Source organism: Pseudomonas sp. D2002 (genome assembly GCF_013385735.1).
GTDB lineage: Bacteria > Pseudomonadota > Gammaproteobacteria > Pseudomonadales > Pseudomonadaceae > Aquipseudomonas.
The window spans coordinates 57,126-114,796 of record NZ_JACAPL010000023.1 but is presented as its reverse complement, the minus strand read 5'-3'; the positions used below and the strand labels follow the sequence as shown (position 1 = coordinate 114,796).

50 protein-coding genes and 1 pseudogene (2 of these 51 cut by a window edge) are annotated in these 57,671 nt (G+C 62.0%); 15 read left to right on the top strand and 36 right to left on the bottom strand.

Going from position 1 to position 57,671, the window contains the following annotated elements; genetic code table 11:
* The 3 genes in view from dsbD to dsbG are tightly spaced (each overlapping or abutting the next) and all read left to right on the top strand, a layout consistent with a single transcriptional unit that may run on beyond the window.
* Positions 1-97 carry the end of a protein-disulfide reductase DsbD gene (dsbD, locus tag HX783_RS27990; protein ID WP_177019023.1) on the top strand. Its footprint begins 1,631 nt before the window's first position, so only the last 97 of its 1,728 coding nucleotides appear in the window; its start codon lies beyond the left edge, outside the window; the stop codon is at positions 95-97.
* Complete coding sequence (locus HX783_RS27985; protein WP_159958546.1) at positions 97-942, top strand: TlpA disulfide reductase family protein; 846 nt, start codon at positions 97-99, stop codon at positions 940-942. The genes dsbD and HX783_RS27985 overlap by 1 nt, the downstream gene beginning before the upstream one ends.
* A complete protein-coding gene (dsbG, locus tag HX783_RS27980; RefSeq protein WP_159958548.1) occupies positions 918-1,679 on the top strand; it encodes a thiol:disulfide interchange protein DsbG in 762 nt (253 codons plus the stop codon). Before HX783_RS27985 ends, dsbG begins: the two co-directional genes overlap by 25 nt.
* A gap of 200 nt (positions 1,680-1,879) precedes the next feature.
* Here the strand turns inward: dsbG and HX783_RS27975 are convergent.
* The 4 genes and pseudogenes from HX783_RS27975 to HX783_RS27960 form a co-directional block, all read right to left on the bottom strand.
* Positions 1,880-2,878: pseudogene (locus tag HX783_RS27975) on the bottom strand (chitinase); the annotation flags it as partial.
* Between the two features lie 40 nt (positions 2,879-2,918).
* Positions 2,919-3,554, bottom strand: a complete 636-nt coding sequence (locus HX783_RS27970; RefSeq protein ID WP_177019021.1) for a lytic polysaccharide monooxygenase auxiliary activity family 9 protein — start codon at positions 3,552-3,554, stop codon at positions 2,919-2,921.
* Between the two features lie 248 nt (positions 3,555-3,802).
* On the bottom strand, positions 3,803-16,699 hold the full coding sequence (locus HX783_RS27965) for a non-ribosomal peptide synthetase (RefSeq protein WP_177019020.1): 12,897 nt from the start codon (positions 16,697-16,699) through the stop codon (positions 3,803-3,805).
* 51 nt (positions 16,700-16,750) lie between these two features.
* The gene (locus HX783_RS27960) at positions 16,751-17,503 is read right to left on the bottom strand and encodes a thioesterase II family protein (protein ID WP_177019019.1); all 753 of its coding nucleotides are present in this window, start codon (positions 17,501-17,503) and stop codon (positions 16,751-16,753) included.
* Between the two features lie 301 nt (positions 17,504-17,804).
* Here HX783_RS27960 and HX783_RS27955 point away from each other — a divergent pair, with 301 nt between their 5' ends.
* Entirely contained in the window at positions 17,805-18,356 is a 552-nt protein-coding gene (locus HX783_RS27955; RefSeq protein WP_005789991.1) for an RNA polymerase factor sigma-70, read from the top strand.
* 58 nt (positions 18,357-18,414) lie between these two features.
* On the opposite strand, the gene HX783_RS27950 is transcribed toward HX783_RS27955, so the two are convergent.
* Positions 18,415-19,203, bottom strand: coding sequence for an ABC transporter substrate-binding protein (locus tag HX783_RS27950; RefSeq protein ID WP_159958558.1), 789 nt, complete (start codon positions 19,201-19,203; stop codon positions 18,415-18,417).
* 93 nt (positions 19,204-19,296) lie between these two features.
* Positions 19,297-19,920, bottom strand: coding sequence for a TetR/AcrR family transcriptional regulator (locus HX783_RS27945; protein ID WP_177019018.1), 624 nt, complete (start codon positions 19,918-19,920; stop codon positions 19,297-19,299).
* 153 nt (positions 19,921-20,073) lie between these two features.
* On the opposite strand from HX783_RS27945, the gene HX783_RS27940 reads away from it, so the two are divergent.
* The 8 genes from HX783_RS27940 (at position 20,074) to HX783_RS27905 (ending at position 29,335) form a co-directional block, all read left to right on the top strand.
* Positions 20,074-21,852 (top strand): acyclic terpene utilization AtuA family protein, encoded by a 1,779-nt coding sequence (locus tag HX783_RS27940; RefSeq protein WP_177019017.1) that lies wholly within the window; start codon positions 20,074-20,076, stop codon positions 21,850-21,852.
* Positions 21,853-21,864: 12 nt separating this feature from the next.
* The gene (locus HX783_RS27935) at positions 21,865-22,737 is read left to right on the top strand and encodes an SDR family oxidoreductase (protein ID WP_177019016.1); all 873 of its coding nucleotides are present in this window, start codon (positions 21,865-21,867) and stop codon (positions 22,735-22,737) included.
* Between the two features lie 3 nt (positions 22,738-22,740).
* The gene (gene atuC / locus HX783_RS27930; protein WP_177019015.1) at positions 22,741-24,354 is read left to right on the top strand and encodes a geranyl-CoA carboxylase subunit beta; all 1,614 of its coding nucleotides are present in this window, start codon (positions 22,741-22,743) and stop codon (positions 24,352-24,354) included.
* 68 nt (positions 24,355-24,422) lie between these two features.
* Positions 24,423-25,580, top strand: coding sequence for a citronellyl-CoA dehydrogenase (gene atuD / locus HX783_RS27925; protein ID WP_177019014.1), 1,158 nt, complete (start codon positions 24,423-24,425; stop codon positions 25,578-25,580).
* Positions 25,577-26,338 carry an enoyl-CoA hydratase/isomerase family protein gene (locus HX783_RS27920; protein WP_177019013.1) on the top strand — a complete coding sequence of 254 codons (762 nt, stop codon included), beginning with the start codon at positions 25,577-25,579 and terminating at the stop codon, positions 26,336-26,338. Before atuD ends, HX783_RS27920 begins: the two co-directional genes overlap by 4 nt.
* 111 nt (positions 26,339-26,449) lie before the next feature.
* Complete coding sequence (locus HX783_RS27915) at positions 26,450-28,378, top strand: acetyl/propionyl/methylcrotonyl-CoA carboxylase subunit alpha (protein ID WP_177019012.1); 1,929 nt, start codon at positions 26,450-26,452, stop codon at positions 28,376-28,378.
* A 66-nt stretch (positions 28,379-28,444) separates the two neighbouring features.
* A complete protein-coding gene (locus HX783_RS27910) occupies positions 28,445-28,987 on the top strand; it encodes an exonuclease domain-containing protein (protein ID WP_177019011.1) in 543 nt (180 codons plus the stop codon).
* A gap of 63 nt (positions 28,988-29,050) precedes the next feature.
* On the top strand, positions 29,051-29,335 hold the full coding sequence (locus HX783_RS27905) for a pyrimidine/purine nucleoside phosphorylase (protein ID WP_177019010.1): 285 nt from the start codon (positions 29,051-29,053) through the stop codon (positions 29,333-29,335).
* Positions 29,336-29,399: 64 nt separating this feature from the next.
* On the opposite strand, the gene HX783_RS27900 is transcribed toward HX783_RS27905, so the two are convergent.
* Entirely contained in the window at positions 29,400-30,206 is an 807-nt protein-coding gene (locus HX783_RS27900; RefSeq protein ID WP_177019009.1) for an MOSC domain-containing protein, read from the bottom strand.
* A 38-nt stretch (positions 30,207-30,244) separates the two neighbouring features.
* The gene (locus tag HX783_RS27895; RefSeq protein ID WP_017134971.1) at positions 30,245-31,180 is read right to left on the bottom strand and encodes a chemotaxis protein CheV; all 936 of its coding nucleotides are present in this window, start codon (positions 31,178-31,180) and stop codon (positions 30,245-30,247) included.
* Positions 31,181-31,715: 535 nt separating this feature from the next.
* On the opposite strand from HX783_RS27895, the gene HX783_RS27890 reads away from it, so the two are divergent.
* From HX783_RS27890 to HX783_RS27880, 3 genes are all read left to right on the top strand, one after another.
* Positions 31,716-32,165 carry a hypothetical protein gene (locus tag HX783_RS27890; RefSeq protein WP_174245645.1) on the top strand — a complete coding sequence of 150 codons (450 nt, stop codon included), beginning with the start codon at positions 31,716-31,718 and terminating at the stop codon, positions 32,163-32,165.
* Positions 32,166-32,517: 352 nt separating this feature from the next.
* Positions 32,518-33,411 carry a sensor histidine kinase gene (locus tag HX783_RS27885; RefSeq protein WP_177019105.1) on the top strand — a complete coding sequence of 298 codons (894 nt, stop codon included), beginning with the start codon at positions 32,518-32,520 and terminating at the stop codon, positions 33,409-33,411.
* Positions 33,408-34,067, top strand: a complete 660-nt coding sequence (locus tag HX783_RS27880) for a response regulator transcription factor (RefSeq protein WP_159958578.1) — start codon at positions 33,408-33,410, stop codon at positions 34,065-34,067. Before HX783_RS27885 ends, HX783_RS27880 begins: the two co-directional genes overlap by 4 nt.
* Here HX783_RS27880 and yegS read toward each other — a convergent pair.
* The 28 genes from yegS to HX783_RS27735 all read right to left on the bottom strand — a co-directional run.
* Positions 34,026-34,946, bottom strand: a complete 921-nt coding sequence (gene yegS / locus HX783_RS27875; protein ID WP_177019008.1) for a lipid kinase YegS — start codon at positions 34,944-34,946, stop codon at positions 34,026-34,028. The two genes, HX783_RS27880 and yegS, sit on opposite strands and share 42 nt — an antisense overlap.
* 251 nt (positions 34,947-35,197) lie before the next feature.
* Positions 35,198-35,590 (bottom strand): DUF2802 domain-containing protein, encoded by a 393-nt coding sequence (locus HX783_RS27870; protein WP_177019007.1) that lies wholly within the window; start codon positions 35,588-35,590, stop codon positions 35,198-35,200.
* Complete coding sequence (locus tag HX783_RS27865) at positions 35,591-36,076, bottom strand: chemotaxis protein CheW (protein WP_110625085.1); 486 nt, start codon at positions 36,074-36,076, stop codon at positions 35,591-35,593.
* Positions 36,077-36,156: 80 nt separating this feature from the next.
* On the bottom strand, positions 36,157-36,945 hold the full coding sequence (locus tag HX783_RS27860) for a CheW domain-containing protein (RefSeq protein ID WP_177019006.1): 789 nt from the start codon (positions 36,943-36,945) through the stop codon (positions 36,157-36,159).
* Positions 36,945-37,733, bottom strand: a complete 789-nt coding sequence (locus tag HX783_RS27855) for a ParA family protein (protein ID WP_014719332.1) — start codon at positions 37,731-37,733, stop codon at positions 36,945-36,947. Before HX783_RS27855 ends, HX783_RS27860 begins: the two co-directional genes overlap by 1 nt.
* 51 nt (positions 37,734-37,784) lie before the next feature.
* On the bottom strand, positions 37,785-38,672 hold the full coding sequence (gene motD, locus HX783_RS27850) for a flagellar motor protein MotD (protein ID WP_177019005.1): 888 nt from the start codon (positions 38,670-38,672) through the stop codon (positions 37,785-37,787).
* A gap of 253 nt (positions 38,673-38,925) precedes the next feature.
* Positions 38,926-39,666, bottom strand: a complete 741-nt coding sequence (locus HX783_RS27845; protein WP_145158855.1) for a flagellar motor protein — start codon at positions 39,664-39,666, stop codon at positions 38,926-38,928.
* On the bottom strand, positions 39,666-40,787 hold the full coding sequence (locus HX783_RS27840; RefSeq protein WP_177019004.1) for a chemotaxis response regulator protein-glutamate methylesterase: 1,122 nt from the start codon (positions 40,785-40,787) through the stop codon (positions 39,666-39,668). The genes HX783_RS27845 and HX783_RS27840 overlap by 1 nt, the downstream gene beginning before the upstream one ends.
* 49 nt (positions 40,788-40,836) lie before the next feature.
* Complete coding sequence (locus tag HX783_RS27835) at positions 40,837-43,071, bottom strand: chemotaxis protein CheA (protein WP_177019003.1); 2,235 nt, start codon at positions 43,069-43,071, stop codon at positions 40,837-40,839.
* Positions 43,072-43,082: 11 nt separating this feature from the next.
* On the bottom strand, positions 43,083-43,871 hold the full coding sequence (locus HX783_RS27830; protein WP_177019002.1) for a protein phosphatase CheZ: 789 nt from the start codon (positions 43,869-43,871) through the stop codon (positions 43,083-43,085).
* Between the two features lie 18 nt (positions 43,872-43,889).
* Positions 43,890-44,264, bottom strand: coding sequence for a chemotaxis response regulator CheY (locus HX783_RS27825; protein ID WP_005790040.1), 375 nt, complete (start codon positions 44,262-44,264; stop codon positions 43,890-43,892).
* A 168-nt stretch (positions 44,265-44,432) separates the two neighbouring features.
* Positions 44,433-45,173 (bottom strand): RNA polymerase sigma factor FliA, encoded by a 741-nt coding sequence (fliA, locus tag HX783_RS27820; RefSeq protein WP_065909829.1) that lies wholly within the window; start codon positions 45,171-45,173, stop codon positions 44,433-44,435.
* Positions 45,170-46,003: a flagellar synthesis regulator FleN gene (gene fleN / locus HX783_RS27815; RefSeq protein ID WP_003192912.1), complete on the bottom strand. Its 834-nt coding sequence runs from the start codon at positions 46,001-46,003 to the stop codon at positions 45,170-45,172. Before fleN ends, fliA begins: the two co-directional genes overlap by 4 nt.
* Before the next feature lie 107 nt (positions 46,004-46,110).
* Positions 46,111-47,427, bottom strand: coding sequence for a flagellar biosynthesis protein FlhF (flhF, locus tag HX783_RS27810; RefSeq protein WP_159958596.1), 1,317 nt, complete (start codon positions 47,425-47,427; stop codon positions 46,111-46,113).
* An 11-nt stretch (positions 47,428-47,438) separates the two neighbouring features.
* Positions 47,439-49,553 (bottom strand): flagellar biosynthesis protein FlhA, encoded by a 2,115-nt coding sequence (gene flhA / locus HX783_RS27805; RefSeq protein WP_177019104.1) that lies wholly within the window; start codon positions 49,551-49,553, stop codon positions 47,439-47,441.
* Positions 49,554-49,933: 380 nt separating this feature from the next.
* A complete protein-coding gene (locus tag HX783_RS27800) occupies positions 49,934-50,278 on the bottom strand; it encodes an FKBP-type peptidyl-prolyl cis-trans isomerase (RefSeq protein WP_177019001.1) in 345 nt (114 codons plus the stop codon).
* A 92-nt stretch (positions 50,279-50,370) separates the two neighbouring features.
* Positions 50,371-50,712 (bottom strand): FKBP-type peptidyl-prolyl cis-trans isomerase, encoded by a 342-nt coding sequence (locus tag HX783_RS27795; RefSeq protein WP_177019000.1) that lies wholly within the window; start codon positions 50,710-50,712, stop codon positions 50,371-50,373.
* A gap of 151 nt (positions 50,713-50,863) precedes the next feature.
* Positions 50,864-51,070: a cold-shock protein gene (locus HX783_RS27790; RefSeq protein ID WP_177018999.1), complete on the bottom strand. Its 207-nt coding sequence runs from the start codon at positions 51,068-51,070 to the stop codon at positions 50,864-50,866.
* A 44-nt stretch (positions 51,071-51,114) separates the two neighbouring features.
* Entirely contained in the window at positions 51,115-51,315 is a 201-nt protein-coding gene (locus tag HX783_RS27785) for a cold-shock protein (protein WP_159958602.1), read from the bottom strand.
* 507 nt (positions 51,316-51,822) lie between these two features.
* Positions 51,823-52,959 carry a flagellar biosynthesis protein FlhB gene (flhB, locus tag HX783_RS27775; RefSeq protein WP_106576466.1) on the bottom strand — a complete coding sequence of 379 codons (1,137 nt, stop codon included), beginning with the start codon at positions 52,957-52,959 and terminating at the stop codon, positions 51,823-51,825.
* Between the two features lie 3 nt (positions 52,960-52,962).
* The gene (fliR, locus tag HX783_RS27770; RefSeq protein ID WP_071486514.1) at positions 52,963-53,748 is read right to left on the bottom strand and encodes a flagellar biosynthetic protein FliR; all 786 of its coding nucleotides are present in this window, start codon (positions 53,746-53,748) and stop codon (positions 52,963-52,965) included.
* 4 nt (positions 53,749-53,752) lie between these two features.
* Positions 53,753-54,022, bottom strand: a complete 270-nt coding sequence (fliQ, locus tag HX783_RS27765; protein WP_003214552.1) for a flagellar biosynthesis protein FliQ — start codon at positions 54,020-54,022, stop codon at positions 53,753-53,755.
* 4 nt (positions 54,023-54,026) lie between these two features.
* The gene (gene fliP, locus HX783_RS27760; RefSeq protein WP_017134948.1) at positions 54,027-54,770 is read right to left on the bottom strand and encodes a flagellar type III secretion system pore protein FliP; all 744 of its coding nucleotides are present in this window, start codon (positions 54,768-54,770) and stop codon (positions 54,027-54,029) included.
* Positions 54,770-55,210: a flagellar biosynthetic protein FliO gene (fliO, locus tag HX783_RS27755; RefSeq protein WP_064453452.1), complete on the bottom strand. Its 441-nt coding sequence runs from the start codon at positions 55,208-55,210 to the stop codon at positions 54,770-54,772. Before fliO ends, fliP begins: the two co-directional genes overlap by 1 nt.
* A 1-nt stretch (position 55,211) precedes the next feature.
* On the bottom strand, positions 55,212-55,679 hold the full coding sequence (gene fliN, locus HX783_RS27750; RefSeq protein WP_033900765.1) for a flagellar motor switch protein FliN: 468 nt from the start codon (positions 55,677-55,679) through the stop codon (positions 55,212-55,214).
* A 34-nt stretch (positions 55,680-55,713) separates the two neighbouring features.
* Positions 55,714-56,682 carry a flagellar motor switch protein FliM gene (gene fliM / locus HX783_RS27745; RefSeq protein ID WP_017735217.1) on the bottom strand — a complete coding sequence of 323 codons (969 nt, stop codon included), beginning with the start codon at positions 56,680-56,682 and terminating at the stop codon, positions 55,714-55,716.
* A 9-nt stretch (positions 56,683-56,691) separates the two neighbouring features.
* Complete coding sequence (gene fliL / locus HX783_RS27740) at positions 56,692-57,195, bottom strand: flagellar basal body-associated protein FliL (RefSeq protein WP_159958610.1); 504 nt, start codon at positions 57,193-57,195, stop codon at positions 56,692-56,694.
* A gap of 222 nt (positions 57,196-57,417) precedes the next feature.
* Positions 57,418-57,671, bottom strand: partial view of a flagellar hook-length control protein FliK gene (locus HX783_RS27735; protein ID WP_177018998.1) — the final stretch only. Its footprint extends 1,099 nt past the window's final position; the window shows 254 of its 1,353 coding nt (coding positions 1,100-1,353); the start codon falls outside the window, past its right edge — the gene reads right to left on this strand; its stop codon occupies positions 57,418-57,420.

Sequence of the window (57,671 nt, the reverse complement as noted above, 5' to 3'; positions counted from 1 at the left end):
CCCGGACGGTGAAGAGCGCCGCGCCCAACGCATCACCGGCGAAGTGGATGCCGCCGACTTCCTGCAACGCTGGACGCAAACCCGAGACGCACGCTGATGCTGACCCTGACCATCGGCACCTTCGCCATTGCCCTGAATCACATCCTGCTGATCAGCGCGCTGATTCTCGCCACTGTGGTGGGCTGGCGCGTGGCCAAACGCGGCGGCGAAAACCCCGAGTCGGTGCTGTTCAGCCTGTTCCTGTTGGGCATGCTGGTGGCGCGCGTCAGCTTTGTGTTGATGTACTGGGGCGATTACAGCCACGACCCGCTGCAGATGGTCGACCTGCGCGACGGCGGTTTCCTCGCCTGGCCGGGCGTGATCGCGCTGGTGCTCGGCGCCCTGTTGTACGGCTGGCGCCGCCCGGCATTGCGTAAACCCCTGAGCGCCGGGGTGATGACCGGCCTGGTGTTCTGGGGGCTGACCAGCTTGTCCTTGAGTCTCTACGACAAAGGCGCGCAACTGCCGGATATCACCTTGCGCAACGCCAATGGCGACGTGGTGCAACTGGCCGATTACAAAGGTGGGCCGCTGGTGATCAACCTCTGGGCCACCTGGTGCCCACCGTGCCGGCGCGAAATGCCGGTGCTGGAGCGCGCGCAGCACCAGCGCCCCGACGTGACCTTCCTGTTCGTCAACCAGGCCGAAAGCATGCAAAGCGTCAGCACCTTCCTCGCGACCCAAGGCCTGACCCTCGACAATGTGCTGTTTGACGCCAGCGGCCGCCTCGGCCAGGCCGTGGGCTCCATGGCCTTGCCGACCACTCTGTTCTACCAAGCCGATGGGCGCCTGATCAACAGCCACCTCGGTGAGCTGTCCCAAGCCAGCCTGGCCCGCGCCATGGAACCCTTCGACACCGCCACGACAAGGAAACCGACATGCCAAGCCTCCGCCACCTGCTGACCCTGCTGCCGCTGACGCTCGCGGCCACTCTGGCCCAGGCCGAAGACTGGCCGGCGCCGATCAAACAGATCGAAGCCAAAGGCGCCAAGATCCTCGGCAAGTTCGACGCGCCCAGCGGCCTCACCGGCTACGCCGCGCAATACCAGAACCGCGGCATGGCCCTGTACCTGACCGCCGACGGCAAAAGCGTGATTGCCGGCAACCTGTACGACGCCGAAGGCAAAGACCTGAGCAGCGCGCCCCTGGAAAAACTGGTGTACGCGCCGATGGCCAAGGAAGTCTGGGCCAAGATGGAACACAGCAACTGGATTCAGGATGGCGATAAAAACGCCCCACGCACCGTTTACCTGTTCAGCGACCCCAACTGCCCTTACTGCAACATGTTCTGGGAACAGGCACGCCCGTGGGTAAAAGCCGGCAAGGTGCAGTTGCGCCACATCATGGTCGGCATCATCCGCGAAGACAGCCCCGGCAAATCCGCCGCCCTGTTTGCTGCCAAAGACCCGCAGAAAGCCCTGGAAGAACACGAAGCCGCCGGCAAAGGCAGCAAGTTGCAGGCGCTGGACAAGATCCCGGCGGATATCGAAGCCAAGCTCGATGCCAATATGAAGTTGATGGAAGAGCTTGAACTGTCGGCGACGCCAGCAATTTTCTACCTGGATGACAAGGGCGGCCTGCAGCAACAGCAAGGCGCGCCGTCACCGGATAAGCTGGCGAAGATTCTGGGGCCGAAGTAATCGGATGCAGATTTGCGCTTGACGCAGAAAATCCGATGCCCAAACAGGCATCGGATTTTATTTCATGAAGCCAATTATCAGATCATAAACATAGCCGTTTGAGATCAGGCACGTCTGCCAGATGTCTCTTTAGGCTACAGCCGATTGGCGACGTCGAGATCCGCCTCATCCTCACCGAGGCCAGAGCGATGAGTGCCTGCGATCAACGGCCCATAACGGCGGCTGAATTCCCAGTTGTAGGGCACGCGGTCTTTGCTGATCCCGTTGTCCCAATTCACCGACCATGTCATCAGGCCCTTGATCGACAATCCTTTGTCGTGCAAACGCTTGAATGCATTGGTCACGGCTGCGGGGTTGATCACATAACCGGTGGCGGCTGCGTCGACGTTGGCCGGCAGACCAATGACGAACTTGTCCGCCGGGATTTTGGTAAACCCTCGCGTTCCGCTCACCAGACTTTCGGTCAGGTAAAACAGGAAATCCTCTTTCATCGCGTCGTTGTTCTGGGCAATCCAGGCACCGTTGCCGTTGTTGACCTCCTGCACCCAGATCCCGTCGCCCCCCTGGTTGTAATACTGCGGGGCAATGAAGTCGTAATAGCCTTCCAGCGCCTGGATGTAACCGACGTATTTGCCGGCGGAGGTCAGGTAAGGAAACTCCGGCGCCATGCTGATGATGAAGTGTTTGCCTTCACCGGCGTAATGGTCCTTGACCAGTTTCAACGCGGCGGGCAGGACAGTCTTGTTGTCGGCGAAATCTATCGCGCTCTGCTCAAGATCGATGTCCAGGCCATCAAAGCCATAGGTTTCCACCAGGCGGATAGTCTCGTTGGCCAGTGGCTGTTCGTTGCCTTTATGCAACTCGATGTGCGCATCGGCGCCGCCAAGGGAAATCAGCACCGCCCTGCCCTGGCTGTTCAGCACGCCCACCTGGCGGCGGAACTCGGCGTCGGAAAGGTTGTACGGCTTGAACGTTGGGATACCGTTACCTTTCATGAAGGCCACGGCCACCACGTTGTAATCACTCGGCACGTCCACCAGGTTCATATTGGCGAATTGGCCACGCTGGTAGCCGTCGCTCGCGCCGGCAGGCCAGTTGTGCCAGAAGCCCATGAGGATCTTTTTGCCGGCGATGCTCGGCATCAGCGAGGCGACATCGTTCAGCGGCGATTTCAGTGAGGTGAAGTCAATCTTTGTCATGTTCTAATCCTTCAGAACGTATGGGTTGAACGGCGCGGGCTTATTTGAAGTCCACGTCGAAGGCTTGATAGAAGGCGTTGCCGGTGTTGGCGACGATCCACATCAATACGATCACGTGCCGGCCCTTTTTGTTGGCCGGCAGTTTCACTTCATGATTGACCTTGGCCTTCAGTTCGCCTGCATGGCTGTAGTACGGCACCTGGGCATAGAAGTCTTCGGCGAACGGCTGGGTTTCCAGTTGTGCGCGGGTGATGCGCTGTTTCGGATCCCAGCCATCCTTGGTGATCAGCCAGCGATAGCCACGGGTGGTGTGCGGCGCGGTGTATTCCCAGGTGACCTTGAAGGTCTGACCCGGGTCGACATTGAGCAGCGGCCAGGTGAAGGCGCGGTTGAGCTTCCTGGCCATTTCCTCGTCTGTGAAGTTGATGCAGTCACGGGCATCGGTCTTGCCGCCGCTGAGGATGAAGCCGTCGGCTGGTGGGGTGACGCTGTCACTGTCGGTTTGATAAGGCGCCGGGAACGGGCCGGCAACCAGTGCCGGAAAGTTCTTGCCGCCTTCCATTTCATTGACCTGCCAGGTACCCAGCAGGCCGAGATCCACGGCGACTGCGCCACGGCTGGAAGGGGACGTGACACGACCATGGCGAAGAGGTGTCTGGGTTTGTGGTTTATTCATTTCTAACTCCATTTAGATTGATTAAGAACTCTCCTTTCCTGAAGGAGAGAACCTCAAACTAACGGAGTTGCTTTTTTTTTCCACAGGCCCGTTTTTCACTCATTTGCTTCCCTTCAGGCAATAGCCCTTAAAACACTGTATATAAAAACAGTATTATGGAAATCACCTACGCCACATAAGGTTAATATCCTACAAACAAAGGCGGAAATAAGCACAATTTCTCACACCGCCAGTTGTTCCAGTTTTGCTTAAAGCCCCTCCAGCTCCGCCATCAAATCACTCAACCGATCGACCTTCTCGGTGCTGATCTCATTCGCCGCCAAGCCCTCGATATACTCAGCCAATTGCGCCACCGTGCTGCACTCGAACATCGCCCGCAGCGGTACATCGCGTTGCAGGGTTTTCTGCACGCGGGAGGCAATCTGCGTGGCCAGCAACGAGTGCCCGCCCAGCTCGAAGAAGTTGTCCTGCACGCCCACCCTTTCGACTTTCAGCACCTCGGCCCAGATGGCAGCCAAGGTGGTTTCCATCTCGTTGCGCGGCGCCAGGTAATCCTGGCTGTGCAACTGGCCAATCTCCAGGGCCGGCAGGGCCTTGCGGTCGAGCTTGCCGTTGGCATTCAGCGGCAACCGGTCTAGCCATAACCAGTGCAGCGGCACCATGTACTCCGGCAGCTCGGCCCGCAGGCGTTGCTTGATGCGGTCCAGGCGATCACTCGGGTTCAGGCTCGCATCCGCCGCCACCAGGTAGCCGACCAAATGCTTGCCGTTGACGCCTTCCTGCACGCCGACGGCTGCGTCGCGCACTTGGGGTTGTTCGTGCAGGCGCGCCTCGATTTCACCCAGTTCGATGCGGTAGCCGCGAATCTTCACCTGATGGTCGATACGCCCCACATATTCCAACACCCCATCGCTGCGTCGGCGTGCCAGGTCGCCGGTGCGGTACAGGCGCTCGCCCGGCGCGCCGAACGGGTTCGGCACAAAGACTTGCGCCGTGCGCAGTGGGTCGCTGACATAACCACGGCCCACACCCGTACCCGCCACGCATAACTCGCCGACGGCACCTTGCGGCACCAGCTCCAGCGCACCATCGACCACGTACAAACGGTTGTTGTCGGTCGGCGTGCCAATCGGCAGGTAAGTGCCACGGGTCGAGGCCAGGTCGACGCGGAAGAACGCCACGTCGTCCGAACATTCCGCCGGGCCATAAGCGTTGACCAGGCCAATCTGCGGGTAACGCAGCAGCCACTGGTGCGCCAGTTCCGGCGGCATTGCTTCACCTGTCGGCAGCATCCAGCGCAGGCCATCCAGGCTCATGCGTTCCTGGGCCAACATGCCCTGGATCAGCGACGGCACGCTTTCCAGCACGGTTATTCCCTGGGCCTGCACATGCGCCAGCAAGCCCTGGGGATCATGGGCGATGGTGTTCGGCACGATATCCACTCGCGCGCCAAACAGCGGCGCGGCGAGGAACTGCCACACGGAAATATCGAAACTTTGCGACGCGGTCTGGGCGATCACATCGGTCGGGCTCAGGTCCAGGTACGGCACCTTGCTCAACTGGTTATTGAGCATGCCGCGCTGTTCGACCATCACGCCCTTGGGCAGGCCGGTGGAGCCCGACGTGTAGATCACGTAGGCGAGGTTGTCCGGGCCGCTGTAGACACCCGGGTTTTCCCCACGGCTCGGCACTTCCTCCCACACCAGCAGTTGGCAGTCGGTGCCTTGCAGCAACTCAATCGCCTGCTCGCGACACGCCTCGGTGCACACCAGCAACGGCGTACGGCTCAAGTCGATGATGCGGCTCAGGCGTTGGCTCGGCAGGCCTGGGTCCAGCGGCAAGTAACCGGCACCGGCCTTGAAGCTGCCGATGATCATGCCGAGCAGATCCAGGTTGCGTTCAGCCAGCAACGCCACCGGTTGATCCAGGCCGACACCCGCCGCGATCAGCGCGTGGCCAAGACCATTACTGCGCCGGTTCAATTCGTCATAGCTCCATTGCTGGTCGAGGCAACTGGCGGCGATGCGCTGCGGATACGCGGCCACCTGCGCCTCAAACAGCTCGATATAGCTGCGCTCCAGCGGGTAGGCGTGCTCGCTCTGGTTGCAGCCGTCGAGCAGGAATTCACGTTCCTGCGCGCCAATCAACGGCAGGTCGGCCATGTCGCCATGGAAGCCCTGCACCAGCGCCAGCAGCAGGCGTTTGAACTCGCCGAGCATGCCTTGCACGGTGGTTTCGTCGAAATAACGCTGGTCATAAGACAGGTGCAAACCGAGGTCGTCGCCCGGATAGCACACGGCGGTCAGCGGGAAGTTGGTGTGGGTGCGGCCGGAATCCGAGGTGGCGTTCAGGCTTTGCGCGCGGTCCAGCACCGAGACTTCCACTGGCGCGTTCTCGAACACGAACAGGCTGTCGAACAGCGGCTGGCCCTTGGGCAACTCGCTGTGTTCCTGGATAGTCACCAGCGGCAGGTATTCGTACTCGCGCAGCTGCATGTTGCTGTCGAGCAGGCTGCTCAACCATTGGCGCACGCTGCAACGCTGGTGGTCTTCAGGCAGTTTCACCCGCAGCGCGATGCTGTTGATGAACAGGCCGACGGTGCGCTGCATCGCCGGCATTTCCACCGGGCGCCCGGCGACGGTGACGCCGAACAGCACATCACGGTCCCCGCTCAAGCGCCGCAGCACCAACGCCCATGCCGCCTGGGCAAAAGTGTTGACGGTCAGTTGATGGGCCTGCGCCAACTCACGCAGTTGCGCACCGTCGCGGGCATCCAGGCGGGTGTAGCAGTCGCCCACCACCATGCCGCCGCTGTGACCTGCGTGTTCACGCAGGAACGGCCGGTCGCTCGGGATCGGCGTGGTGCGTTCGAAGCCTTGCAGGTTCTGCTGCCACCACTGGCGCGCTTCGGCGAGGTTCTGGCGTTGCAGCCAGGCGATGTAGTCGCGGTAGCGCGGCGGCGTGGCCAACTGCGCTTCGCGGCCTTCGCCCAACGCCTTGTAGATATCAAAGAAATCATTCATCAGCAGCGAACGGCACCAGGCATCGATGAGGATGTGGTGGTTGCTCATCATGAACCAGTAACGCGCTTCGCCGACGCGGATCAGGCGCAGGTGAAACGGCGCCTGGTTGAGCAGATCAAAACCGGCCTCGCGCTCGGCCTTGAGCAAGGCTTGCAGGCGCGGCTCCTGTTCAGTTTCCGGGTCGGCACTCCAGTCCAGGTACTCAATCGGCGTGCTGCCCGGTTTGTGGATGACTTGCAGCATGTCTTCGCCGACGTTCCAGCAGAACGACGCACGCAAGGCTTCATGCCGAGCGATGACTGCCTGCCAGGCCTGGGCGAAACGCTCGGGGTCCAGCGCACTGTTGATGCGGTAGCGATCCTGCATGTAATAGAGGCCGGTGCCCGGCTCCAGCAGGGTGTGCAGCAGCAGGCCTTCCTGCATCGGCGTCAGCGGGTAGACGTCCTCAATGGCGCTGGCCGCAATCGGCAGGCTGTCGAGTTGTGACTGCGTCAGGTGTGCCAGCGGGAAGTCGGACGGCGTGAGGCCGCCGACATCGTCCTTGAGGCAATGCGCAATCAGGCTGTGCAGTTCGGCGAGATAGGCATCGGCCAGCTCGCGGATGGTCTGCTGATCGTGACGCTCGCGGCTGAAGGTCCAGCGCAGCACCAGTTCGCCGCCGTACACCTGGCTGTCGACGCTCAAAGCATTGGGCAGCGGTGCATCCGGGTCATGGGCCAGGCCCGCCGACTCATCCAGCGGGTGGAACAGCGCATCGGCGCCGAAGCTCTGGTCGAACTGGCCAAGGTAGTTGAAGGTGATCTCGGCGCTCGGCAGTGCGGCCATGGTTTGCCGGCCCAGGTCGTCCGCCAGGTAACGCAGCACGCCATAGCCCAAGCCTTTGTGCGGCACGCCGCGCAGTTGCTCCTTGATCGCCTTGATCGAGTCGCCCTGCCCGGCTTGCGGTGTCAGGCGCAACGGGTAAGCACTGGTAAACCAGCCAACGCTGCGGGTCAGGTCGATGTCATCAAACAGGGCTTCACGGCCATGGCCTTCCAACTGGATCAACGCCGAGTCGTGGCCGCTCCAGCGGCACAGCACACGGGCCAACGCGGTCAGCAGCAAGTCGTTGACCTGGGTGCGATAAGCGCTTGGCGCCTGTTGCAGCAACTGGCGCGTGTGCTCGGCATCCAGGCGTACGCTGACGGTGTCGGCATCGCGGTTGCGCAGCGCGCCGTGCGGGCGATCCACCGGCAATTTCACCTGCGGCCCGGCCAGCTGGTCTTGCCACACACTCAACTCTTCACGCAGCGACTCGCTGCTCGCATAGGCCTGCAAGCGCGCCGCCCAATCGCGCAACGCGCTGGTCTTGGCCGGCAGGCTGACCGACTGGCCGTCGCTCAACTGGCGGTAGACCGTTTGCAAATCCTCAAGCAGTACGCGCCACGACACGCCATCCACCACCAGGTGATGAATCGCGATCAGCAGGCGTTGCTGGCCTTGCGGGCCGTCCACCAGCAAGGCGCGCAGCAACGGGCCGTGTGCGAGGTCGAGGCTGCGTTGGGTGTCGGTGAACAGCGCGGTGCAGTCCTGCATATCGCGCACCTGCGCCTGCATCAGCACACCGCCTTGGGGCACGGCCAGATGCTCGGCATGCCATTGCGCATCGCGCGGGGTGAAGCTCAGGCGCAGCGCGTCGTGGTGCTCCAGCACGGCCAGCAACGCTTGCTCCAGGCGATGCGGGTCGAGCAGTTGCAGCGGTTTGAGCAGCAACGCCTGGTTCCAGTGTTGGCGATTCGGAATATCCGTATCGAAGAACCAATGCTGGATCGGCGTCAGCCCCGAGCTGCCCGTCAGCACGCCTTGCTCGGCGATGACCTGCTCGGTACGCGTGGCCACGGCGGCCAGGGTTTGCACGGTCTGGTGCTGGAACAGGTCGCGCGGGCTGAAATGAACCCCCGCCTGGCGCGCACGGCTGACCACCTGGATCGACAGGATCGAGTCGCCGCCCAGCTCAAAGAAGTTATCGTCCAGGCCGACTTGCTGCACGTTCAACACCGCGCACCAGATCGCGGCCAGGGTGTGCTCCAGCTCGTTGCGCGGCGCCACGTACTGTTGGCGATTGGCCTCGGGGTCGGGTTGCGGCAAGGCACGGCGGTCGAGTTTGCCGTTGGCGGTCAGCGGCATGCTGTCCAGCACGATCAGGTGCGCGGGCACCATGTAGTCCGGCAGTTGCGCCTTGAGGTGCGCCTTGATCGAGTCACGCAACGGGCCGTGGTCGGCGTCGCTGACCAGGTAGGCCACCAATTGTTTGCCACTTGGCGAATCCAGCGCCAGCACCACCGCCTCACGCACCGCCTGGTGCTCCAGCAGGCGGGTTTCGATTTCACCCAGTTCAATGCGGAAACCGCGAATCTTCACTTGATGGTCGATACGCCCCAGGTACTCCACCAAGCCATCGGCGCGTTGGCGCACCAGGTCGCCGGTGCGGTACAAACGCCCGCCATCGGCGGCAAACGGGTCGGCGACGAAACGCTCTGCGGTCATGCCCGGCCGTTCGTGGTAACCCTGGGCCAGACCCGCGCCGCCGACGTACAACTCGCCAGTCGCGCCTTGCGGCACCAGCGCCAGGTCGGCGTCGAGAATGTAGGCCACGCGGGCGCCGATAATGCGGCCGATCGGTACGCTGGCGGCGCCCTCCTCCAACTGTTCCGGCGCCAGGCTGGCCAGCGGCATGACCACGGTTTCGGTCGGGCCATAGGCGTTGAAAAACACCTCGGGCTGGAACGCGGCGCGGATACGCTGCAAGTGTTCGCCGGTCAGCGCCTCACCACCGGTGATGCACATGCGCACCGGCAACGTCTGCTGCTGGGTCGCCAGCCACTGCGCCAACTGGCTGCCATAGCTCGGGGTAAAGCCAAGAATATTGATGCGATGGGCGCGAATCAGCGCGCAGATTTCTTCGGCATCCCACTGGCCTTGGGCGCGCAACACCACCTGCGCACCGCTGAGCAGCGGCACCAGCAGGCGTTCGGTGGCGGCGTCGAAGTTGATCGAATAAAAGTGCAGTTCGCAGTCGTCCGCGCGCATGCCAAAGCGCTCGATCACCGCCAGGCAATGCATGGCGATTTCACCGTGGGACACCACCACGCCTTTGGGCTTGCCGGTGGAGCCGGAGGTGTAGATCAAGTACGCCTGGTGCTGCGGCAGGCTGATAAAGGGCAGATCGTCGGCCGGGTAATTGGCGAGCACCGGCAGGTCATCTTCCAGGCACCAGCAGGCCACCGTCGCCGGCAATTCGCCGAGGGCTTCAAACATCGCCGCATCGCTGAGCAGCAGGCCAATGCCGCTGTCTTCGATCATGTAGTGCAAGCGGTCCAGCGGGTATTCCGGGTCCAGCGGCACATAGGCGCCACCGGCTTTAAGGATCGCCAGCAGGCCAACGACCATTTCCAGCGAACGCGGCAGCGCCAGGCCGACGCGCACCTGCGGGCCGACGCCGCGCTCGCGCAGCATCCAGGCCAGGCGGTTGGCGCGGGCGTCCAGCTCGCGGTAGGTCAGCGTTGCTCCTGCAAACGTCAGCGCCGGCGCATCGGCACGCTTGCTCGCCTGCTGACTGAACAGCTGATGAATACACTGATCGAGGCGATGCTCGCCCGCTTCCACACCGAGGCTGTCCTGCAACGCGCGCTGCTCGACGGCGCTCAGCAACGGCAGTTCGCTGAGGCGCTGCTGCGGGTTGGCGATCAATGCTTCCAGCAAGTTGCGCCAATGCTCGGCCATGCGCGCAATGCGCGGTTCGTCGAACAGGTCGGTGCTGTAGGTCAGGCAGCAACCCAGGCGGTGGTCGAGGTCGGTGACTTCCAGGTTGAGGTCGAACTTGGTCGCGCGTGCATCATTGGCCAGGTACTCGACGGTCATGCCGGCCAGTTGGCGGCTCTGCTGGAACTCCCAGCGCTGCACGTTGCACATCACCTGGAACAGCGGGTTGTACGCCGCGCTGCGCGGCGGTTGCAGGGCTTCCACCAAATGATCGAACGGCAGGTCTTGATGGGACTGGCCTTCGATCACGGTGTGGCGCACCTGCTCGAACAGTTCAGCCACATTCATCTGCCCGGTGAGTTGGCAACGCAGCACCTGGGTGTTGAGGAAGGCGCCGATCAGCCCTTCGCTTTCCGGGCGAATCCGGTTGGCCACCGGCGCGCCGATGCGCAGGTCGGTCTGGCCGCTGTAGCGGTAGAGCAACACCGCCAGGGTGGCGGTCATGGTCATGAACAGGGTCAGGCCGCGCTCGGCATTGAAGGCGCGCACGCGAGCGGCCAGTTCGTCGCTCAGGTCGAAACGGTACAACTCGCCCTGGTGGCTTTGCACCGGCGGCCGTGGGCGGTCGCCGGGCAGTTCGAGCAACGGGTGCTCATAGCCAAGCTGCGCGATCCAGTAGTCCAGTTGGCGTTGGCGCTCACCGGCCTCCAGCCACTGGCGCTGCCACACGCTGTAGTCGAGGTATTGCACCGGCAACGGCGCCAGCGGCGAGTCGCGTTCGTCGATAAAGGCTTCGTACAACGCGCTGAGCTCACGGGCGAAGATATCCATCGCCCAGCCTTCGGTGACGATATGGTGCAGGGTCAGCACCAGGTAGTGTTCCTGATCAAAGGCCTTGACCAGGCACGCGCGCAGCAGTGGCCCGGTTTCCAGATTGAAAGGCGTGTGCGCCTCGTGGTCGGCCAGCTGTTGCAGACGCAACTGACGCTCGGCTTCATTCAGCGCCGAGAAATCCTGCCAGTCCATGCGCAGGCCGGTTTGCTTGGCGACCTTTTGCCGGGCCACGCCGTCGATGCTCGGGAAGGTGGTGCGCAGGGTTTCGTGGCGCATGATCAAGGCTTGCAACGCCGCCTCGAAACGCCCCACATCCAGCACGCCACGCAGGCGCGCCATGCCGCCGACGTTGTAGGCCGGGCTGTCCGGTTCCATCTGCCAGAGGAACCACATGCGCTGCTGCGAATAGGACAGCGGCACCGGCGCGCTGCGGTCGACCCTGGCGATGGCGGTTTGCTGGTTGCGCTGGCCGGAGGCATGGATCAGCCCGACTTGCTCGGCAAACGCGCCCAGCTCGCTGGCTTCGAACAAGGTGCGCAGCGGCAGCTCGACGTCACAGGCCTGGCGGGTGCGGGAGATGATTTGCGTGGCCAGCAACGAGTGGCCGCCGAGGGCGAAAAAGTCGTCGCCCAGGCCAATGCGTGGCAGGCCGAGGACCTCGCGCCAGATCGCCGCTATCTGCTGCTGCAACGGCGTTTCGGGCTCGATGTGCTCGCGGGTTTGCCACACCGGCTCCGGCAGCGCGCGCCGGTCCAGCTTGCCGCTGGGGCTCAGGGGCATGGCGTCCAGGCGCATCAGTTGCGCGGGCACCATGTACTCCGGCAGCTCGGCGGCCAGGGCGGATTTTACCTGCTGTTCGAAAAGGTCGGTGCTGGCGGTGTAGTAGCCGATCAACTGCTGATCACGCACCAGCACCACGGCCTGGGCGATGCCGTCCATGCCCAGCATGCGGGCTTCGATTTCTTGCGGCTCGACACGGAAGCCACGCAGTTTGACCTGCTGATCGAGGCGGCCGAGGTATTCGAGCACACCGTCAGCACTCCAGCGCACGCGGTCGCCGGTGCGATACAGACGTGCGCCCGCCTCGCCCAGCGGGTCGGCGACGAAGCGCTCGGCGGTCAGCCCGGCACGGCCGAGGTAACCGCGCGCCAGGCCGATGCCGCCAATGCACAGTTCGCCCGGCACGCCGGCCGGCAGGGGGTTGAGGTGGTCGTCCAGCACGCGGCAAATCACATTGCCCAGCGGGCGGCCAATCGGCGAACGCTCGCCGTCCTCAGCCTTGCAGTGCCAATGAGTGACGTTGATTGCGGTTTCGGTCGGGCCATAACGGTTGTGCAATTGCACCGCCGGCAGTTGCGCCAATACGCGGTTACGCAGCTCGGCGGGCAAGGCTTCGCCACCGGAGAACAGCCGACGCAGGCTGGTGCACTCGACCACCAACGGCTCATCGATAAACAGCTGCAACAGCGGCGGCACAAAGTGCAGCGTGGTCACGCCGTGTTCCTGCACCAACTGCGCGATGCGGTGCGGGTCGCGGTGCTCGCCGGGGCCCGCCAGTACCAGGCGGCAACCAGTGATCAAGGGCCAGAAGCACTCCCACACCGACACGTCGAAACTGATCGGCGCCTTTTGCATCAGCACATCGGTGTGGTTGAGTTGATAGGTGGCTTGCATCCACTGCAAGCGCTCGGCCAGCGCCGCATGGGTATTGCCGACGCCCTTGGGCTGGCCGGTGGAACCGGAGGTGTAAATCACGTAGGCGAGGTTGTCGCCGTGCAAATGCAAGCCCGGTGCCTGGGTCGGCCAGCTGTCGAGGTGCAGGCTGTCCATGGCGATCACGCACACGCCTTCGGGCGCCGGTAACAGTTCCAGCAGCGCGGTCTGGGTCAGCAGCAGGTGCACGCCGCTGTCCTGGAGCATGTAGGCCAGGCGGTCGGCGGGGTAATCCGGGTCCAGCGGCACATAGGCGCCACCGGCCTTGATGATTGCGAGCAAGCCGATCAACAGTTGCGGCGAGCGCTCAGCCGCGATGGCCACGCACACGTCCGGGCCGACGCCCTTGTCGCGCAGGTAATGGGCCAGGCGGTTGGCCTGGGTGTGCAACTGGGCGAAGCTCAGGCTGCCGCCCTGCCAGACCAGCGCGGTGTCTTCCGAGGTGTGGTGGCTGAGCAGTTCGGGCAACCACTGCCGGGCTGGCGCGCACGGCGCTTCACTCCAAGGCTGCTGTTCGTCGGCTTGCATCAGCTTGAGGTCGCCGATGGCCTGTTGCGGTTGTTCGCACACGGCGTGCAGCAGGCTGATGTAGTGTTCGGCCAGGCGTTGAATCGTGGCGCTGTCGAACACTTCGTCGGCGTAGTCGAACGCCAGGCTCAGGCGCCCGTTGCGGTCTTCTTCGCTGTGCAGTTGCAGGTCGAACTTGGCTTCGCGGCTGTGCCACGGCAGTTCATCGGCGAGCATCCCCGGCAGGCGGCGCAAGGCACTCAAATCGCGCTGCTGGTGGTTGAACATGACCTGGAACAGGCCTTGCTCGCGGGCTTGCGGGAAAGCCTCGAGCAATTGTTCGAACGGCAAGTCCTGATGGGCCTGGGCGCCCAACGCCGTCTGGCGGGTGGCGGCCAGCAGTTGGTTGAATGGCAGGCGGCCGTCCAACTCGGCGCGCAGCACCAGCGTGTTGATGAAGAAGCCGATCAGGCCTTGGGTTTCCTGGCGCGGGCGGTTGGCATTTGGCACGCCGATGCGGATATCGCGCTGGCCGCTGTAGCGGTAGAGCAGGCTTTGGAACGCTGCCAGCAACAGCATGAAAGCCGTGGAATCATTGGCCTGCGCGGTCTGGCGAATCGCTGCGCTGAGGCCGGCGTCAAGGCGCACGCTATGGCGCGAGGCGCTGTTGCGTTGCTGGGCCGAGCGCGGGTGGTCGGTGGCCAGGCTCAGGGTCGGATGTTCCTCGCCCAACTGTGCTTTCCAATACGCCAGTTGCCGCTGGCCTTCGCCTTCGGCCAGCCATTGGCGCTGCCAGCTGCCGTAGTCGGCGTATTGCAACGCCAGTGGCGGCAGCGCCAACGTTTGGCCCTGGCTCGCAGCGGCGTACAGGCGCGAGAATTCGTCGATAAGGATATTCAGCGACCAACCGTCGGCGATGATGTGGTGCAGCGTCACCAGCAACTGGTGCTCTTCATCGCCAAGGCGCACCAGGGTCACCCACAGCAGCGGGCCTTTTTCCAGGTCGAACTGGGTGCGCGCTTCGTCCTCGCGGATCTGTTGCGCGCGCACTTCACGCTCGGCGGCAGGCAGGTCGCTGAGGTCGATGACTTGCAGGTCGAATTCAACGTTGGCGTCCACACGCTGGAAGGCCTGGCCGTCGCGCTCGTAGAAGCGGGTGCGCAGGGCTTCGTGGCGCTGGATCAATTGCTGGAAGCTGGCGCGCACCGCGTCTTCGTCCAGCTCGCCGCGCAAGCGCAGGGCGCCGGGGATGGTGTAGGCGCTGCTTTGCGGGTCCAACTGCCAGGTGATCCACAGGCGGTTTTGCGCCAGCGATTGCGGCAGCTCGTCCTGGCGCGACAGTGCGTGGATCGCGCCCTGAGCGACGCCGCCGTCTTGCTGCAATTGCGCGACGTTGGCGGCAAAAGTCGCCAGCGTCGGCGCCTCGAACAGCATGCGCAGGTTCAGCTCCAGGCCCAGGGTTTCGCGCAGGCGCGCCACCACTTGGGTGGCGGTGATGGAGTTACCGCCAAGCAGGAAAAAGTGGTCATCGGCGGCGACGGTTGCGACCTGCAGCTGCTCGCACCAAATCGCCGCGATCTGGCTTTGCAGTTCCGATTCCAACCCCGCATCGCTCGTGTGCGTTTGCAGATCGGGGAACTGCGCATAGCTGTCGAGGCTGCCGTCGGCGTGGCGAAGGCCGCAAGCGGCGCGCTGCACCTTGCCGCTGGACGTCTTTGGCAAAGCGCCAGGGTTGAGCAATACCACCACGCTCGGCGCTTGCTGATACGCCTCGGCCACGGCCTGGCGGATGGCTTTGATCAGCGCTTCGGGCGGCAGGATTTTCTGCACGCTGCGGCTGATTTCCGCGGCAATGCCGATGCCTTCCAGGCCCTGGTCATTCACCGCAAAGGCGGCGACGCGGCCCTTGCGCACCACTTCCACTTCGCGCTCGACGGTCTGCTCGATGTCCTGGGGATACAGGTTATGGCCGCGCACGATCAGCAGGTCTTTCAAGCGCCCGGTGATGTACACCTCGCCTTCGCGGATAAAGCCCAGGTCGCCGGTGCGCAGCCAGGTGCGGCCGGCGTGTTGTACGAAGGTTTTGGCGGTGGCTTCGGGGTTGCGCCAGTAGCCGTGGGCGATGCTCGGGCCGGTGGCCCACAGTTCGCCGACGCGGTTATCCGCCAGCTCGCTGAGCGTGTGCGGATCCGCGATCAACACGGCGTGTTCCGGCTGGCGGGTGCCGCAACTCATGATCGCACTGCCCTGCCCCGGCTCGGCGCGGTTGGCGGCCAGCGCTTGTTCATCCACACGCAGGGCCGGGATGCCTAGGCCACGGGTGCCGCCGGCGACAAACAGGGTCGCCTCGGCCAGGCCGTAAGAGGCGAAGAAATTATTCGAGGTAAAACCGCAGGCCGCGAACTTCTCGGCGAAGCGTTCCAGGGTGTCGAGGCGGATCGGCTCGGAGCCAGAATAGGCCACGCGCCAGGTGCTCAAGTCCAGGCGCTCCAGGGCCGATTCACTGACCCGCTCGCTGCACAGGCGGTAGGCGAAATCCGGGCCGCCGCTGATGGTGCCGCCGTATTCGCTGATCGCTTCAAGCCAGCGCAACGGCCGACCGAGGAAGTACGCCGGCGACATCAACACACACGGCACACCGCTGAAAATCGGCTGCAGCAGGCCGCCGATCAAGCCCATGTCGTGGTACAGCGGCAGCCAGCTGACGATTACGTCATCGGGGTTCAAGTCGATGCCAAAACCACGACGGATCAGCACTTCGTTGGCCACCAGGTTGCCGTGGCTGACTTGCACGCCTTTGGGCAAGGCGGTGGAGCCGGAGGTGTATTGCAGGAAGGCGATGTCGTCGGCGTGCAGTTCGGGTTCGACCCAGTCCTCTGCGAGCTGCGCATTGAGGGTATCGACGCTCAGCACCGGCGGCGCGTTGTCGATTTGCGCCAGGCCGTCGGCGAGGCTGGCGATGCTCAGCAGCAGGCGCGGTTCGGCATCGGCAATGATCGACAGCAGGCGCTCCTGATGATGCCGGCGCGTGGATTCCGGTGGATACGCCGGCACCGCGATGATCCCGGCGTACAGGCAACCAAAGAACGCCGCGACGTAGTCCGGGCCGCTGGGGAACAACAGCACCGCACGCTCGCCCAGCGCCGCATTGGCCTGCAAGGCGGCGGCGATGGTGCGGGCGCGCTGGTCGAGGTCACGGTAGCTGAGCACAACGTTGTGCTCGGCGGAATCGGCAAGGAAGCGCAGCGCCACTTGGTCCGGCGTCTGCGCGGCACGACGTTGAAGGGACTGGACCAGAGTGCGGGGAAGTTCGAAGGCGTCCATCATGGGGTTCCTGCCTGAAATCGGCTTACGGGAAAATCGAGAATTAGAGAGCGTTCAGCCGGCGACCAGTTGCCGCGCCGCGCCATTGCGCCAGCGGGCCAGGTGCTCATCGGCGTAACGCCGCAGGCAACGCAGCACAGCGCTTTCGTGCTGTACGAGGAAGAAGTGGTGGCCGTCGAACATGTCCAGGGAAAAGCCGCTGGCGGTGTCGGCCTGCCAGTCGAGCAACTGCTCGGCACGCACGCTGTCTTGTTTGCCGCCGAACACGTGGATCGGCATGCCCAACGGCTCGCGCTGGCCATAGGTGAAGCTGCCGCAGAGCAGAAAGTCGGCGCGCAGGATCGGCAGCATCAACTGCATCAACTCAGGGTTGGCCAGGGCTTCCTCGGCGGTGCCCTGCAGCTCGCGCAGGCGGGCGATCAGTTGTGCGTCGGTCTTTTCGATGGCGTATTCGCTGACATCACGGCGCGCCGGGCCAGCCGTGCCGGAGGCGAATAACGCCAGCGGTGCGGGCACACCGCGCTCGTGCAGGGCGTGGGCCAATTCGAATGCCAACAGGCCGCCGAGGCTGTGGCCGAACAAGGCGTAGGGGCCGTTCAGGTCATGGCTGATTTCATCCGCCAGCTGTGCTGTCAAGGCCTTGATGTCGCGCTGCAACGGTTCATCCATGCGCATGCCGCGCCCCGGCAATTCCAGCGGACACACCTGCAGCCAATCCGGCAAAGCCCGACGCCAACGTGCATACACCATGGCACTGGCGCCCGAATAGGGCAGGCAAAACAGGCGCAGTCGGGTTGAGGCACCCATCAAACGAGGCCTCCAAACTGAAACACGCTGTATGCACGATACAAACCCATGTCGTCCTCCCGCGGGCGCTGATCCTTGGCCGTTTGTTAACGGACCTGTCACCCATGAGAACGGACGGTGCGGGCAAATAATTAGTCGCAGGGGATGTAGGAGAAGTGGTTCACACCTTGTAGGAAGGCATAAGATTAGTTCGTCTTCTCATTTGACAATCATTATCATTAAGCATAATTTGTTGCCCGATGTGTAGGAGGCCTCAGCAAGGACGCCCTCCCCTAACCTCTTTTGCAACAAGGTGATTTCCATGACGGAACAAGTATCCACAGGCAGGTGCGACTCACCCCTTCTCCAGGCATTCGTCGACAATCGTTTGATTCTGGTGAAGATCGCGGCACGCATTACCGGCTGCCGCTCGCGTGCCGAAGACGTGGTGCAGGATGCCTACTTCCGGCTGCAATCGGCGCCGACGATCACCTCATCGTTCAAGGCCCAATTGAGTTATCTGTTCCAGATCGTGCGCAACCTGGCGATCGATCACTACCGCAAGCAAGCCCTGGAGCTCAAATATTCCGGGACGGAGGAGGAAGGTTTGAATGTGGTGATTCATGGCGCATCACCGGAAACTTCCCATATCAACTTCAACACCCTGGAAAACATCGCCGACGCCCTGACGGAGCTGCCGCAGCGCACCCGCTACGCGTTCGAGATGTATCGCCTGCACGGCGTGCCACAAAAGGACATCGCCAAGGAACTCGGCGTGTCACCGACGTTGGTCAACTTCATGATTCGGGACGCGCTGGTGCATTGCCGCAAGGTGTCGGGCAGCCACAGCGATACGTTTGCGCGGCGAGTCTGATTGTGGTGAAAGAGCTTGTTGTGGCGAGTGGGCTCGCCACAACAAGTCTGATCCGCGGTCAGTGCACCGCCGTCACATCAATCCGATACGGCTCGAAAATCTTCAACATCTGCCCGTTATCGCGCAGGCGCTTGAGCAACTCGGCAAACGCCTCCCCGGTAATCGGCGCCTTGGGCCGCAGCAACGCGTAGTGGTGATACACCTGGTCAATTCGCTCCGAGACCAGGAACTGCCCGGCCAGGTCTGCATTGCGCACCATGAAATCACTCAAGTACGAACGCGTGACCAGCGCGATGTCGGCCCGCCCGCGCGCGACCATCAGCAAGTTGCTGTCATGGGAGTAGGTCAACGTGGCGTTGAAGTGCTCGACCATGTACTTGGGGTCGGGGTTGAAGTTGGCGAAGGCATAGTGATAACCGCTGAACACGGCCAGACGCTTGCCCTTGAGGTCAGCGAAATAACCCTGGTCGCGACCGGCCTCACGCTGGGCGACGAAGATTTCCGCGTCTTCCAGGCCCATGTCGACGCTGGTGTGGGGAATGTCCTGCCAACCCCAATCCGGGTTTTCGAAGATCGCCATGTCGACGCGGCCTTGCTCGAAATCGCGGAAGCGCCGGGGGATGGAGGTCGGCACCAGCACAAACTGGTAGTCGCTTTGCGAGGCGTTCAGGGCCTCCACCAATTGCGGCAGTAAGCCGGTGTCGGCGCCTTGCTCGGGGCGTACGGTATAGGGCGGAAAATGCGCGGCGCCGATTCTCACCAATTGCGCAGCCGAAGCCGGCATCCACCCTGCGGTGCCCAGTGCCCATAAAGTTAGTCCTGCAGCCAGCCGCCATGGCGAAAACATTGAGGCACGCACCGTTTAATACTCTGATGGCGATAAGCTAGGCGTTTTTGTCAGGTGAGACAACTTTCCGTCGGTAAATTAACGGCTTGCGCCTTAATCAGCCTTCAGCACCATCAGCAGGGCTTCTTCAGCCAATTGCTCCAGGGTCAGGCTGCCTTGGGCGCGGAACCAGGTGGTGGTCCAGGACAACGCGCCGGTGAGGAAGCGCCGGGTGATAAACACATCGCCGCGGATGTAGCCGGCAGCCTTGGCCTCGCCCAGCACTTCCAACCAGATTTCTTCATACACATCGCGCAGCGCCAGCACCTGGGCCTGGCCGTCGGCCGACAACGAACGCCATTCGTAGACCAGCACCGCCATGGCTTCGCCGCTGCCGCCCATGATCGACTGCAATTCGCAGCGAATCAGCGCCAGCACGCGCTCACGCACGGTGTTCGCTTCTTCAAGTGAAGCGCGCATCATCGCGGTGTTGTAGTGGATGGTCTCCTCCATCACCGCGCGCAGGATCTCGTCCTTGCTCTTGAAGTGATGAAAGATGCTGCCGGACTGAATGCCCACTGCGCTGGCCAAGTCACGCACGGTGGTGCGCTCAAAGCCCTTGTTGCGAAACAGGTGAGCTGCGGTTTGCAGCAATTTGCCCCTGGCACTGTCGGGGTCGGTCAATTGGCCGGCATCGACCATGGTGCGCATGACCCGCAGGGCTTTCTGCTCATCCATGCCTCTCTCCTTCACGTGTGCTGACGTCTTGGGCGGCAATTTAGGCCGTGGCTGCCAACCAAGCAAGCGCTTGGGCGAAACTTGTGTACAGAGTTTACAAACCAAGCGCTTGCTTGGTAGTCTCGACGCCAGCCATTCGAGGAAGGATTTCTCATGAGCAAGACGGTTCGTATCGGCTGCGCCAGCGCCTTCTGGGGTGATACCTGCACGGCTGCCGCCCAATTGGTGCACGGCGGCGCGCTGGATTACCTGGTATTCGACTATTTGGCGGAAGTCACCATGTCGATCCTCGCCGGTGCGCGGATGAAAGATCCCCAGGCCGGCTACGCCACGGACTTCGTCGACGTGCTCACGCCGTTGCTGGGCGACATCCAGCGCCAAGGCATCCGCGTGATCAGCAATGCCGGCGGCATCAACCCACAGGCCTGCGCCGCCGCACTGCAAGCAGCCTGCGACAAGGCGAGCATCCCGCTGAAAATCGCCGTACTGCTCGGCGATGACCTGCAACCACAACTCAAACACCTGCACGGCGTCAGCGACATGTTCAACGGTGCGCCGCTGCCGCCAATGTGCGTGTCCGCCAACGCCTACCTCGGCGCGCCAGGCATTGCCAAGGCACTTGAGCTGGGCGCCGACATCGTCATCACCGGCCGCGTGGTCGACAGCGCCGTGGTCAGCGCGGCCTTGGTGCATGAATTCAACTGGTCATGGCAAGACTATGACCGCCTCGCCCAGGCCGCATTGGCCGGGCATATCATCGAATGCGGCGCGCAGTGCACGGGCGGCAACTTCACCGATTGGCGCGACGTGCCGGACTACGAGCACATCGGTTTTCCCATCGTCGAGGTCAGCGCCGACGGCCAGTTCACCGTGAACAAGGTCGACGGCAGCGGCGGGCTGATCAGCGAACTCAGCGTGGCCGAACAGCTGCTGTATGAAATTGGCGACCCACGCGCCTATCTGTTGCCCGATGTGATCTGCGATTTCAGCCAGGTCAAATTGCAGCAGCAAGGCAAACACAGCGTGCGCCTGCACGGCGCCAAGGGTTTGCCGCCCACCGACCAGTACAAGGTCAGCGCCACCTACCCGGACGGTTTCCGCTGCACCGCCAGTTGCCTGATCGCCGGGATTGACGCCGTGGCCAAGGCCGAGCGCGTCAGCCAGGCCATCATCAACAAGACCTCGGAGCTGTTCAGCCAACGCGGCTGGGCGCCTTACACCGAGGTGAACATCGAACTGCTCGGCAGCGAAGCCACCTACGGCGCCCACGCCCAGCGCCAGGATTGCCGCGAAGTGGTGGTGAAACTCGCGGTGCGGCATCCGAGCAAACAGGCGCTGGTGCTGTTCGCCCGCGAGATCGCCCAGGCGGCGACCGGCATGGCGCCCGGCTTGACCGGCATCGTCGGCGGGCGGCCAACGGTGTATCCGCTGATTCGGCTGTTTTCGTTCCTGATCGATAAATCTTCCTGCGAGCCGGTGGTCGACTTCCAAGGCCAGCGTCACGCCATTGAACTGCCCACCGCAACGCCACCGGTCACCCCGGCCGCGCCGATTGACCCGCCCAAGCCCCAAGGCCGCGCCGACGCCAGCGTGCCGCTGGTGAAACTGGCCGTGGCGCGCTCCGGCGATAAGGGCAACCACAGCAATATCGGCGTGATCGCCCGCCATCCCGACTACCTGCCGTGGATCGCCGAAGTGCTGACCCCGGAAGTAATCGTCGACTGGATGAGCCACGTGCTCGACCCCCTCCACGGCCGCGTCGAACGCTGGTACTTGCCCGGCAGCCACAGCCTGAATTTCCTGCTGGAAAACGCCCTGGGTGGCGGCGGCATCGCCAGCCTGCGCATCGACCCGCAAGGCAAAGCCTTCGCCCAGCAACTGCTGGAAATCCCCATCGCCGTGCCGCAACACATCGCCGATCAACTCACATAAAGGAGCGTTGCCGTGGCCTTCGACTCAATCTTCAAAGCCGACCTGTTCCAGGGGCAAACCGTGATCGTCACCGGTGGCGGCAGTGGCATTGGCCGCTGCACCGCGCATGAGCTGGCGGCCCTCGGCGCCCGTGTGATTGTGGTGGGACGCAAGCCGGAAAAGCTGCAAAAGGTGGCGGCGGAAATTGCCGAAGACGGCGGCACGGCCCATTGGCAGGCCTGCGATATTCGCGATGAAGAGGCGGTTAAGGCGCTGGTCACACAGATCATCCACGCACACGGGCCGATCCACGGCCTGGTGAATAACGCGGGCGGCCAATACCCGTCGCCCCTGGCCTCGATCAATCAAAAGGGCTTTGAAACCGTGCTGCGCACCAACCTGGTCGGCGGTTTCCTGATGGCACGGGAAGTGTTCAACCAGTCGATGAGCAAACACGGCGGCGCCATCGTCAACATGCTTGCGGACATGTGGGGCGGCATGCCCGGCATGGGCCACTCGGGCGCGGCGCGTTCGGGCATGGACAATTTCACCAAGACCGCCGCCGTCGAATGGGGTTACGCCGGCGTGCGCGTCAACGCCGTGGCGCCGGGCTGGATTGCCTCCAGCGGCATGGACACCTACGAAGGCGCGTTCAAGGCGGTGATCCCGACCTTGCGCGAACACGTGCCGCTCAAGCGTATCGGCACTGAATCGGAAGTCAGCGCGGCCATCGTGTTTCTGCTCAGCCCCGCCGCCGCCTTCGTCAGCGGCAGCACCTTGCGCATCGACGGCGCCGCCAGCCTGGGCAGCCGCGCCTGGCCCTTGCAAAAACCGCAGTCGCCGAGCGAGCCGTTCAATGGTTTCCACCGCGCGTACTTGCCCGATGTGCTCAAGGCGGAGCACTGAACCATGCCGGTAATTGAAAGTTTGATCGACGCGCACAGCGCGCCATTCGCCCAGAACCGCGAAGCCATGCTAGCCAGTATCCAGCAGCTGCGCCAACTCGAACACGCCCTGCTCGCCAAGGCCCAGGAGGCCAAAGCCAAGTTCGACAAACGCGGCCAATTGCTGCCCCGCGAACGCCTCAACCTGCTGCTCGACCCTGGCGCGCCGTTCCTGGAATTGGCTAGCCTGGCCGGCTACAAACTCCACGATGACAAAGACGGCAGCGCAGCCGGTGGCGGCTTGATCGCCGGCATCGGTTACGTCAGCGGCGTGCGCATGCTGGTGGTGGCCAATAACAGCGCGATCAAGGGCGGCACGATTTCCCCCAGTGGCTTGAAAAAATCCCTGCGCCTGCAACAGATCGCCATGGAAAACAAACTGCCGGTGGTGACACTCGCCGAAAGCGGCGGCGCCAACCTCAACTATGCCGCCGAGATTTTCGTCGAAGGCGCGCGCAGCTTTGCCAACCAGGCGCGCATGTCGGCCATGGGCTTGCCGCAAATCACCGTGGTGCACGGCTCGGCCACGGCGGGCGGCGCCTATCAGCCGGGGCTGTCGGATTACGTGGTGGTGGTGCGCGGCAAGGCCAAGCTGTTCCTCGCCGGGCCGCCGCTGCTCAAGGCCGCTACCGGCGAAGTGGCGACCGACGAAGAACTGGGCGGCGCCGAGATGCACGCGCAAACCGCCGGCACCGCCGAATACCTGGCGGAAAACGATGCCGACGGCGTGCGCATCGTGCGTGAAATCGTCAGCCTGTTGCCCTGGGATGAGCGCTTGCCGACTGCGCCGGAACGCGATTACAAAGAGCCGCTGTATCCCATCGAAGAGCTGCTGGGGCTGATCCCGGACGACCCGAAAAAGCCCTACGACGTACGCGAAATCCTCGCGCGCCTGGCCGACGGCTCCAACTTCCTCGAATTCAAGGGCGAGTTCGATGCCCACACCGTTTGCGGCCATGTGCAGATTCAAGGCCGCGCCGTCGGCGTGATCGGCAACAACGGCCCGATCACGCCCAAAGGCGCGAGCAAGGCCGCGCAGTTTATCCAGCTGTGCGACCAGAGCCGCACGCCGCTGCTGTTCCTGCACAACACCACCGGTTTCATGGTCGGCACCGAGTCCGAGCAACAGGGTGTGATCAAGCACGGCGCGAAGATGATCCAGGCGGTGGCCAATGCCCGCGTGCCTAAACTCACGATTGTGGTCGGCGGCTCCTACGGCGCCGGCAACTATGCGATGTGCGGCCGTGGGCTGGACCCGCGCTTTATCTTCGCCTGGCCCAACAGCCGCACGGCAGTGATGGGCGGCGCGCAGGCGGGCAAGGTGCTGCGCATCGTCACCGAGGCCAAGCAATTGAAGGACGGTTTGGTGCCCGACCCCAAGGTGCTCGACATGCTCGAACAGGTCACCGCGCAGAAGCTCGACAGCCAGTCCACCGCCTTGTACGGCAGCGCAAATCTGTGGGACGACGGGCTGATTGACCCACGCGATACCCGCACGCTGCTGGGTTTGCTGCTGGATATCTGCCATGCGGCCGAGGTGCGGCAGTTGCAACCCAACAGCTTCGGCATAGCGCGCTGATCGTTCCCACGCTGAGCGTGGTAATGCAGCCCAGGACGCTCCGCGTCCCAACAAGGAGAACAACAACAATGATCTTCACCCAGGAACACCAGGAACTGCGCCGCACCGTTCGCGCCTTCGTCGACCGTGAGATCAACCCACACGTCGATGAATGGGAAAAAGCCGGGCGCTTTCCCATCCACGAGATCTTCCGCAAGGCCGGCGACCTCGGCCTGCTGGGCATTTCCAAGCCGGAGAAATTCGGCGGCATGGGCCTGGACTACAGCTATTCCGTGGTCGCCGCCGAAGAGTTCGGCACCATTCGCTGTGGCGGCATCCCCATGTCCATCGGCGTACAGACCGACATGTGCACCCCCGCCCTCGCCCGCTTCGGCAGCGATGAACTGCGCGACGAGTTCCTGCGCCCGGCCATCAGCGGCGAGCAAGTGGGCTGCATCGGCGTCTCGGAAACCGGCGCCGGCTCCGACGTGGCCGGGCTGAAAACCCATGCGCGCAAAGACGGCGACGACTACGTGATCAACGGCAGCAAAATGTGGATCACCAACTCGCCCAGCGCCGACTTCATCTGCTTGCTGGCCAATACCTCCGACGACAAGCCGCACATCAACAAGTCGCTGATCATGGTGCCGATGAACACGCCCGGCATCAGCGTCAGCCCGCCGCTGGAAAAACTCGGCATGCACAGCTCCGAGACCGCCCAGGTGTTCTTCGACGGCGTACGCGTGCCGCAGCGCAATCGCATCGGCCACGAAGGCGCGGGGTTCATGATGCAGATGCTGCAGTTCCAGGAAGAACGCCTGTTCGGCGCCGCCAACATGATCAAGGGCCTGGAGTACTGCATCGACAGCACCATCGACTACTGCAAGGAGCGCCAGACCTTCGGCAAGGCGCTGATCGACAACCAGGTCATCCACTTTCGCCTGGCCGAACTGGCCACTGAAATCGAATGCCTGCGTGCGCTGGTGTACCAGGCCACCGAGCAATACATCAAAGGCCAGGACGTGACGCGCCTGGCCTCCATGGCCAAGCTCAAGGCCGGGCGCCTGGGCCGCGAAGTCAGCGACAGCTGCCTGCAATACTGGGGCGGCATGGGCTTCATGTGGGACAACCCGGTGGCCCGCGCCTACCGCGACGTGCGGCTGGTGTCGATTGGCGGCGGCGCCGACGAAATCATGCTGGGCATCATCTGCAAACTGATGGGCACGCTGCCGGGGAAAAAATCATGAACACCTTGCTGCTCGAACCGCATAACGGCGTGCTGCACATCACCCTCAACCGCCCGGCCAGCCGCAATGCCATGAGCCTGGAGATGGTCAACGAACTGCGCACGGTATTGGCGCAGCTCGACAGCCAGGTGCGCGCGCTGGTGATCAGCGGCGCCGGCGGGCACTTCTGCGCCGGGGCGGATGTGAAGGACATGATCACGGCGGGCGACCAGTTGCAGGCCTTGAACCGCGCATTTGGCACCTTGCTGCAAGAAGTCGAGGCCGTGCCGCAGGTGGTGATCGTGGTGCTGCAAGGCGCGGTGCTGGGCGGCGGGTTCGGGTTGGCGTGTGTGAGTGATATTGCGATTGCCGACCATCAGGCGAAGTTCGGCTTGCCGGAAACCAGCCTCGGGTTGTTGCCGGCGCAGATTGCGCCGTTTGTGGTCAAGCGGATCGGCTTGACCCAGGCACGGCGGCTGGCGCTGACGGCGGCGCGGTTTGATGGGGTTGAGGCGCAGCGGTTGGGCGTGGTGCATTTTGTCGAGGCCGATGCGCAGGCGTTGGCGGAGCGTTTGGATGAGGTGCTGGGGCAAGTATTGCGCTGTGCGCCGGGGGCAAATGGGCGGACTAAAGCGCTGTTGCTCGCCAGTGTTGATGAGCCGCTCGAGCAGGTATTGGATCAAGGGGCACAGTGGTTTGCCGAGGCGGTGACAGGTGTGGAAGGGATAGAGGGGACTCAGGCTTTTGTGCAGAAGCGTAAGCCAGGTTGGTGCAGATGACGCCTTCGCGAGCAAGCCCGCTCCCACATTTTGAAATGCGTTCCAATTGTGGGAGCGGGCTTGCTCGCGAAGAGGCCAGAACATTCACCCAGTGTGCCAAGGGATAAACCCATGTCCAATTTCAGCAAAATCCTGATCGCCAATCGCGGCGAAATCGCCTGCCGTATCCAGCGCACCGCCCAGGCCCTGGGCTACCGCACCGTGGCGGTCTACAGCGACGCCGACGCCCAGGCCCTGCATGTGCAAATGGCCGACGAGGCCGTCAACATCGGCCCGGCGCCCGTCAACCAGTCGTACCTGAACATCCCGGCCATTCTCGAAGCCGCGCTGAAAACCGGCGCCGACGCCATCCACCCCGGCTACGGTTTTCTCTCCGAAAACCCCGACTTCGCCCTGGCCTGCCAACACGCGGGGCTCACCTTCATCGGCCCTGGCCCCGACGCGATCAAGCTGATGGGCAGCAAGCGCCTGTCCAAACTCGCCATGCTCGACGCTGGCGTGCCGTGCATCGCCGGCTACCAAGGCAGCGCTCAGGACGACGCTACTTTGCAACAGGAGGCCGAGCGCATCGGCTACCCGTTGATGATCAAGGCCAGTGCTGGCGGTGGCGGTCGCGGTATGCGCCTGGTGCACGACAGCAGCCAACTGCTCGACCAACTGCGCACCGCTCGTTCCGAGGCCATGAACGCCTTCGGCAGTGACGAACTGATCCTCGAACAGGCGCTGATCGCGCCGCGCCATGTCGAAATCCAAGTGTTTGGCGACAGCCACGGCAACCTCATCTACTTGGGCGAACGCGACTGTTCACTCCAGCGCCGCCATCAAAAAGTCATCGAGGAAGCGCCCTGCCCGGTGATGACCGCCGAGCTGCGCCAGGCCATGGGCGAAGCCGCGCTCAAGGCCGGGCGCGCCGTCAACTACGTCGGCGCCGGCACCGTGGAATTTTTGCTCGACCGCAGTGGCCGCTTCTATTTCCTGGAAATGAATACCCGCCTGCAAGTCGAACATCCCGTCACCGAGCTGATTACCGGCCTCGACCTGGTGGCCTGGCAACTGCACATCGCCGCCGGCGAGCCGCTGCCGCTGACACAGGCCGACGTAACGCTGAGTGGCCACGCCATGGAAGTGCGCCTGTACGCCGAGGACCCGGCCCAGGGCTTTCTGCCGCAAACCGGTGACGTGCTGCGCTGGGAGCCCGCCGCTGGCGTGCGGGTTGACCATGGCGTACTTGAAGGCCAGCGCATCAGCCCGTTCTACGACGCCATGCTCGGCAAGATCATCGCCCACGGCGCCACCCGCGAAGAGGCGCGGCGCAAACTGCTGCGGGCGGTGGAAGATACTGTGTTGCTGGGCGTGACGACCAACCAGCGCTTGCTGGCCGACCTGCTCAAACACCCGGATTTTATCGCCGGCGATTTCAGCACCGGACTCATCGCCGAACACTTCAATGAAATCCCGCACCAGGCAGCAACGGACGAACAGATCGCCCTGGCCGCCGCGCTGTTTTATCACCACAGCGCCAGCGCTCACCGCCAGGGCTTAGCCGGCTGGCGCAACACCGCCAGCCCGGCGTGGAGCTACCGCCTGGAGATTAACGAGGCGGTCCACAAGGTTGCCGTCAGCGTTCTGGCAAACGACCATCTGCAGGCCAACGGCATCGATATCAGCCACCTCAGCAGCGACGGCCGCTGGGCGACCGTGGTCATCAACGGTATCCGCCGCCGCAGCGCCTATCACCTCGACGACACCCAGCTCTGGCTGCCCGGCGTGAAGGTCATCAACCGTACCCAGCAAGTCGCCAGCCGCCAGGCCGAGGTTGCCAGCGGCAGCGTCAAGGCGCCGATGGACGGTGCGATTGTCGATGTACGGGTGAGCGCCGGTGAGCGCGTCACCAGAGGTCAATTGCTGCTGGTACTCGAAGCGATGAAAATGGAACACCCGCTGACGGCCGGCATCGACGGGGTGATCACAGGCGTGCAGGTGAGCGCCGGCGATCAGGTGCGTAATCGCCAGGTGTTGCTGGAGATTGAAAAGGCCTAGGCGGAACTACGAGGCTTGGCTACGCTCTATCCCCATCTGGAAGGGAAGAGTACGGGAACCTGCGCGATGCCTCATTGGCTGATTATTGACCTTGAAGCCACAACGGATGAAGGCGGCTGGCCCGTGACGGAGATGGAAGTCATCGAGATCGGCGCGAGCCTGGTCAACCGCCAGGGCCGCGAGCTGGATCACTTCCAGCGCTTTGTGCGGCCGCTGCGTCGGCCGTTGCTGACGCCCTTCTGCCGGCAACTCACGCATATCACCCAGGCCAACATCGACGGCGCGGCAGCGATGACCGAAGTGTGGCCGTTGTTCGAACGCTGGTTGGGCCAGCACCAAGCACGCCTGGAAGGCTGGGCCAGCTGGGGTGACTACGACCGCCAGCAGCTTGAGCTTGAATGGCAACGCCATGGCCTGGCCAGCGCGCTTGCGCACACGCCGCATGTGAACCTCAAGCAGCGTTTCGCCAAGGCCCGGCGCCTGGACAAGCCGCTGGGGCTCAACGGCGCCCTGCAATTGGCGGGGATGCAGTTTCATGGCCAGCAACACCGGGCGCTGGAGGATGCGCGTAACACCGCACGCCTGTTGCCGTTGATTCTGCCGGTCTAGGCAGCCCCCCTGGGCTTGGGCATACTGGCCAACCTTTCCAGACCCTTTTCCGAGGATTCACCCATGTTTAAAGTCAACGAATACTTCGACGGCACCGTCAAGTCGATCGCTTTTGGCACCGCAGAAGGTCCGGCGACCATCGGCGTAATGGCCCCGGGTGAATACGAATTCGGCACCGCCCAGCGTGAAATCATGCACGTGGTGTCTGGCGCGCTGAGCGTGAAACTGCCGGACGCCGGCGAGTGGGAAACCTTCGCTGCCGGCAGCCAGTTCAACGTGCCGGCCAACAGCAAGTTCCAGCTGAAGGTCGCCGTGGACACCGCTTACCTGTGCGAATACCGCGGCTAAGCGTTCGCCGGTCAAAAAAATGCCCGTCTCGCAGGAGACGGGCATTTTTTATGGGTGGCGCACATTACTCAAGAATGGTCACCGGCATGCCGACTTCCAGGCGGCCGACGCTATCGTTGACCAGGTTCTGGCCGAACATCGCGCCGTTCTCCGTCTTGCGGTACGCATCGAGCGTGGCGAAAGGTTCGCGGTCAGCACTGCGCTCGCCGGTGGCGGGGTCGATGGTGGTGAGAATGCAGCGTGAACATGCCTTGACCACGCGGAACTCGACATCGCCAATACGCAGGCGCTTCCACCCGTCTTCGGCGAATGCGTCAGCGCCTTCGATCACCAGATTGGGACGAAAACGCAACATTTCCATGGGCCGGCCCACCTGCCGGGACAGATCGTCCAGGGAGCCCTGGCCGATCAGCAACAGCGGGTAACCGTCGGCAAACGCCACTTGGTCATCATCATTGCCGAAACCGGCCTCGGTGGTACGCGCGCGCGCAAGCGGCATCTGCACCAGCCGCGTGGGCTTGCCGATAAACTCGCTGACCCAAGCCGCCGCCACATCACCGGCATCCGGCACACGCAAGGTGTCACGCCAGATGGTCACGCCGCGCAACTCGGCGTCATTGCCGGGCAGGGGCACGTCCAGCGTCGGGTGGCCGGGCGAACTCAGGGTCAAGCCGCCGGCACTGTTCCATAACGCCGACAACTGACTCATCTTCGCCACTGCGCGTTGCGTCAGAAATCGCCCACTGGCTTCGTCCACCAGCATCCAGCGTCGATCCCCCGCCAGCCCGAGTTTATCCAGGCCGATCTGCTGCAAGGTCTCGGCCTTGCCGGACTTCAAGGGGTAACGGTACAACGCGCTGAGACGAAGCATGGGCCTGCATTCCTGAGAAACAAAGTGTCACCCTAAAGTCAGGCGGGCACTTCGTCCAGCATCAAGCGTTGACGCACCACGTCCACCAGCTTGTCGGGCTGGAATTTGGACAGGAAATTATCGCAGCCAACCTTTTTCACCATCGAGTCGTTGAAGCTGCCCGACAGCGAGGTGTGCAGCACCACGTACAGCCCACGCAGGCGCGGGTCGTTGCGGATTTCGGTGGTCAGGCGGTAGCCGTCCATCTCGGGCATTTCGGCGTCGGTGAAGATCATCAGCAGTTTGTCGGTCATCACCTGGCCGCTGTCGGCCCAGGCCTTGAGCATGTTCAGTGCCTTGAGGCCGTCGCTGGCGATGTGCATCTTCACGCCGAGCTGCCCCAGGGTGTCGCGCAACTGCGACAGCGCCACATTGGAGTCGTCCACCAGCAGCACTTCGCGACCACGGGCGCGTTCCAGCACCGGGTCTTCGAGTTTTTCCCGGGAGACCTTGGCGTTGTACGGCACGATTTCGGCGAGGACTTTTTCCACGTCGATGATTTCCACCAACTGGTCATCGACCTTGCTGATCGCCGTGAGGTAATGCTGGCGCCCGGCGCTGGCCGGCGGCGGCAGGATGGCTTCCCAGTTCATGTTGACGATGCGGTCTACGCCGCCCACCAGAAACGCCTGCACCGAGCGGTTGTACTCGGTGACGATAATCGTGCTGTTCGGGCCTGGCACCAACGGGCGCATGCCGATGGCCTGGGACAGGTCGATCACCGGCAGGGTCTGGCCACGCAGGTTGACCACGCCGCACACGAACGGGTGGCGCTGGGGCATCAGCGTCAGCTTGGGCAGTTGCAGGACCTCCTGCACCTTGAACACGTTGATCGCGAACAACTGCCGCCCGGCCAGGCGAAACATAAGAATCTCCAGGCGATTCTCACCCACCAGTTGCGTGCGTTGATCTACCGTGTCGAGAATGCCGGCCATTAAAAGCTCCTGATGTGGGATTGTGCTGCTCACTTAAGGCTAGTTATCGGCGGCAAGCGCCAGACCTTGACCCCCGTAAAATGCCACGTAAATTCATTGATGTCACACTGACATCATGCTTTACTGCAACGGCCTCTCCAAATGGCACTACAGCATCGTCGCGCGACATCCAAATCGACGCGAGGTTCCGCTGTGTAAGGGATTCCCCTATGAACAATCAGGCCCAACCTGATATTCGCGATATCTAATAGCCATTAATGTGACGCCATTCTCATTGCATGAATGGAGTCAGGCTTTTGTTTGCCATCCCAAGCCCTCGGCCGACGGGTCTTCCAGAGACACACGTGGCGGCAACTGAAGTTGTGCGATCGCCCAGGATAGTGCGGCGTATGCGCGGCATTTGCGATCATTCAAGTATCGGTCCTACTGAAATTTCAGAACGGGGCTACAGATTTCAGTCATATTTCAGCGGTAGTTTTACGCCATTCACCCGGTGCGGCATCTCATCACCCGACCTTATGTTGCGGAGACTTGCATGATGAATAACGCAAACGAATGGCAAACCGCTCTTCCGGAGTTCTTGCTTGAAGCCGAGACGCTCCTGGCCAAGTCGGAAGAGTGCTTGAACCACTTGCACTTGATTCGCAACGACAGCGATGCCATCGACTGCATGAAAATCAGCCTGAGCAAACTGGCTGAAAAGGCCGAAGGCCTGGCCCTGCAGGCGATCAGCGAATTCTCCCGGCACATTCAATACCTGATTGCGAATGCCGCAAGCCCCATGGAACTGCATGACCAGGCCTTGAATGCCCTGCATGACTGCCTGACATTACTGGCTTGGCAACTGGAGCTGATTGACGCCCGCACCGGGGAGTTGGCGCTGGATGAAAGCGAACAAACTAAATTGATTGCGACGGTCACCTTGCAGATCCCACAAAAAGACTTTGGTTATAAACCGCAGCAGCGTGTGCATCACACGTCTTGAGTGTTGAGCAGGTCGTGTTCAATCGGTGAGTTATCTAAAAACGACACCGATATATCAATTAGCCATCAACGCTATAACTCTACAAACCCACTTAATTAATACAACTGCCACCTCTTTGAACTCTGGGACTCCTTAATGTCAGGATTAGGGCCCAGGGCGTTTGTGCGTGGTTAATAAGCAGTGGAGTGAGGCGCCAGGCGACCAACGGTAATAGTGGTGGTACTATGCCCCGCTCGAAGTGACTCAACTTCACTATGTACAAAAAAATGTTTCTGCACCGCATTCCAAACAGAGTCCTGTCAGCCGCCATGACCGGTCTTCCCGCAGCGAACCTTGATTGGCTCCATCCGCTATGTACGCCAGCCTGAAGTCACTCATCGCAAGATCCGTGTCCCGCAGCAATGCCCGTCGGATCGTTCTCGCCCTGTGCCTTTGCTCTTTGCTGGTCAGTTTGTGGGCCTACACCCGTTCGGCACCGTTGCCATTACTGATCCTGCTGCTCAACCTGGCCACCTTGCTGGTGGTGGGCCTGCAACAGTGGAGCTCGCGCAAATCGATCAAATTCCAGCCACAGGAATTGGCCGATCGCCTGCTGCAAGTCCAGGAAAACGAACGCCATCGCCTCAGCCGCGAATTGCATGACGACATCGGCCAACTGCTTACCGCCGCCAAGCTGCAGAGCGAATGGCTCAAGCGCCGCCTGCCCGACGACCTGCAAAGCCAATGCACGGTGCTGTGCAACACCCTGAATGAAACCCTGGCCAAGGTGCGCGATGTGTCGGCCATTCTCAACCCAAGGCAGCTGGCCAGCCTGGGCCTGGAGGCCAGCCTGCGCGCGCACCTGCTCAAGACCCTGGAAAACACCCCGATCCACTGGAGCCTGGAATGCCAGCAACGGCTGACCGGTATCCCGGAAGAAATGGCCGTGGCGGCCTTTCGCATCACCCAGGAAGCGGTGACCAACATGCTTCGTCATGCCCAGGCGCACAACTTGCTGGTACGCCTGCAACGCCTGCCCGAGGGCCTGTCGCTGATGATCTGCGATGACGGCGTGGGCTTCTCGCCTGCCATCAACCCAGGCCGGGAAGGCCAACGGGGTATGGCCGGTATGTCCGAGCGGATAGATCAGTTGGGCGGCACCTTGTCCGTCAACAGCCAGCCAGGCAAAGGGACGAAGATCGACGCGCTTTTCCCCTGGGCGCCGCGCGCCCTCGAACGGGCCAGTTCCCCTAAGGTTCTCGAGTGATCTGCAATTTACTCTTGGTGGATGACCACGCACTGATACGGGCCGGCGTACGCGCGCTGATCCAGGACATGCCCGGCTACACCGTGATCGGCGAGGCCAGCGATGGCGCGCAGTTGCTGGAAAAATTCAGCGCCCTGCAGCCGGATATCGTGCTGCTGGACCTGTCGATGAAACAACTGGGCGGCCTGGACGCGTTAGAGCAACTCAAGGCGGCCTACCCAAAAAGCAAAGTGTTGATCCTGTCGATGCACACCGACCCGGAGCTGATCATGCGCGCGCTGGAAGCCGGCGCCCATGGCTACCTGCTCAAGGACACCACCGCCAACGAGCTGGAACACGCCCTGCTGGCCTTGCGCAACAACGAGCGCTACCTGAGCCCGGCGATTGCCCACACGGTGATCAATCAGGCGCTGATCCGCAGCCAGGGCCCGACCTCTCCCGCCGCCCACAGCCACAACCTCACGGCGCGCCAATTGGAAATCCTGCGGTTGATCGTGCGCGGCAAGTCCACCCGCGAAATCGCCCACGGCCTGGGCCTGAGCATCAAGACCGTGGAAGCCCACCGCTCGCAGATCATGAAACGCCTGCAGATTTTCGACGTGGCGGGCCTGGTGTTATTCGCCGTTCGCGAGCAGATCATCAGCCTGGACGACTAACGGCGAGTTCAGCGGCAAGTGCACGCGCAGGGCTTTGGGCAGCGCGGAAAAACGCAGGTCATCGCCCTTCAACGGCTCACCATCGAGGTTGATGTACAGCCCTTCGGCCACCTTGATTTCGACCCATGGCAGGCGCGCGCGTACAAACATATTGTCCAGGCCCCAGCCGTCGCTCATCAGCGTCATCAGCGTGCCGACCACTTCCTGAGGCGCCGGCAGGATGCTGATATCGAGCAAGCCATCGTCAGCCAGCGCGCCGGGGCACAGCACATGCCCACCGCCCGCCTGGCGACCGTTGCCGATGCCCAGCGCAAGCAAGTCGCCCTTCCAATGGAAACCTGGGCCTTCCAGCTCGCCATAGGCCGCCTTCAATTCGCTGAAGCGCGTCAGGCCGGTGAACAGGTAAGCAGCGCCACCGAGCACTTTTTTCAGGTCTTCGGAGGTGTTGGCCGTGACCTGGCTGCCAAAACCGCCGGTGGCCATATTGAGGAACATTTGCCCGCCCGCCTGGCCGAGGTCGATAGCCTTGGGCGGCACATCCAGCAACGCCAGTGCCTTGGCCGGCTCCAGCGGCACGCCGGCGGCGCGGGCGAAGTCATTGGCGGTACCCAGTGGCATCAGCACCAGGCTGGCGTCGGTCTTGGCCAATGCCATGGCCTCGGCCACGTCGCGCAAAGTGCCGTCGCCGCCCCCGGCGATCAAGTGGGTGTACCCGTCGGCCAAGGCCTCGTCGACCAGGCGCCGGGCGTCGCCGCCCTCCCACGTCACCCGCACCGCCAGCTCCCAGCCTTGTTCACGCCGGGCCTGCACGGCCGCGCGCACGTCCTCGTTGAGGGCTTGCTTGCCGTGCAGGATCAACAGTGCCTTGTGGGTGCTCATCGGGGGAAATCTCCTGGTTCAAAGGTGCTTGAAGGATGTGGACCTTTGGGGAGGAGAAAAAAGCCATCGAAGTCGTAAATTATTTGGCAGGCAAGAAATTAACCATCGCAAGGGCCGCCATGCATGATCGTTCCCACGCTCTGCGTGGGAATGCAGCATTGGACGCTCCGCGTCTTGCCTCTTAAGTCGTGACGCACAGCGTCACAGGATGCATGCCCACGCGGAGCGTGGGCACGATCAAAATCAGCACGTCAGCTCTTGTGCAACTTGCTCATCAACTGCGCTTCAGCCTGGGTCAGCCCACACGACTGCGTGAGCTCATCCACGGTCGCGCCCATGCCCACCAGCTTTGCCGCCTGGGCAAATGACAGGCTCGACGGGTCGCGCTGTTCGATCTGCGCCAGCTTGTCCGGCAATGGCCCGAGGATCGCGCGCAGTTCATGCACCTCGTCCCCGACCTTCACCGCACTCTGCTGGAAGTGATCCACGCGCTTGACCAGGTCGAGGATGCGCCGGTCACGCACGGCATCACGCTCAGCCTGCTGCTGGGCCAATTCCCGTTGCTGGCGCATGTAGCGCAGCAGGAATGCCACCGTCCCGGCCCACAACAGGGCCAGGACAATCACCGCCGCCTCAAAGAACAATCAGATGCTCTCCAGTTCCGACCATTCTTCTTCGCTCATCATCTTGTCCAGCTCAACCAGAATCAGCAGTTCGCCGTTCTTGTTGCACACGCCCTGGATAAACTTGGCGGACTCTTCGTTGCCCACGTTCGGCGCGGTTTCCACTTCTGATTGGCGCAGGTAAACCACCTCGGCCACGCTGTCGACCATGATCCCGACCACTTGCTTGTCGGCTTCGATGATGACGATACGGGTGTTGTCGTTGACTTCGGTCGGCACCAGGCCAAAACGCTGGCGGGTATCGATCACCGTCACCACGTTGCCGCGCAGGTTGATGATGCCCAGCACGTAGCTTGGCGCACCCGGCACCGGGGCGATCTCGGTGTAGCGCAGCACTTCCTGCACGCGCATCACGTTGATGCCGTAGGACTCATTGTCCAGCTTGAAGGTAACCCATTGCAGGATTGGATCATCGACCAAACCTTGTGCGGATGCTGACTTGTTCATTTCTCGGACCCCTTCAAATGCCGCTCAACACGGCGTGTGTACTTCGCTGACCGCACTCGCATGCGGACCTTATTGTTCAATCAACTGCGTTTGTTCTGTGGCATCGCTTTTACGGCGCCGCTGGCGATCAACTCAGCCAGTTCGGCGACGTCGAGCAACGCGCACATGTGTTCAATCACGGTGCCCGCCAACCATGGCCGTTGACCACGGTGGCTGCGCCATTTGATTTCATTCGGGTCCAGGCGCAACGAGCGGCTGACTTGATGCACCGCCAACCCCCACTCGTAGCCCTGCACCGAGATCACGTACTGCAAACCCTGGCGGAAATCATCGCGGTAACGGTCGGGCATCACCCAACGCGCAGTGTCCAGCACCTTGAGGTTGCCGGCCTGGCTGGGCAGGATGCCGAGGAACCATTCCGGTTGCCCGAACAGTGGCGTCAGCTCCTGGCCTTCCAGCGAATAAATCGAGCCCAGGCACACCAGCGGCACCGCCAGGGTCAACCCGGCGACGTCGAACAACAGGCATTCGAACGGCTCGGCGGCCCATGACGGGCGGCCGTCACCGGTGACCGGCGGCGGCGTGATGCTGGGCGGCAGGTGCACTTCCACCACAGGCTCGACCACCACCGGCGCCACCACCACCGGCGCAATCGGCACAACCACAGGCACCACGTGCGCGTCGCGGGCTTGTTCTTCAAGTACCGCCAGCTGGAATTCATCCAACGTGCTGTCGGGTTCTGCAACGGCAGGTTCAAGAACCAGAAGCGGTTCCGGCAGTTCTTCTTCCGTCGCTTCCTGCAGCAAGGCATCCAGGTAGGATTCCAGTGCCAGTTGCGGCCGGGTCTTGAGTTCAACGGGACGGTTCATCACGCCACCTGCGCCACAAGCTGTTGCGACAGCAGGTGCTTGAGCAGCGCGCGGTAGGCCAGCACGCCACGGCTTTTGCCGTCGAACTGCGAAGGCGTCAGCCCGGCACGGCTGGCGTCACGCAGGCGCGTGTCCACCGGGATGTAGCCGTTCCAAATGGTGTCCGGGTAGGCATCGCGCAACACCCGCAAAGTACCCAGGGACGCTTGGGTACGGCGGTCGAACAAGGTCGGCACAATGCTGAACGGCAGCGCCTGCTTGCGCGAGCGGTTGATCATCGCCAAGGTGCTGACCATGCGTTCCAGGCCTTTGACCGCCAGGTGCTCGGTCTGCACCGGGATCACCAGTTGCTGGCTGGCCGCCAAGGCGTTGACCATCAGCACGCCGAGCAGCGGCGGGCTGTCGATAATGGCGTAGTCGAAGTCCTGCCACAGTTGCGCCAGGGTCTTGGCGATCACCAGGCCCAGGCCGCTCTGCCCCGGCGACTGGCGCTCAAGGGTGGCCAGGGCGGTGCTGGACGGCAGCAGTGAGATGCTTTCGTTGCTGGTGGGCAGCAACAGTTGCCCAGGCAAGTCGGCAGGCACGCTGCCTTTGTGCAGGAACAAGTCGTAGCAGCTGTGCTCCAGCGCATCCGGGTCGTAGCCGAAATAGCTGGTCATCGAGCCATGCGGGTCCAGGTCGACCACGACCACACGCTTGCCCGCCTCGGCCAGCAAGCCGGCTAAGGCGATGGAGGTGGTGGTCTTGCCGACTCCACCTTTTTGATTGGCAACTGCCCAGACTCTCATTCGGTTGGTTCCTCCCGGCAGGCGTTGGCGCGACCGAGACAGTGCATAAAATTAGTGAGCCGGTGACGGAGAATTGACGGCGCTCTGACGAACCGGCGGCTTAACGGTTGGCGGTGCAGTTTGTGTGCCAGCCCGCTTGAGTGCCGCATCCGGTGTGGCATTGGCCGTGCCGGTGCCGGTGAGGCTGCGGCGTACATCCAGGTTGCGCGACACCACCAACACCACACGGCGATTGCGTGCGCGGCCTTCGGCGGTGGCGTTATTGGCCACCGGCTGGAATTCACCATAGCCCACCGACGCCAGCCGGCCAGGGTTCACGCCCTGCATCGCGAGCATGCGCACGATGCTCGCGGCACGCGCCGAGGACAGTTCCCAGTTGGTCGGGTACTGCGCGGTGGCAATCGGGAAATTGTCGGTAAAGCCTTCCACGTGGATCGGGTTTTCAAACGGCTTGAGGATCGCCGCCACCTTGTCGATGATGGTGAAGGCCTGGTCGCTCGGCATCGCGTCGGCGCTGGCGAACAGCAAGCTGGAATTCAGCTCGATCTCCACCCACAGCTCATTGCCGCGCACGGTCATCTGGTTGGATTTAATCAGGTCGCCAAACGCGGCACTGATGTCATCGGCAATGCTTTTCAGTGGGTCGCTGGTGCCGCCCACGCCGGCGGCGGTTTCGTCGCTGTCGTTGACCAGCGGCTTGGCCGGGGTGACGGTCTTGGGCCGCTCTTCGCCGATAGGAATCGGCTTGAGGGCACGGTCGGCGTCGTTGAACACACCGATCAGCGCCTGGGAAATCACCTTGTACTTGCCTTCGTTGATCGACGAGATGGAGTACATGACCACGAAAAACGCGAACAGCAAGGTAATGAAGTCGGCGTAGGACACCAGCCAGCGTTCATGGTTGACGTGCTCTTCAGGCTCGCGGCGGCGACGGCTCACAGGCAGTTACCTCTCTGAACACGGCACTGACGTTGGCCAGTGAGGCTGTTGTGGCGAGCGAGCTTGCTCGCGCTGGGGCGCGAAGCGGCCCCAACACCAGGCGCCGCGTTCCACCTGAAGAAACGCGTTGGCTTAATTGGGGCTGCTTCGCAGCCCAGCGCGAGCAAGCTCGCTCGCCACAACAAGCCGGGCTGCCACAAGAAGCTCGCTCGCCACATAAAGCTCACTGGCCACGGGTCAAGGTGCATGCGCATCAATCCATGAAGCCCTGGAGCTTCAATTCGATGGAGCGCGGGTTCTCACCCTCGGCAATCGACAAGAGGCCTTCCAGCAGCATTTCGCGGTAACGCGATTGGCGCATGGCAATCGACTTGAGCTTGCTGGCCACCGGCAGCAACACCAGGTTGGCACTCGCCACGCCGTAGATGGTGGCGACAAACGCTACGGCAATGCCGCTGCCCAACTGCGACGGGTCAGCCAGGTTGCCCATCACGTGGATCAGGCCCATCACCGCACCGATGATGCCGATGGTCGGCGCGTAGCCGCCCATGCTTTCAAAGACTTTGGCGGCGTTGATGTCGCGGCTTTCCTGGGTGTAGAAGTCCACTTCAAGGATGCTGCGGATCGCTTCCGGTTCGGCACCGTCCACCAGCAATTGCAGGCCTTTGCGCGCGTAGCTGTCGGGCTCGGCATCGGCCACGCCTTCCAGGCCCAGCAGGCCTTCCTTGCGGGCGGTGAGGCTCCAGTTGACCACGCGATCGATGCCGCCTGGCAGGTCGACGCGCGGCGGGAAAATAATCCACACCAGAATCTGCATGGCACGCTTGAACGAACTCAGCGGCGACTGCAACAAGGCGGCGCCCACGGTGCCGCCTATCACAATCAGCGCTGCCGGGCCGTTGGCCAAGGCGCCAAGGTGGCCGCCTTCAAGGTAGTTGCCGCCGATAATCGCGACAAACGCCATGGTGATGCCAATCAGGCTCAAGACATCCATCAGAGGCAGGCCTCCACCAGATGCTTGCCAATGTCGTCCAGGCTGTAGACAGCGTCGGCCAGGTCCGCCTTGACGATGGCCATGGGCATGCCATAGATCACGCAGCTGGCTTCGTCCTGCGCCCAGATCGCGCTGCCGCCCTGCTTGAGCAGGCGCGCGCCTTCACGGCCGTCGGCGCCCATGCCGGTGAGCACCACCGCCAGAACTTTGTCGCCGTAGGACTTGGCTGCCGAGCCGAAAGTGATGTCCACGCACGGCTTGTAATTCAAACGTTCATCACCCGGCAGGATTTTGATCGCGCCACGGCCATCCACCATCATCTGCTTGCCGCCCGGCGCCAGCAGCGCCAGGCCAGGACGCAGGATGTCGCCATCCTCGGCTTCCTTGACGGTGATGCGGCACAGCTTGTCCAAACGCTCGGCGAAGGCCTTGGTGAAGGCCGCCGGCATGTGCTGGATCAACACAATCGGCGCCGGGAAGTTGGCCGGCAATTGCGTCAACACGCGCTGCAGGGCCACCGGGCCGCCGGTAGACGTGCCAATAGCGACCAGCTTGTAGGCTTTGCGCTTGGGCGCAGGCGAATGCGCGCTCGGTGCAGCGGCACGTACAGGTGGCGCCGCAGGGCGTGCCACGGGCGCAGGCGCCGGGCGTGCAAATGACGACGTCGGCGCAGCAGGCGCTGCCGCCGGTGCAGGCGCTGGCGCACTGAACAGGCTGCGACGGTTACTGCGCGAAATGCTGTGCACCTTCTCGCACAGCATCTGCTTGACCTTCTCGGGGTTGCGCGAGATGTCTTCGAAATTCTTCGGCAAAAAGTCCACCGCACCGGCATCCAGCGCATCCAGGGTGACCCGGGCGCCTTCGTGCGTCAGCGAGGAGAACATCAACACCGGAGTCGGGCAGCGCTGCATGATGTGCCGAACTGCGGTGATGCCATCCATCATCGGCATCTCGTAGTCCATGGTGATCACGTCGGGCTTCAACGCAATGGCTTGATCAATCGCTTCTTTACCGTTGGTGGCCGTACCGACCACCTGGATCGTTGGATCGGCGGAAAGAATTTCCGAGACGCGGCGGCGGAAGAAACCCGAATCGTCCACCACCAGGACCTTGACTGCCATAAACACTCCGTTAGGCGGGGCGGGCATTACCGCCCAAGCCCCACCAGAATCAAATACGCCGTGCGGCGTAACGCTTGAGCATGCTCGGAACATCGAGAATCAGCGCGATCCGACCGTCACCGGTGATGGTCGCACCCGACATGCCCGGGGTTCCCTGCAGCATTTTGCCCAAAGGCTTGATGACCACTTCTTCCTGGCCGACCAGTTGATCGACGACAAAGCCGATCCGCTGAGTGCCCACGGAGAGAATCACCACATGGCCTTCGCGCTGCTCTTCATGCTTGGCCGAAGCCACCAGCCAGCGTTTGAGGTAGAACAATGGCAACGCCTTGTCGCGCACGATCACCACTTCCTGGCCGTCCACCACGTTGGTGCGCGACAGGTCGAGGTGGAAGATCTCGTTGACGTTGACCAGCGGGAAGGCGAACGCCTGGTTGCCCAGCATCACCATCAGGGTCGGCATGATCGCCAAGGTCAACGGCACCTTGATGACGATCTTGGAGCCCTGGCCCTTGGTCGAGTAAATGTTGATCGAGCCGTTGAGCTGGCTGATCTTGGTTTTCACCACGTCCATGCCGACGCCACGGCCGGACACGTCGGAGATCTCGGTCTTGGTCGAGAAGCCCGGGGCGAAGATCAGGTTGTAGCACTCGGTGTCGGTCAGGCGGTCGGCGGCGTCCTTGTCCATCACGCCACGCTTGACCGCGATATTGCGCAGAATCGCCGGGTCCATGCCTTTGCCGTCATCGGTGATCGACAGCAGGATATGGTCGCCTTCCTGTTCCGCCGCCAGAATCACTTTGCCGTTGCGGGACTTGCCCGAAGCTTCGCGTTCTTCCGGGGTTTCGACGCCATGGTCGACGGCGTTGCGCACCAAGTGGACCAGCGGGTCGGCCAGGGCCTCGACAAGGTTTTTGTCGAGGTCGGTTTCTTCACCCACCAGTTCCAGGTTGATTTCTTTCTTGAGCTGGCGTGCCAGGTCGCGAACCAGGCGCGGGAAGCGGCCGAAGACTTTCTTGATCGGCTGCATCCGCGTTTTCATCACCGCGGTCTGCAAGTCTGCGGTGACCACGTCGAGGTTCGACACGGCCTTTTGCATGGCTTCGTCGCCGCTGTTCAGGCCCAGGCGCACCAGGCGGTTACGCACCAGCACCAGTTCACCGACCATGTTCATGATGTCGTCCAGGCGCGCAGTATCAACGCGCACCGTGGTTTCGGCTTCACTGGCAGGTTTTTCGGCCACCGGCGCCGCTGCGGCACGCGCAGGTGCCGCAGCAGCTGCAGGGGCTGGAGCCGGAGCGGGTTTGGCGGCAGCTTTGGCCGGCGCAGGTTTCTCTGCTACCGGTGCGGCAGTTGCAGCCGCAGCGGCCGGAGCCACTTCGGTGAACTTGCCTTTGCCGTGCAATTCGTCGAGCAGGGCTTCGAATTCGTGATCGGAGATCAGCCCGTCGCCGGCAGGTTCAGCCTTGGCGGCTGGCGCTGCGGCGGTCGCGGCGACTTCCGGCAAGGCTTCGGCCACAAACGTGCCTTTGCCGTGCAGTTGGTCGAGCAATGCTTCGAATTCGTCGTCGGTAATGTCGGTGCTGGCAGGCGCAGCCGGTGCTTGCGGCTCGGCGGCAGCAGGCGGCTGGGCGGCAGCAGGCGCCAATGCGTCGGCGGCGAACTGGCCTTTGCCATGCAGCTGGTCGAGCAAGGACTCGAACTCAGCGTCGGTAATGTCTTCGCTGGTCGGCGTGGCAGGCGGGGTTGCGGGCGCAGCGGGTGCTTGCGGCGCTTCCGCCTCGGCCTTCACGGCACTGAGGGAGTTGAGCAGCTGTTCGAACTCGCTGTCGGTCACATCCGCTTCAGGCTCGGCCACCGGTGCCGCTTCCACCACCGGCGCAGCCGTAGTGTCGGCAGGTTCGGCCAGGCGCGCCAGGGCGGCCAGCAGTTCCGGGGTGGCAGCCGTGATCGGGGCACGTTCGCGCACTTCGCTGAACATGCCGTTGACCGCATCCAATGCTTCGAGAATTACGTCCATCAGTTCCGAGTCGACGTGGCGCTCACCCTTGCGCAGGATGTCGAACACGTTCTCGGCGATGTGACAGCACTCCACCAGCTCATGGAGCTGGAGGAAGCCGGCGCCCCCTTTTACAGTGTGAAAACCGCGAAAAATTGCATTGAGCAGGTTCGCATCATCCGGGCGGCTTTCCAGCTCGACCAGTTGTTCGGACAGTTGCTCTAAAATTTCGCCGGCCTCTACAAGGAAATCCTGAAGGATTTCTTCATCGGCGCCGAAGCTCATGTGGGTGCTCCTTAGAAGCCTAAACTGGATAACAGGTCATCTACGTCATCCTGACCTGACATAACGTCTTCACGTTTATCGGCATGAATCTGCGGACCTTCACCCTTGGCGAGATGTTTTTGTGGATCTTTTTCCGAGAGGATCGCTTCGCGGTCATGTTCGATGCCGGCAAAACGATCAACCTGGCCGGCCATGAGCACCAATTTGAGCAGGTTGCTTTCCACTTCGGTGACCAATTGAGTCACGCGCTTGATCACTTGACCGGTGAGGTCCTGGTAATCCTGGGCGAGCAGAATGTCATTGAGGTTGCTGGCAACCGTGCGGTTTTCCTGCTCGCTGCGCGACAAAAAGCCGTCGACCCGACGCGCCAATTCACGAAACTCTTCCGCGCCCACTTCCCGACGCATGAAGCGGCCCCAGTCAACGCTGAGGGCCTGCGCTTCGGTGGCCATGCCATTGACCAGGGGCGTGGCGTTTTCCACCAGGTCCATGGTGCGGTTGGCCGCTGCCTCAGTCAGCCTGACCACGTAGGACAGGCGTTCGGTAGCATCGGTGATTTGCGAAATCTCTTCGGCCTGGGGCATATGCGGGTCAATCTGGAAATTGACGATCGCACTGTGCAGCTCGCGTGTGAGCTTGCCCACTTCCTGGTACAGGCCGCGGTCACGGGTCTGGTTGAGCTCATGGATTAACTGCACCGCGTCGCCGAACTGGCCTTTTTCAAGGCTGTCGACCAACTGGTGAGCATGCTTTTTCAGGGTCGACTCAAAATCGCCCTGTGACGTTTCTTTATGCTCCATAGCTCCCCCGTGGCAGCATCAATGACCGATGCGTTCGAAGATTTTTTCGATCTTCTCTTTCAAGGCCAGCGCAGTGAATGGCTTGACCACGTAACCGTTAACCCCGGCTTGGGCGGCTTCGATGATCTGTTCACGCTTGGCTTCGGCGGTCACCATCAACACAGGCAAGCTGCGCAGTTTTTCATCGGCGCGCACGTGACGCAGCAAGTCGATGCCGGTCATGCCCGGCATGTTCCAGTCGGTTACCAGAAAGTCGATGCTCCCGCTGTTGAGGATCGGAATCGCCGTAATGCCGTCATCCGCCTCGACCGTGTTGGTGAACCCAAGGTCACGCAACAGGTTTTTTATGATCCGCCGCATCGTTGAGAAGTCATCAACGATGAGGATTTTCATGTTCTTGTCCAATTCGACCTCCAAGCAGTCTTAAACGCGCCCAGCACCTGGACGCGCCATTTCAATCAACAGGCGTTACACAAAAAGGACTGCCCAGGGCACCACGGAACGAACCCGCGAAGGCTTGAAGCCTTCGCGGTAGCGTCTGCAGTGTCCCCACACTGCCTGTCAGCGCGCGCGCCACTCTCCCAATCGCCCCCGCAAGCGGGCTGCGCACTGGCTGTGCAACTGGCTGACACGCGATTCGCTGACCCCCAGGACCTCACCGATTTCCTTGAGGTTCAGCTCTTCGTCGTAGTACAGCGCCAACACCAGTCGCTCACGCTCCGGCAAATTGGCAATCGCATCCGCCAATGCGCCCTGGAAACGTTCGTCTTCCAGGTCGCGCGACGGTTCGAGATGAGCACTCGCGCCGTCCTCGTGCAGCCCTTCGTGTTCGCCGTCCTGCAACAGGTCGTCGAAACTGAACAGGCGGCTGCCCAAGGTATCGTTCAAAATCCCGTAGTAATCGTCGAGACTCAATTGGAGTTCGGCCGCAACTTCATGATCTTTAGCGTCACGACCGGTTTTTGCTTCAATTGCGCGAATTGCGTCACTGACCATTCGCGTGTTGCGGTGTACCGAGCGCGGCGCCCAATCCCCTTTACGCACCTCATCGAGCATCGCGCCACGGATACGGATGCCCGCATACGTCTCGAAACTCGCCCCTTTGCTCGCGTCGTATTTGGTCGACACTTCGAGCAAACCGATCATGCCGGCCTGGATCAGGTCTTCGACCTGCACGCTGGCGGGCAGGCGTGCCAGCAGGTGGTAGGCAATGCGCTTGACCAGGGGCGCATAGCGCTCGATCAATTCGCCTTGGCTGTCACGTGCCGACTTTTTGTAAAGGTTGTAGCCGCTGGATGTCATAGCACAGGTCCCGCGCTCGTCTGATGCACCAATCGCTCGACGAAAAACTCCAGATGCCCCCGAGGGTTGGCGGGCAACGGCCAAGTATCGACCTTCTGGGCAATAGCCTTGAACGCCAGTGCGCACTTCGAACGAGGGAACGCTTCGTAGACTGCACGCTGCTTTTGCACAGCCTTGCGCACACACTCGTCATAAGGAACTGCGCCAACGTATTGTAAGGCGACATCGAGAAAGCGATCCGTGACCTTGGTCAACTTGGCGAACAGGTTGCGCCCTTCCTGCGGGCTTTGGGCCATGTTGGCCAGCACGCGGAAGCGGTTCATGCCGTAGTCACGGTTAAGCAGTTTGATCAGGGCGTAGGCGTCGGTGATCGAGGTGGGTTCGTCGCAGACCACCAGCAGCACCTCTTGCGCGGCGCGCACGAAGCTGACCACGGACTCGCCGATGCCGGCGGCGGTGTCGATCACCAGCACGTCGAGGTTGTCGCCGATGTCGCTGAACGCCTGGATCAGGCCGGCATGCTGCGCCGGGCTCAGGTGCACCATGCTCTGGGTGCCCGAAGCGGCCGGCACGATGCGAATGCCACCGGGGCCTTGCAGCAGCACATCGCGCAGCTCGCAGCGGCCTTCAATCACATCGGCAAGGGTGTGTTTGGGTGTCAGCCCCAGCAACACGTCGACGTTCGCCAGGCCCAGGTCAGCATCCAGCAGCATGACGCGACGGCCAAGCTCTGCCAGGGCCAGGGACAAATTCACTGACACGTTAGTTTTCCCGACGCCACCTTTGCCGCCGGTCACCGCGATCACCTGTACGGGATGCATGCTGCCCATTTTATTTCTTTACCTTGTCTTGCTTAGACGCAGGCTACATGGCTTGGCCGCGTGAATCGCTTGCAGACCATCGATGTAGATACATTTCACGGTGTTCATCCTGACCCTCAACCCACCCGCTTGGCGGGGTTGTGGTAAAGGTCGGCGAACATATCGGCCATCGCTTCCTCGCTAGGCTCTTCTTGCATTTGCACACTGACAGCACGGCTGACCAACTGATGACGGCGCGGCAGATGAAGATCATCCGGGATCCGCGGCCCGTCGGTCAGGTAGGCGACCGGTAATTCATGACTGATAGCCAGGCTCAGCACTTCGCCCAGGCTCGCGGTTTCGTCGAGCTTGGTGAGGATGCAACCGGCCAGGCCGCAGCGTTTGTAGCTGTGGTAGGCAGCGGTAAGAACCTGTTTCTGGCTGGTGGTTGCAAGCACCAGGTAATTTTTCGACTTGATGCCACGCCCGGCCAGGCTTTCCAGCTGCATGCGCAGCGCCGGGTCACTGGCTTGCAGGCCGGCGGTGTCGATCAGCACTACGCGTTTGCGCAGCAGCGGGTCGAGGGCGTTGGCCAGGGACTGGCCCGGGTCGACGTGGGTCACCGACACATTGAGAATGCGGCCCAACGTCTTGAGCTGCTCCTGGGCGCCGATGCGGTAGCTGTCCATGCTCACCAGGGCGATATTCTGCGCGCCGTACTTGAGCACATAACGCGCGGCCAGCTTGGCCAGGGTGGTGGTCTTGCCCATGCCGGCAGGGCCGACCATGGCAATCACACCGCCCTCTTCCAGCGGTTCGATTTCCGGGGTGACGATCATGCGCGCCAGGTGCGCCAGCAACATGCGCCAGGCTTGGCGTGGTTCTTCAACTTCGGCGGTCAGCGCCAGCAGGTCGCGGGACAACGGGCCGGACAGGCCGATGCGTTGCAGGCGGCGCCACAGGTTGGCCTGTTGCGGCTTGCTGCCTTGCAACTGGTTCCAGGCAAGCGACCCGAGCTGCACTTCGAGCAGTTCACGCAGGCCATTGAGTTCAAAACGCATCGAATCGAACACGCGCTGGTCGACTGCGGCGGCCGGGGCTGGCGCTGCAGGACGTGGCGGTTCTTTGAAAGTCGGTTCAACCAAAGGCTCGGCGGCGGTCAGCGGCAGGCCGGCGAACAACTGGCGATTGGTGGTGGTATCGCTGTCGCCACGCATGCTCAGCTCAGCCTGGGCCGAGACAATGCGCGAAGCGGTCTTGCGCAGCTCGTCTTCGAGCTCCATGTTCGGCACGCGCGGCGCCAGGGCCTGCGGCGTGTAATCCAGCGCAGCCGTCAGCTCGACACCGCCGGCAATGCGACGGTTGCCGATAATCGCGGCATCGGCGCCCAGCTCATCACGTACCAGTTTCATGGCCTGACGCATATCGGCGGCGAAAAAACGCTTAACTTGCATAACCCACTACCTCAGCCGTTGGGCCCTACTGTCGCGACGATAGTCACTTGCTTGTTGTCAGGAATTTCCTGATAAGCCAAAACGTGCAAATTCGGTACTGCCAGGCGTCCAAACCGCGACAACATCGCACGGACCGGGCCTGCCACCAGCAGAATCACCGGGTGACCCGCCATTTCCTGGCGCTGCGCGGCTTCGATCAACGAGCGCTGCAGTTTTTCCGCCATGCTTGGCTCCAGCAGAACGCCCTCTTCCTGGCCTTGTCCTGCCTTCTGAATACTATTGAGCAATATTTGTTCCAACCTTGGCTCCAAGGTGATAACAGGCAGCTCAGACTCAATGCCTACAATGCTTTGCACGATTGCACGGGACAATCCGACACGCACCGCCGCCACCAGAGCGGCAGTATCTTGACTCTTGGCGGCATTGTTGGCGATGGCCTCGGCGATGCTGCGAATGTCGCGTACCGGCACCTGTTCGGCCAGCAAGGCTTGCAGCACTTTGAGCAACTGCGACAGCGACAGCACGCCCGGCACCAGCTCTTCGGCCAATTTTGGCGAGGCTTTGGCCAGCAAACCCATCAATTGCTGGACTTCCTCGTGGCCGATCAGCTCGTGGGAGTGTTTGTACAGGATCTGGTTGAGGTGCGTGGCGACCACAGTGCTGGCGTCAACCACGGTGTAACCGAGGGATTGCGCCTGGCTGCGCTGGCTGACTTCGATCCACACCGCTTCCAGGCCAAAAGCCGGATCTTTGGCGGTGATGCCGTTAAGCGTACCGAACACCTGGCCAGGGTTGATCGCCAGTTCGCGGTCGGGGTAAATCTCGGCTTCGGCGAGGATCACGCCCATCAGGGTCAGGCGGTAGGCGCTGGGGGCCAAATCAAGGTTGTCGCGGATGTGCACGGTGGGCATCAGGAAGCCCAGGTCCTGGGACAGCTTCTTGCGCACGCCCTTGATCCGCGCCAGCAATTGGCCGCCCTGGTTGCGGTCCACCAACGGAATCAGGCGGTAGCCGACTTCCAGGCCGATCATGTCGATCGGGGTCACGTCATCCCAGCCAAGCTCCTTGGTTTCCTGGGCGCGGGCCGGAGACGGCAACAGGTCTTGTTGGCGGGCGATCTCCTGCTGGGCCAGGACCTTGACCTGGTTTTGCTTGCGCCAGAACAGGTAAGCGCCGCCGGCCGCCATGGCCGCCATGCTCAGGAACGAGATATGCGGCATGCCCGGCACGATGCCCATGATCGCCATAATGCCCGCCGCCACGGCCAGCGCTTTGGGCGAGGCGAACATCTGCCGGCTGATCTGCTTGCCCATGTCTTCGGAACCCGAAGCACGGGTCACCATGATCGCCGCCGCTGTGGATAACAACAGTGATGGCAATTGCGCCACTAAACCGTCACCGATGGTCAGCAAGGCGTACACCTTGCCCGCATCGCCGAAGGTCATGCCGTGCTGGAAGATACCGACCGCCATGCCGCCGATCAGGTTGATGAACAGAATCAACAGGCCGGCAATGGCGTCACCGCGTACGAATTTGCTCGCGCCGTCCATGGAACCGTAGAACTCGGCCTCCTGGGCCACTTCCAGGCGGCGGGACTTGGCCTGGTTCTGGTCGATCAGGCCGGCGTTGAGGTCGGCGTCGATGGCCATTTGTTTGCCGGGCATGGCGTCGAGGGTAAACCGCGCGCTCACCTCGGAAATCCGCCCGGCACCCTTGGTCACCACCACGAAGTTGATGATCATCAGGATCGCGAACACCACGATACCGACCACGTAGTTACCGCCGATCACCACCTCACCGAAGGCCTGGATCACCTTACCGGCGGCGGCGTGGCCGTCCTGGCCGTGGAGCATCACCACCCGCGTGGACGCCACGTTGAGCGCCAGGCGCAGCAGCGTTGCAATCAGCAGGATGGTGGGGAATACGGCGAAATCCAATGGGCGCAGGGCGTACACGCAGACCAGCAGCACCACCACCGACAAGGCGATGTTGAAGGTGAAGAACACATCGAGCAGGAACGGCGGCATCGGCAACATCATCATTGCCAGCATCACCAGCAACAACAACGGCACACCCAGGTTGCCCCGCGACAAGTCAGTCAGGGTGCCACGGGCCGTGTTGAGCATTTGAGAGCGATCTACCACCGGTATTCCTCGTGTTCCTTGAAGCAAAGTTTTGACGCTGAGAGGCGTCCTGGAGGCGGTATTGCAAGAAGCCTTCCAACTTTCACTTTGGGCCGTTGATCACCTCATAAGCGACCCAGCCTGCCGGGTGTAAATCGAGTCAAAAATGTGGGAGCGGGCTTGCTCGCGAAGGCGGAGGTTCAGCTGGAAAATTGCTGAATGACACACCGCTTTCTCGAGCAAGCCCGCTCCCACATTTTTTGATCGTTCCCACGCTCTGCGTGGGAATGCCGCCTGGGACGCTCCGCGTCCCGATTTGAGCCCTGCGCAACGGTGACGCGGAGCGTCACGGGATGCATTCCCACGCGGGAGCGTGGGAACGATCATCGAATACTCAGTAACTCCACCTCAAAAACAAGTGTTGCATTCGGCGGAATCACCCCACCCGCCCCCCTTGCGCCATACCCAAGCGCGGGCGGAACTGTCAGCTCGCGGACGCCTCCAACCTTCATCCCCTGCACCCCTTCGTCCCATCCCTTGATAACCGAACCGCCACCCAGCACAAATTCGAACGGGTCATTACGGTCCTTACTCGAGTCGAACTTGCGGCCTTCCGGCAGCCAGCCGGTGTAGTGAACGGTGACGGTCTGGCCAGCCACTGCTTCTGCACCATCGCCCTCTTTTTTATCTCCATATTGAAGACCGCTTTGAGTCGTAACCATAGCCATATTCCGCTCCTTAACGAGGGGTTAAAGTCCTGCGCAACGGTGACGCGGAGCGTCACGGGATGCATTCCCACGCGGGAGCGTGGGAACGATCATCAAACACTCATTAACTCCACCTCATAAACAAGTGTTGCGCCCGGCGGAACGACCCCACTCCAACCCTCGTCGCCATACCCAAGCTGGGGCGGAATCGTCAGTTTGCGGATGCCTCCAACCCTCATCCCCAGCACTCCCTCCTCCAACCCTTTGACGGCCTTATTGCGACCCAGCACGATGACGAACTGCTTGTCACGGTCCCTACTCGAGTCGAACTTCTTACCGTCCGTCAGCGTGCCGACGTAGTGAACGCTGGCGGCCATCCCAGCCACCGCTTCTGCACCATCGCCCTGTTTTTTGTCTTCATACTGAAGACCGCTTTTAGTCGTTACCGTAGCCATATTCCGCTCCTTAACCCGAGGGGTTGAAGTGATCGTTCCCACGCTCTGCGTGGGAATGCAGACTGGAACGCTCCGCGTCCCGATTTGAGCCCTGCGCAACAGTGACGCGGAGCGTCACGGGATGCATTCCCACGCGGGAGCGTGGGAACGATCAATCAACAGGCCGTAAGTCAACGGCCTGCAGCCCTTTTGCCCCTTGAGTAACCTCGAATGTTACTTTTTGGTTCTCTTCCAGAGTCTTGTACCCATTCCCTGATATTGCTGAGAAGTGGACGAAAACATCCGGGCTCCCATCGTCTGGCGTAATAAACCCAAAGCCCTTGTCCGCGTTAAACCATTTCACTTTGCCTGTTGCCATTGCCGCTCTCCTGACATCGCGCTCGAAACCCGACACGCACGTCGCTAGATAATCTTTATGTAGAGCGCAAAGACGCCCGTGGGCCGATGAATCCTCGCGAGTTGCACCCGCTGCCCATTTTTCAACCGGCGCGCACCCAGACTCCTACGGTCCACACGCACGGGCTCTTCGCCGCCATCCACTGCGATCCAACCTTCACCGGTTTTTTGGTTGTACGATTTGATCGTGCCCGTCACCGCTTCCATCACCACTCCCCCTGCATCTCGCAACTACTTGTGTGCAGTGTGTGCTGTCATGGAACCGCAGGAAGGCGAGGCTGGCTACTGTCAATGTTGACAGGTAGACGGGGGTTGCGGACGGGTGGTAGAGGGCGGGTGAAAATCGAGGGACGTGCTGAGCGGCTTGCCACAACAAGCGCTGCTCCCGGACCGGGTCCGGTTTTATTTTTTTCGCTGGCGAGATGTTCGCGCCTTGGGCGGCACCGGCAACACATCGACTGCGCTGCATTGATCGCCCGCCGGCTGCACGGGCACCGCATTGCCATCGCGGTCCCTGGCAATAAAACCAATGCCCTTGACCGCGTCGAACCACCTGACCGTGCCCCTGTCCATCACCGCTCTCCCGAGCCGCGCATAAAGGCGCGCCGCGCCGCTCTATCAAACAGTGAAGGCGGTGTAATGGGTACTGTCAAAGTTGACAGGTAAGGCCGGGTTTTAGACAGATGGCAGGTGCTGGCGTCGGTGCAGGATGACTCAGGAATCGCGGCGCAAGTCCGGTGGAATCGGCAGGTCTTTAAGCGGATCAGGCCGCTTGCCCTTGCCCGCCCGGTACTGGCGGATCTGATAGACGTAGGCCAACACCTGCGCCACCGCCAAATACAGCCCTGCAGGAATCTCCTGATCCAGATCCGTGGAGTAGAAAATCGAGCGCGCCAGCTCCGGCGACTCCAGCAACAGAATGTCGTTGGCCACGGCGATTTCGCGGATTTTCAGCGCAGTAAAGTCGCTGCCCTTGGCCAGCAGCATCGGCGCGCCGCCCTTCTCCGGGTCGTACTTGAGCGCCACCGCATAGTGGGTCGGGTTGGTGATGACCACATCGGCATCCGGCACCGCCGCCATCATCTTGCGCTGGGACATTTCGCGCTGCAGTTGGCGAATACGCTGTTTGACCTCGGGGCGGCCCTCTTGGTCTTTGTGCTCGTCGCGCACTTCCTGCTTGGTCATCAGCAGCTTCTTGTGGCTCTCCCACAGCTGGATCGGCGCGTCCACGGCGGCGATGATGATCAGCCCGCAGGCCATCCACAGCGCACTCCAGCCCACCACTTGCACGCTATGGATGATCGCCGACTCCAGCGGCTCATGGGCGATGCGCAGCAAGTCGTCGATGTCGGACGACAACACCGTCAGCGCCACAAACAGAATCAGGATGAATTTCGCCAGCGCCTTGAGCAGCTCCACCAACGCCTTGGTGGAAAACATGCGCTTGAGCCCAGGCCCGGGGTTCATGCGGCTGAACTTGGGCGCCATGCTGCCGGCGGCGAACAGCCAGCCGCCGAGGGAAACCGGCCCGATCAAGGCCGCCAACAGCAGGGTGATCAGCACCGGCTGCACCGCCAGAATTGCGATCTTGCCCGAGTGCAGCAGGTACTGGCCCATGGCGCCGGGGCTGAGCAGCACTTCGCGGGGCAAGGAGAAGTTGAGTTTCATCAACTCCATCATGTCCAGCGCCAAACCACCGCCGTAAATCAACAGGCCACCGGAGCCGGCGAGCATCACGGCGAGGGTATTGAGCTCTTTGGAGCGCGCAATCTCGCCCTTTTCCCTGGAGTCCTTTTTACGTTTCTCCGTGGGGTCTTCTGTTTTGTCCTGACCACTCTCGCTCTCGGCCATGGCTCAACGCGCCCGTGCCAGATCACGTAAGAACTGCAAGGCGTCAGTCGCCAGCGGTTGATACTGATTGAGAATGTCGGCCATGCCGATCCAGAAAATCCCCATGCCCAACACCAGGGTCAACGGGAAACCAATCGAGAAAATGTTCAGCTGCGGCGCCGCGCGGGTCATCACGCCAAAGGCGATGTTGACCACCAGCAGCGCGGTGATTGCCGGCAACACCAGCAACAGCGAAGCGCCCAGCACCCAGCTCAGGCGCCCCACCAGCTCCCAGAAGTGATTGACCACCAGCCCCGAGCCCACCGGCAAGGTGGTGAAACTTTCGGTCATGACCTCGAACACCACCAAGTGGCCGTTCATGGCCAGGAACAGCAAGGTCACCAACATGGTCAGGAACTGCCCGATCACCGCCACCGACACGCCGTTGGTGGGGTCGACCATGGACGCGAAGCCCATGCCCATCTGAATCGAGATGATTTGCCCGGCGATCACAAACGCCTGGAAGAACAACGTCAGCGAGAAGCCCAGCAACGCGCCGATCAAAATCTGCTCGGCAATCAGCAGCAGCGCACTCAAGTCCAGGGCATTCACCGGCGGCATCGGCGGCAACCCGGGCACGATGACCACGGTAATGGCGAAGGCGAAATACAGGCGAATGCGCCGCGGGACCAAGGTGGTGCCGAACACCGGCATGGTCATCAGCACCGCCGTGACGCGGAACATCGGCAGGATGAACGACGCCACCCAGGTGCTGATCTGGGTGTCGGTCAAGGCCAGCACAGATTGCATGCGGTCAGCCGATCAACTGCGGAATACTGCCGTAAAGCTGCAGGATGTATTCCATAAAGGTTTGCACCAGCCACGGGCCGGCGACGATCAAGGTGATCAGCATCACCAGCAAACGCGGGAGGAAGCTCAAGGTTTGTTCGTTGATCTGGGTCGCGGCCTGGAACATCGCCACCAGCAGGCCGACCAACAGGCTCGGCACCACCAGCACGGCGACCATCATGGTGGTCAGCCACAGCGCTTCACGAAACAGGTCGACCGCTACTTCTGGGGTCATGGCGCTACACTCCGCCGAAACTGCTGGCCAGCGTACCGATAATCAGCGCCCAGCCGTCCACCAGCACAAACAGCATGATCTTGAACGGCAGCGAAATAATCAGCGGCGACAGCATCATCATCCCCATGGCCATCAGCACGCTCGCCACCACCAGGTCGATGATCAGGAACGGGATGAAAATCATGAAGCCGATCTGGAACGCGGTCTTCAATTCGGAGGTGACGAACGCCGGCACCAGGATGGTCAATGGCGCCTGATCCGGCGTGGCAATGTCGGTGCGCTTGGACAAACGCATAAACAGCTCAAGGTCGCTGGAGCGGGTTTGCGACAGCATGAAGTCCTTGATCGGGCCCTGGGCCTTGTCGATCGCGTCCTGGGCGGTGAGTTTTTCCGCCAGGTACGGTTGCAGGGCTTGCTGGTTCACCTTGTCGAACACCGGCGCCATGATGAACAGCGTCAAAAACAGCGCCATGCCGGTGAGGATCTGGTTCGACGGCGTCTGCTGCAGGCCGAGGGCCTGACGCAGAATCGAGAACACGATGATGATCCGCGTGAAGCTGGTCATCAGCATCACAAACGCCGGGATAAAACTCAGCGCGGTCATGATCAGCAGAATCTGCAAGCTGACCGAGTATTCCTGGGCGCCGGCAGCGTTGGTGCCCAGCGTGATCGCCGGGATCGACAACGGGTCGGCCGCCAACGCCAACGGCGCGGCCAGCAACAGCATGAGCGTCAATAAAACGCGCATTACTTCTTATCCTTCTGATCCTTGCCCAGCAACTCCATCAGGCGCTGGGCGAATTCTGGCGTGGCGGCCTCGGTCCTGGCCACTTCTACCGGCGACTTGAGCACGTGCAGCGGGGTGATGCGGCCGGGCGTGATACCCAGCAGAATCTGTTCCTCGCCGACTTGCACCAGCACCAGACGATCACGCGGGCCGAGGGCGCGCGAGCCGATCATCTCGATGACCTGGCCATTGCCCGGGCCGATGCGCTGCACGCGGCGCATCAACCAGGCCAGCACAAAAATCAAACCCACCACCAGCAACAGGCCCAGCACCAACTGGGTCAGTTGCCCGCCGATGCCACTGCTGACTACGGGCGCCGCAGCCGCCGCTTGCGCGACCGGCTCAGCCGCCAGGGCGCTCAATGGCAGCGCCAGAAACAGTCCCGCCATCGAATACTTCATATCAGCGCAACTTCTTGATGCGTTCGCTCGGGCTGATCACGTCGGTCAGGCGGATGCCGAACTTCTCGTTGACCACCACCACTTCGCCATGGGCGATCAGCGTGCCGTTGACTAGCACGTCCAGCGGCTCACCGGCCAGGCGATCGAGCTCGATCACCGAACCCTGGTTGAGCTGCAGCAGGTTGCGGATGTTGATTTCGGTGCTGCCCACTTCCATGGAAATCGACACCGGGATGTCGAGGATCACGTCCAGGTTCGGGCCGTCGAGGGTCACCGGGTCGTTGTTCTTCGGCACGCTGCCGAATTCTTCCATCGGCAGGCGGTTGCCGGCCGGCGCGGTGGCGGCGTCGGCGGCCAGCAGCGCGTCGATGTCGTCCTGGCCAACATCGCCGGTTTCTTCCAGGGCCGCAGCCCACTCGTCAGCCAGGGCCTGGTCTTCGGCGGAAGTGTTTTCGTGTTCGGTAGCCATTACATGTCCTCGGCGAAGCAAAAATTATTGTTGATCAGCGACGGTTGATCGGTTCGATCACTTGCAACGCCAGGTTGCCTTTGTGCGAACCCAGCTTGACCTTGAACGACGGCACGCCGTTGGCACGCATGATCATTTCTTCCGGCAATTCCACGGGAATCACATCGCCGGGCTGCATGTGCAAAATATCGCGCAAACGCAACTGGCGACGGGCCACAGTGGCGCTCAAAGGTACGTCGACGTCGAGCAGGTCTTCGCGCAAGGCCTTGACCCAGCGCTCGTCCTGGTCGTCCAGGTCGGACTGGAAACCGGCGTCGAGCATCTCGCGCACCGGCTCGATCATCGAGTACGGCATGGTCACGTGCAGGTCGCCGCCACCGCCATCGAGTTCGATGTGGAAGGTGGAGACCACAATGGCTTCGCTGGGGCCGACGATGTTGGCCATGGCCGGGTTCACTTCCGAGTTGATGTACTCGAAATTGACTTCCATGATCGCCTGCCAGGCTTCCTTCAAGTCGATGAAGGCCTGCTCCAGCACCATGCGCACCACGCGCAGTTCGGTCGGGGTGAATTCACGGCCTTCGATCTTGGCGTGACGGCCGTCGCCGCCGAAGAAGTTGTCCACCAGCTTGAACACCAGTTTGGCGTCGAGGATGAACAGCGCGGTGCCGCGCAACGGCTTGATCTTGACCAGGTTGAGGCTGGTGGGCACGTACAGCGAGTGCACGTATTCGCCGAACTTCATCACCTGCACGCCGCCCACCGCCACGTCCGCCGAACGGCGCAGCATGTTGAACATGCTGATACGGGTGTAGCGGGCGAAACGCTCGTTGATCATTTCCAGCGTCGGCATACGTCCACGGACGATGCGATCCTGGCTGGTCAGGTCATAACTTTTGACGCTGCCGGGTTCGGCAGCCATTTCGGTCTGTACCAGACCATCGTCGACGCCATGCAACAGCGCGTCGATTTCATCCTGGGACAGCAGGTCTTGCACGGCCATGTCGTGATCCTACTGCAATACGAAGTTAGTGAAGAGCGCCTGCTCGACCACGACTTTGCCGAGCTCTTTCTGGGCCACTTCCTGCACGCTGGCAGTGACCTTCTGGCGCAGCATTTCCTGGCCGACAGGGGTGGCGAGGCTGTCGAAGCTCTGCCCGGAGAACAGCATCACCAGGTTGTTGCGGATCACTGGCATATGCACTTTGAGCGCATCCAGGTCCGCCTGGTTACGCGCCAGCAAGGTGATGCTCACCTGCAGGTAGCGTTGACGGCCATTCTGATTGAAGTTGGCGACAAAGGCCGGAAGCATCGGCTCGAAGATTGCCGGTTGCTTGACGTTACTGGCGGTTTCGGCGGCGGGTGCCGGTTTGCTTGCACTGCTGTGCATGATGTACCAAGTGCCACCCACGGAGGCGCCAATGGCCAGGAGCAGGCCCAGCACGATCAACAGGATTAGCTTGAGCTTGCCTTTGCCTGCGGGGGGAGTTGCTGCTGCGTCGTCGCTCTTCGCCATGCCAATAATCCGTCACTATTCTGGGATTCATAGATCTACGGAAAGGCAAGAGCAAGTGTTATGCCAGAGTTGTCTGCTGATGGGGGATGGATGAAACACCACAGTCCAATGTGGGAGCGGGCTTGCTCGCGAATGCGGTGGGTCAGTCGATGAATCTTTTGACTGACACTGCGCTTTCGCGAGCAAGCCCGCTCCCACATTTAGACCTGTGTTGGGCTCAGGTCAGGCGTAATAGTCAACGGCGCTGGAGCCGATCACCGTCTGGCTCACCGGCGCGACCGCCGCCGCCACTTCAGCGTGATCACCAGCATCCCCGCCCTCTCCGCGCCCGCCGCTGCCACTCACGCCGCGCGCCTGGTTCTGCTGTTGTTGCTCCTGGCCCTGCCCCTGCCAGCCACGGGACTGGTCGGAGACGTTAACGTCGACCTGCCCCATGCCCTGCTGGGCAAACATCTCGCGCAAACGGCCGGACTGGG

What these genes read in the sequence shown, in the direction of transcription:
- HX783_RS27970 (WP_177019021.1), bottom strand. Translation starts at nt 3,554, where the DNA reads ATGAATAAACCACAAACCCAGACACCTCTTCGCCATGGTCGTGTCACG.
- HX783_RS27885 (WP_177019105.1), top strand. Translation starts at nt 32,518, where the DNA reads ATGTACGCCAGCCTGAAGTCACTCATCGCAAGATCCGTGTCCCGCAGC.
- fliM (WP_017735217.1), bottom strand. Translation starts at nt 56,682, where the DNA reads ATGGCCGTGCAAGACCTGCTGTCCCAGGATGAAATCGACGCGCTGTTG.
- fleN (WP_003192912.1), bottom strand. Translation starts at nt 46,003, where the DNA reads ATGGGCAGCATGCATCCCGTACAGGTGATCGCGGTGACCGGCGGCAAA.
- HX783_RS27940 (WP_177019017.1), top strand. Translation starts at nt 20,074, where the DNA reads ATGAGCAAGACGGTTCGTATCGGCTGCGCCAGCGCCTTCTGGGGTGAT.
- flhF (WP_159958596.1), bottom strand. Translation starts at nt 47,427, where the DNA reads ATGCAAGTTAAGCGTTTTTTCGCCGCCGATATGCGTCAGGCCATGAAA.
- HX783_RS27860 (WP_177019006.1), bottom strand. Translation starts at nt 36,945, where the DNA reads ATGAACCGTCCCGTTGAACTCAAGACCCGGCCGCAACTGGCACTGGAA.
- fliL (WP_159958610.1), bottom strand. Translation starts at nt 57,195, where the DNA reads ATGGCGAAGAGCGACGACGCAGCAGCAACTCCCCCCGCAGGCAAAGGC.
- fliN (WP_033900765.1), bottom strand. Translation starts at nt 55,679, where the DNA reads ATGGCTACCGAACACGAAAACACTTCCGCCGAAGACCAGGCCCTGGCT.
- HX783_RS27790 (WP_177018999.1), bottom strand. Translation starts at nt 51,070, where the DNA reads ATGGCAACAGGCAAAGTGAAATGGTTTAACGCGGACAAGGGCTTTGGG.
- dsbG (WP_159958548.1), top strand. Translation starts at nt 918, where the DNA reads ATGCCAAGCCTCCGCCACCTGCTGACCCTGCTGCCGCTGACGCTCGCG.
- HX783_RS27915 (WP_177019012.1), top strand. Translation starts at nt 26,450, where the DNA reads ATGTCCAATTTCAGCAAAATCCTGATCGCCAATCGCGGCGAAATCGCC.
- fliR (WP_071486514.1), bottom strand. Translation starts at nt 53,748, where the DNA reads ATGCAATCTGTGCTGGCCTTGACCGACACCCAGATCAGCACCTGGGTG.
- HX783_RS27835 (WP_177019003.1), bottom strand. Translation starts at nt 43,071, where the DNA reads ATGAGCTTCGGCGCCGATGAAGAAATCCTTCAGGATTTCCTTGTAGAG.
- atuC (WP_177019015.1), top strand. Translation starts at nt 22,741, where the DNA reads ATGCCGGTAATTGAAAGTTTGATCGACGCGCACAGCGCGCCATTCGCC.
- HX783_RS27950 (WP_159958558.1), bottom strand. Translation starts at nt 19,203, where the DNA reads ATGTTTTCGCCATGGCGGCTGGCTGCAGGACTAACTTTATGGGCACTG.
- HX783_RS27890 (WP_174245645.1), top strand. Translation starts at nt 31,716, where the DNA reads ATGATGAATAACGCAAACGAATGGCAAACCGCTCTTCCGGAGTTCTTG.
- HX783_RS27920 (WP_177019013.1), top strand. Translation starts at nt 25,577, where the DNA reads ATGAACACCTTGCTGCTCGAACCGCATAACGGCGTGCTGCACATCACC.
- HX783_RS27945 (WP_177019018.1), bottom strand. Translation starts at nt 19,920, where the DNA reads ATGGATGAGCAGAAAGCCCTGCGGGTCATGCGCACCATGGTCGATGCC.
- HX783_RS27795 (WP_177019000.1), bottom strand. Translation starts at nt 50,712, where the DNA reads ATGGCTACGGTAACGACTAAAAGCGGTCTTCAGTATGAAGACAAAAAA.
- fliQ (WP_003214552.1), bottom strand. Translation starts at nt 54,022, where the DNA reads ATGACCCCAGAAGTAGCGGTCGACCTGTTTCGTGAAGCGCTGTGGCTG.
- fliO (WP_064453452.1), bottom strand. Translation starts at nt 55,210, where the DNA reads ATGAAGTATTCGATGGCGGGACTGTTTCTGGCGCTGCCATTGAGCGCC.
- flhB (WP_106576466.1), bottom strand. Translation starts at nt 52,959, where the DNA reads ATGGCCGAGAGCGAGAGTGGTCAGGACAAAACAGAAGACCCCACGGAG.
- HX783_RS27800 (WP_177019001.1), bottom strand. Translation starts at nt 50,278, where the DNA reads ATGGCTATGGTTACGACTCAAAGCGGTCTTCAATATGGAGATAAAAAA.
- HX783_RS27985 (WP_159958546.1), top strand. Translation starts at nt 97, where the DNA reads ATGCTGACCCTGACCATCGGCACCTTCGCCATTGCCCTGAATCACATC.
- HX783_RS27910 (WP_177019011.1), top strand. Translation starts at nt 28,445, where the DNA reads ATGCCTCATTGGCTGATTATTGACCTTGAAGCCACAACGGATGAAGGC.
- HX783_RS27960 (WP_177019019.1), bottom strand. Translation starts at nt 17,503, where the DNA reads ATGGGTGCCTCAACCCGACTGCGCCTGTTTTGCCTGCCCTATTCGGGC.
- fliP (WP_017134948.1), bottom strand. Translation starts at nt 54,770, where the DNA reads ATGCGCGTTTTATTGACGCTCATGCTGTTGCTGGCCGCGCCGTTGGCG.
- HX783_RS27905 (WP_177019010.1), top strand. Translation starts at nt 29,051, where the DNA reads ATGTTTAAAGTCAACGAATACTTCGACGGCACCGTCAAGTCGATCGCT.
- HX783_RS27840 (WP_177019004.1), bottom strand. Translation starts at nt 40,787, where the DNA reads ATGGCAGTCAAGGTCCTGGTGGTGGACGATTCGGGTTTCTTCCGCCGC.
- HX783_RS27895 (WP_017134971.1), bottom strand. Translation starts at nt 31,180, where the DNA reads ATGGCCGGCATTCTCGACACGGTAGATCAACGCACGCAACTGGTGGGT.
- yegS (WP_177019008.1), bottom strand. Translation starts at nt 34,946, where the DNA reads ATGAGCACCCACAAGGCACTGTTGATCCTGCACGGCAAGCAAGCCCTC.
- HX783_RS27845 (WP_145158855.1), bottom strand. Translation starts at nt 39,666, where the DNA reads ATGGATGTCTTGAGCCTGATTGGCATCACCATGGCGTTTGTCGCGATT.
- flhA (WP_177019104.1), bottom strand. Translation starts at nt 49,553, where the DNA reads ATGCTCAACACGGCCCGTGGCACCCTGACTGACTTGTCGCGGGGCAAC.
- HX783_RS27855 (WP_014719332.1), bottom strand. Translation starts at nt 37,733, where the DNA reads ATGAGAGTCTGGGCAGTTGCCAATCAAAAAGGTGGAGTCGGCAAGACC.
- HX783_RS27865 (WP_110625085.1), bottom strand. Translation starts at nt 36,076, where the DNA reads ATGAACAAGTCAGCATCCGCACAAGGTTTGGTCGATGATCCAATCCTG.
- HX783_RS27830 (WP_177019002.1), bottom strand. Translation starts at nt 43,871, where the DNA reads ATGGAGCATAAAGAAACGTCACAGGGCGATTTTGAGTCGACCCTGAAA.
- HX783_RS27825 (WP_005790040.1), bottom strand. Translation starts at nt 44,264, where the DNA reads ATGAAAATCCTCATCGTTGATGACTTCTCAACGATGCGGCGGATCATA.
- HX783_RS27785 (WP_159958602.1), bottom strand. Translation starts at nt 51,315, where the DNA reads ATGGAAGCGGTGACGGGCACGATCAAATCGTACAACCAAAAAACCGGT.
- HX783_RS27965 (WP_177019020.1), bottom strand. Translation starts at nt 16,699, where the DNA reads ATGATGGACGCCTTCGAACTTCCCCGCACTCTGGTCCAGTCCCTTCAA.
- HX783_RS27900 (WP_177019009.1), bottom strand. Translation starts at nt 30,206, where the DNA reads ATGCTTCGTCTCAGCGCGTTGTACCGTTACCCCTTGAAGTCCGGCAAG.
- atuD (WP_177019014.1), top strand. Translation starts at nt 24,423, where the DNA reads ATGATCTTCACCCAGGAACACCAGGAACTGCGCCGCACCGTTCGCGCC.
- fliA (WP_065909829.1), bottom strand. Translation starts at nt 45,173, where the DNA reads ATGACATCCAGCGGCTACAACCTTTACAAAAAGTCGGCACGTGACAGC.
- HX783_RS27955 (WP_005789991.1), top strand. Translation starts at nt 17,805, where the DNA reads ATGACGGAACAAGTATCCACAGGCAGGTGCGACTCACCCCTTCTCCAG.